Source organism: Mycolicibacter terrae (assembly GCF_010727125.1).
In the GTDB taxonomy this organism is placed as follows: Bacteria; Actinomycetota; Actinomycetes; order Mycobacteriales; family Mycobacteriaceae; genus Mycobacterium; species Mycobacterium terrae.
In genome coordinates this window covers 3,198,867-3,255,729 of the sequence record NZ_AP022564.1, presented here as the reverse complement: position 1 = coordinate 3,255,729, position 56,863 = coordinate 3,198,867, and the positions used below count along the sequence as shown (strand labels likewise).

General features: G+C 68.4%; 51 protein-coding genes, 1 tRNA gene and 2 pseudogenes (2 of these 54 only partly in view). 31 read left to right on the top strand and 23 right to left on the bottom strand.

The window, feature by feature from the left end; all coding sequences use genetic code 11:
• Positions 1-311 carry the 5' portion of a LysM peptidoglycan-binding domain-containing protein gene (locus G6N23_RS15390; RefSeq protein WP_157997512.1) on the bottom strand. Its footprint begins 196 nt before the window's first position, so only the first 311 of its 507 coding nucleotides appear in the window; its start codon is at positions 309-311; its stop codon lies off the left edge, out of view.
• Positions 312-554: 243 nt separating this feature from the next.
• Between G6N23_RS15390 and G6N23_RS15385 the strand changes: the two genes are divergently transcribed.
• The 5 genes from G6N23_RS15385 to G6N23_RS15365 all read left to right on the top strand — a co-directional run bounded on the left by G6N23_RS15385 (position 555) and on the right by G6N23_RS15365 (position 5,899).
• Complete coding sequence (locus tag G6N23_RS15385) at positions 555-1,868, top strand: phospholipase D-like domain-containing protein (protein ID WP_085262521.1); 1,314 nt, start codon at positions 555-557, stop codon at positions 1,866-1,868.
• Positions 1,869-1,991: 123 nt separating this feature from the next.
• Positions 1,992-3,038, top strand: a complete 1,047-nt coding sequence (locus tag G6N23_RS15380) for a M4 family metallopeptidase (protein WP_085262644.1) — start codon at positions 1,992-1,994, stop codon at positions 3,036-3,038.
• A 17-nt stretch (positions 3,039-3,055) separates the two neighbouring features.
• The gene (locus G6N23_RS15375) at positions 3,056-3,319 is read left to right on the top strand and encodes a protealysin inhibitor emfourin (protein ID WP_085262520.1); all 264 of its coding nucleotides are present in this window, start codon (positions 3,056-3,058) and stop codon (positions 3,317-3,319) included.
• Positions 3,320-3,337: 18 nt separating this feature from the next.
• Positions 3,338-4,684, top strand: a complete 1,347-nt coding sequence (locus tag G6N23_RS15370; protein ID WP_085262519.1) for a hypothetical protein — start codon at positions 3,338-3,340, stop codon at positions 4,682-4,684.
• A 150-nt stretch (positions 4,685-4,834) separates the two neighbouring features.
• The gene (locus G6N23_RS15365) at positions 4,835-5,899 is read left to right on the top strand and encodes a hypothetical protein (protein WP_085262518.1); all 1,065 of its coding nucleotides are present in this window, start codon (positions 4,835-4,837) and stop codon (positions 5,897-5,899) included.
• Positions 5,900-5,911: 12 nt separating this feature from the next.
• On the opposite strand, the gene G6N23_RS15360 is transcribed toward G6N23_RS15365, so the two are convergent.
• Positions 5,912-6,751, bottom strand: a complete 840-nt coding sequence (locus G6N23_RS15360; RefSeq protein ID WP_085262517.1) for a DUF5995 family protein — start codon at positions 6,749-6,751, stop codon at positions 5,912-5,914.
• A 162-nt stretch (positions 6,752-6,913) separates the two neighbouring features.
• On the opposite strand from G6N23_RS15360, the gene G6N23_RS15355 reads away from it, so the two are divergent.
• Entirely contained in the window at positions 6,914-7,480 is a 567-nt protein-coding gene (locus G6N23_RS15355) for a peptidoglycan recognition protein family protein (RefSeq protein ID WP_085262516.1), read from the top strand.
• An 83-nt stretch (positions 7,481-7,563) separates the two neighbouring features.
• Positions 7,564-9,312, top strand: coding sequence for a DUF6345 domain-containing protein (locus G6N23_RS15350; protein WP_085262515.1), 1,749 nt, complete (start codon positions 7,564-7,566; stop codon positions 9,310-9,312).
• A 65-nt stretch (positions 9,313-9,377) separates the two neighbouring features.
• Here G6N23_RS15350 and G6N23_RS15345 read toward each other — a convergent pair whose 3' ends face one another.
• The 5 genes from G6N23_RS15345 to G6N23_RS15325 all read right to left on the bottom strand — a co-directional run bounded on the left by G6N23_RS15345 (position 9,378) and on the right by G6N23_RS15325 (position 13,919).
• Positions 9,378-9,701, bottom strand: coding sequence for a protease inhibitor I42 family protein (locus tag G6N23_RS15345; RefSeq protein ID WP_085262514.1), 324 nt, complete (start codon positions 9,699-9,701; stop codon positions 9,378-9,380).
• A 19-nt stretch (positions 9,702-9,720) separates the two neighbouring features.
• Positions 9,721-10,464 carry a C1 family peptidase gene (locus tag G6N23_RS15340; protein WP_085262513.1) on the bottom strand — a complete coding sequence of 248 codons (744 nt, stop codon included), beginning with the start codon at positions 10,462-10,464 and terminating at the stop codon, positions 9,721-9,723.
• Positions 10,465-10,657: 193 nt separating this feature from the next.
• Positions 10,658-11,941 (bottom strand): serine/threonine protein kinase, encoded by a 1,284-nt coding sequence (locus G6N23_RS15335; protein WP_085262512.1) that lies wholly within the window; start codon positions 11,939-11,941, stop codon positions 10,658-10,660.
• Between the two features lie 17 nt (positions 11,942-11,958).
• On the bottom strand, positions 11,959-13,467 hold the full coding sequence (locus G6N23_RS15330) for a S8 family peptidase (RefSeq protein WP_085262511.1): 1,509 nt from the start codon (positions 13,465-13,467) through the stop codon (positions 11,959-11,961).
• Positions 13,468-13,766: 299 nt separating this feature from the next.
• Positions 13,767-13,919 carry a hypothetical protein gene (locus tag G6N23_RS15325; RefSeq protein ID WP_157997513.1) on the bottom strand — a complete coding sequence of 51 codons (153 nt, stop codon included), beginning with the start codon at positions 13,917-13,919 and terminating at the stop codon, positions 13,767-13,769.
• Between the two features lie 386 nt (positions 13,920-14,305).
• Here G6N23_RS15325 and G6N23_RS15320 point away from each other — a divergent pair.
• From G6N23_RS15320 to G6N23_RS15310, 3 genes and pseudogenes are all read left to right on the top strand, one after another.
• A pseudogene (locus G6N23_RS15320) lies at positions 14,306-16,084 on the top strand (peroxidase family protein); the annotation flags it as partial.
• Between the two features lie 9 nt (positions 16,085-16,093).
• On the top strand, positions 16,094-17,212 hold the full coding sequence (locus G6N23_RS15315) for a catalase family protein (RefSeq protein ID WP_085262643.1): 1,119 nt from the start codon (positions 16,094-16,096) through the stop codon (positions 17,210-17,212).
• 105 nt (positions 17,213-17,317) lie between these two features.
• Positions 17,318-19,918 carry a LuxR C-terminal-related transcriptional regulator gene (locus tag G6N23_RS15310; RefSeq protein WP_085262510.1) on the top strand — a complete coding sequence of 867 codons (2,601 nt, stop codon included), beginning with the start codon at positions 17,318-17,320 and terminating at the stop codon, positions 19,916-19,918.
• 9 nt (positions 19,919-19,927) lie between these two features.
• Here the strand turns inward: G6N23_RS15310 and G6N23_RS15305 are convergent, their stop codons facing one another.
• Positions 19,928-21,454: a PPE family protein gene (locus G6N23_RS15305; RefSeq protein WP_085262509.1), complete on the bottom strand. Its 1,527-nt coding sequence runs from the start codon at positions 21,452-21,454 to the stop codon at positions 19,928-19,930.
• Between the two features lie 122 nt (positions 21,455-21,576).
• On the opposite strand from G6N23_RS15305, the pseudogene G6N23_RS22090 reads away from it, so the two are divergent.
• The 7 genes and pseudogenes from G6N23_RS22090 to G6N23_RS15275 all read left to right on the top strand — a co-directional run.
• Positions 21,577-22,212, top strand: a pseudogene (locus G6N23_RS22090) (DUF2275 domain-containing protein); the annotation flags it as partial.
• A 177-nt stretch (positions 22,213-22,389) separates the two neighbouring features.
• Positions 22,390-22,959, top strand: coding sequence for an RNA polymerase sigma factor SigC (gene sigC, locus G6N23_RS22085; RefSeq protein WP_234808723.1), 570 nt, complete (start codon positions 22,390-22,392; stop codon positions 22,957-22,959).
• Positions 22,960-23,103: 144 nt separating this feature from the next.
• Entirely contained in the window at positions 23,104-23,838 is a 735-nt protein-coding gene (locus G6N23_RS15295) for a lytic transglycosylase domain-containing protein (RefSeq protein ID WP_085262507.1), read from the top strand.
• Between the two features lie 88 nt (positions 23,839-23,926).
• Positions 23,927-25,216, top strand: a complete 1,290-nt coding sequence (gene eno, locus G6N23_RS15290) for a phosphopyruvate hydratase (protein WP_085262506.1) — start codon at positions 23,927-23,929, stop codon at positions 25,214-25,216.
• An 18-nt stretch (positions 25,217-25,234) separates the two neighbouring features.
• A complete protein-coding gene (locus tag G6N23_RS15285; protein ID WP_085262505.1) occupies positions 25,235-25,894 on the top strand; it encodes an FtsB family cell division protein in 660 nt (219 codons plus the stop codon).
• Complete coding sequence (locus G6N23_RS15280) at positions 25,887-26,378, top strand: DUF501 domain-containing protein (protein WP_085262504.1); 492 nt, start codon at positions 25,887-25,889, stop codon at positions 26,376-26,378. The genes G6N23_RS15285 and G6N23_RS15280 overlap by 8 nt, the downstream gene beginning before the upstream one ends.
• Positions 26,375-27,328 carry a Ppx/GppA phosphatase family protein gene (locus tag G6N23_RS15275; RefSeq protein ID WP_085262642.1) on the top strand — a complete coding sequence of 318 codons (954 nt, stop codon included), beginning with the start codon at positions 26,375-26,377 and terminating at the stop codon, positions 27,326-27,328. Before G6N23_RS15280 ends, G6N23_RS15275 begins: the two co-directional genes overlap by 4 nt.
• 6 nt (positions 27,329-27,334) lie before the next feature.
• Here the strand turns inward: G6N23_RS15275 and G6N23_RS15270 are convergent, their stop codons facing one another.
• From G6N23_RS15270 to G6N23_RS15235, 8 genes are all read right to left on the bottom strand, one after another.
• Complete coding sequence (locus G6N23_RS15270) at positions 27,335-27,799, bottom strand: MPT63 family protein (RefSeq protein WP_085262503.1); 465 nt, start codon at positions 27,797-27,799, stop codon at positions 27,335-27,337.
• Between the two features lie 51 nt (positions 27,800-27,850).
• A complete protein-coding gene (locus G6N23_RS15265) occupies positions 27,851-28,534 on the bottom strand; it encodes a response regulator (RefSeq protein ID WP_085262502.1) in 684 nt (227 codons plus the stop codon).
• On the bottom strand, positions 28,534-31,047 hold the full coding sequence (locus tag G6N23_RS15260) for a sensor histidine kinase (protein WP_372508975.1): 2,514 nt from the start codon (positions 31,045-31,047) through the stop codon (positions 28,534-28,536). The genes G6N23_RS15265 and G6N23_RS15260 overlap by 1 nt, the downstream gene beginning before the upstream one ends.
• A 37-nt stretch (positions 31,048-31,084) precedes the next feature.
• Positions 31,085-32,269 carry a PPE family protein gene (locus tag G6N23_RS15255; protein WP_085262500.1) on the bottom strand — a complete coding sequence of 395 codons (1,185 nt, stop codon included), beginning with the start codon at positions 32,267-32,269 and terminating at the stop codon, positions 31,085-31,087.
• A gap of 39 nt (positions 32,270-32,308) precedes the next feature.
• A complete protein-coding gene (locus tag G6N23_RS22615) occupies positions 32,309-33,124 on the bottom strand; it encodes a PE family protein (RefSeq protein ID WP_085262499.1) in 816 nt (271 codons plus the stop codon).
• Positions 33,125-33,526: 402 nt separating this feature from the next.
• The gene (locus tag G6N23_RS15245; RefSeq protein ID WP_085262498.1) at positions 33,527-34,771 is read right to left on the bottom strand and encodes a PPE family protein; all 1,245 of its coding nucleotides are present in this window, start codon (positions 34,769-34,771) and stop codon (positions 33,527-33,529) included.
• Positions 34,772-34,779: 8 nt separating this feature from the next.
• Positions 34,780-36,018, bottom strand: coding sequence for a PPE family protein (locus tag G6N23_RS15240; RefSeq protein WP_085262497.1), 1,239 nt, complete (start codon positions 36,016-36,018; stop codon positions 34,780-34,782).
• A 9-nt stretch (positions 36,019-36,027) separates the two neighbouring features.
• A complete protein-coding gene (locus G6N23_RS15235; protein ID WP_085262496.1) occupies positions 36,028-36,327 on the bottom strand; it encodes a PE family protein in 300 nt (99 codons plus the stop codon).
• 506 nt (positions 36,328-36,833) lie between these two features.
• Here G6N23_RS15235 and G6N23_RS15230 point away from each other — a divergent pair.
• Positions 36,834-37,139, top strand: a complete 306-nt coding sequence (locus G6N23_RS15230; RefSeq protein WP_085262495.1) for a DUF732 domain-containing protein — start codon at positions 36,834-36,836, stop codon at positions 37,137-37,139.
• An 86-nt stretch (positions 37,140-37,225) separates the two neighbouring features.
• Positions 37,226-37,299: transfer RNA gene (locus G6N23_RS15225), tRNA-Leu, on the top strand.
• Between the two features lie 39 nt (positions 37,300-37,338).
• On the opposite strand, the gene G6N23_RS15220 is transcribed toward G6N23_RS15225, so the two are convergent.
• The gene (locus G6N23_RS15220; protein ID WP_085262494.1) at positions 37,339-38,055 is read right to left on the bottom strand and encodes a TetR/AcrR family transcriptional regulator; all 717 of its coding nucleotides are present in this window, start codon (positions 38,053-38,055) and stop codon (positions 37,339-37,341) included.
• A gap of 92 nt (positions 38,056-38,147) precedes the next feature.
• On the opposite strand from G6N23_RS15220, the gene G6N23_RS15215 reads away from it, so the two are divergent.
• The 7 genes from G6N23_RS15215 to G6N23_RS15185 all read left to right on the top strand — a co-directional run bounded on the left by G6N23_RS15215 (position 38,148) and on the right by G6N23_RS15185 (position 45,993).
• Positions 38,148-39,557, top strand: coding sequence for an NAD(P)/FAD-dependent oxidoreductase (locus tag G6N23_RS15215; RefSeq protein WP_095173753.1), 1,410 nt, complete (start codon positions 38,148-38,150; stop codon positions 39,555-39,557).
• Positions 39,558-39,982: 425 nt separating this feature from the next.
• Complete coding sequence (locus G6N23_RS15210) at positions 39,983-41,038, top strand: YncE family protein (protein WP_234808711.1); 1,056 nt, start codon at positions 39,983-39,985, stop codon at positions 41,036-41,038.
• A gap of 41 nt (positions 41,039-41,079) precedes the next feature.
• The gene (locus G6N23_RS15205) at positions 41,080-42,711 is read left to right on the top strand and encodes a long-chain fatty acid--CoA ligase (protein WP_085262492.1); all 1,632 of its coding nucleotides are present in this window, start codon (positions 41,080-41,082) and stop codon (positions 42,709-42,711) included.
• Positions 42,711-43,769: an NAD(P)H-dependent amine dehydrogenase family protein gene (locus G6N23_RS15200; protein ID WP_085262491.1), complete on the top strand. Its 1,059-nt coding sequence runs from the start codon at positions 42,711-42,713 to the stop codon at positions 43,767-43,769. The genes G6N23_RS15205 and G6N23_RS15200 overlap by 1 nt, the downstream gene beginning before the upstream one ends.
• A gap of 16 nt (positions 43,770-43,785) precedes the next feature.
• Positions 43,786-44,253: an SRPBCC family protein gene (locus G6N23_RS15195; protein ID WP_085262490.1), complete on the top strand. Its 468-nt coding sequence runs from the start codon at positions 43,786-43,788 to the stop codon at positions 44,251-44,253.
• Between the two features lie 7 nt (positions 44,254-44,260).
• On the top strand, positions 44,261-45,127 hold the full coding sequence (locus G6N23_RS15190) for a class II glutamine amidotransferase (RefSeq protein ID WP_085262489.1): 867 nt from the start codon (positions 44,261-44,263) through the stop codon (positions 45,125-45,127).
• 5 nt (positions 45,128-45,132) lie between these two features.
• Positions 45,133-45,993: a patatin-like phospholipase family protein gene (locus tag G6N23_RS15185; RefSeq protein ID WP_085262640.1), complete on the top strand. Its 861-nt coding sequence runs from the start codon at positions 45,133-45,135 to the stop codon at positions 45,991-45,993.
• Here the strand turns inward: G6N23_RS15185 and G6N23_RS15180 are convergent.
• The gene (locus G6N23_RS15180; protein WP_085262641.1) at positions 45,990-46,997 is read right to left on the bottom strand and encodes a patatin-like phospholipase family protein; all 1,008 of its coding nucleotides are present in this window, start codon (positions 46,995-46,997) and stop codon (positions 45,990-45,992) included. The genes G6N23_RS15185 and G6N23_RS15180 overlap by 4 nt on opposite strands.
• Positions 46,998-47,275: 278 nt before the next feature.
• Here G6N23_RS15180 and G6N23_RS15175 point away from each other — a divergent pair, with 278 nt between their 5' ends.
• On the top strand, positions 47,276-47,806 hold the full coding sequence (locus tag G6N23_RS15175) for a cysteine dioxygenase (RefSeq protein ID WP_085262488.1): 531 nt from the start codon (positions 47,276-47,278) through the stop codon (positions 47,804-47,806).
• 32 nt (positions 47,807-47,838) lie between these two features.
• On the top strand, positions 47,839-48,201 hold the full coding sequence (locus tag G6N23_RS15170; protein WP_085262639.1) for a rhodanese-like domain-containing protein: 363 nt from the start codon (positions 47,839-47,841) through the stop codon (positions 48,199-48,201).
• Here the strand turns inward: G6N23_RS15170 and G6N23_RS15165 are convergent, their stop codons facing one another.
• Genes G6N23_RS15165 through G6N23_RS15155 form a run of 3 tightly spaced genes read right to left on the bottom strand, consistent with a single transcriptional unit; the run spans position 48,202 to position 51,695 of the window.
• Positions 48,202-49,860, bottom strand: a complete 1,659-nt coding sequence (locus G6N23_RS15165; RefSeq protein WP_085262487.1) for an alpha/beta hydrolase — start codon at positions 49,858-49,860, stop codon at positions 48,202-48,204. It abuts the gene before it with no gap.
• A gap of 3 nt (positions 49,861-49,863) precedes the next feature.
• Positions 49,864-50,646 (bottom strand): enoyl-CoA hydratase, encoded by a 783-nt coding sequence (locus G6N23_RS15160; protein ID WP_085262486.1) that lies wholly within the window; start codon positions 50,644-50,646, stop codon positions 49,864-49,866.
• A gap of 11 nt (positions 50,647-50,657) precedes the next feature.
• Positions 50,658-51,695 carry an enoyl-CoA hydratase/isomerase family protein gene (locus G6N23_RS15155; protein WP_085262485.1) on the bottom strand — a complete coding sequence of 346 codons (1,038 nt, stop codon included), beginning with the start codon at positions 51,693-51,695 and terminating at the stop codon, positions 50,658-50,660.
• 167 nt (positions 51,696-51,862) lie between these two features.
• On the opposite strand from G6N23_RS15155, the gene G6N23_RS15150 reads away from it, so the two are divergent.
• Together G6N23_RS15150 and G6N23_RS15145 are read left to right on the top strand one after the other, a co-directional pair.
• Positions 51,863-52,726 (top strand): Bax inhibitor-1/YccA family protein, encoded by an 864-nt coding sequence (locus G6N23_RS15150; RefSeq protein ID WP_085262484.1) that lies wholly within the window; start codon positions 51,863-51,865, stop codon positions 52,724-52,726.
• Between the two features lie 110 nt (positions 52,727-52,836).
• On the top strand, positions 52,837-53,682 hold the full coding sequence (locus tag G6N23_RS15145) for a hypothetical protein (protein WP_085262483.1): 846 nt from the start codon (positions 52,837-52,839) through the stop codon (positions 53,680-53,682).
• 65 nt (positions 53,683-53,747) lie between these two features.
• On the opposite strand, the gene G6N23_RS15140 is transcribed toward G6N23_RS15145, so the two are convergent.
• Both G6N23_RS15140 and G6N23_RS15135 read right to left on the bottom strand, forming a co-directional pair.
• Positions 53,748-54,965 (bottom strand): acetyl-CoA C-acetyltransferase, encoded by a 1,218-nt coding sequence (locus G6N23_RS15140; RefSeq protein ID WP_085262482.1) that lies wholly within the window; start codon positions 54,963-54,965, stop codon positions 53,748-53,750.
• Between the two features lie 34 nt (positions 54,966-54,999).
• A complete protein-coding gene (locus tag G6N23_RS15135; protein WP_085262481.1) occupies positions 55,000-55,854 on the bottom strand; it encodes an SGNH/GDSL hydrolase family protein in 855 nt (284 codons plus the stop codon).
• 180 nt (positions 55,855-56,034) lie between these two features.
• Between G6N23_RS15135 and G6N23_RS15130 the strand changes: the two genes are divergently transcribed.
• On the top strand, positions 56,035-56,863 hold the 5' portion of the coding sequence (locus G6N23_RS15130; protein WP_085262480.1) for an alpha/beta hydrolase. 233 nt of this gene lie beyond the right edge of the window; 829 of the gene's 1,062 nt are visible here — the first part of the coding sequence; the start codon lies at positions 56,035-56,037; its stop codon lies off the right edge, out of view.

The window sequence follows — 56,863 nt, the reverse complement described above, 5'->3', positions numbered from 1 at the left end:
GTCAGTGGCACCGACACCGTGAAGTCGTTCTCGGGCAGCCCGCTGGGGTTGTCCGAGTGGACGATCAGCATCCCCTCCGCGGTCGCGGGCACGGGGTAGCTGACCGGGAAGTCGAACAGGGTGTAACCGAATCCGGTGTCCGGCACGAACATCGGCGCGACGGTGGCCAGTACGGTGCCGTTGCGGTCGGTCAAGCTCGCCGACCCGACGACGCCTTCGACCGCGCCCCCGAGCCCGCACAGGACGAAGCTGTCGCCGACGATGTCGAACGGTTGCGGACTGCGAACCGCCAGTCGCGGAATGTCGAGCATGGCAGGAATCCTTTCCGCCGGTAGGGACACTGCCATCCTGCAGCGGATCCCGCGGGTGCGCACGGGTAGTGGGCTACTCCATTCCCGCCCCGCGCCGGCCTTCATCGACCGGGACCGCGGGCGGTTTTCGGGTAGTCGGGTACTCGTGCCACGGCCCGCCGCCGGGGTGGAGCATCGGTTGCGACCGGAGATACCCGCCGACCGCTCGGTCCCGGGGCCGGGCGATCAGAGGGAGGCACGGCCATGCCGATGTGGATCGAAACAGCAGGCGCCGCGGCGCCTTTCCCGGTATCGCTGGCTGACCGCCGGTGCCACCTGGCGAACTACACCAAAGATTCCATCCCGTCGGTCAGCGTGCGCAGCGATGTCATCGCCTACGCGTCACCGGACTCCACGTACGCGGTGACCAAGAGACTCTTCGACGCCGCCACCCGGTCGATCCTGATCGGAATCTACGATTTCTCCGCCTCTCACATGAAGCAGCTGGTGCTCGACGCGCTGGCCCGCGGCGTCCGGGTGTCGCTCATGCTCGATATCGACAGTGCCGCCGAGAAAAGGCTTTTCGGCGAGCTCGTCGATATGGGCGTGGTGGGCGTATCCGCGCCGTCCTGCGCCAATCCCAGCGTCCACGTCTTCGCGTCCTCGCACGAGAAGGTCATCGTGATCGACGACGAATGGACGCTGGTGCAGAGCGGCAACTACAGCAGCAATTCCATTCCGCTCAACGAAACCGACGGCAGTGGTGGGGCCGCGTTCCGCACCGGCAATCGAGACGCGGGCCTGGCGATTCGCTCCCCGGAGCTGGCCGAGCTGTTCACCGGCATCCTGACCCGAGACATGGCCCGGGTGACCGCAGATGCCGGCCAGGCGCTCGGCGAGCCGCCGGACCAGCCGATGATCCTGGTGGAACGAGCACCGGCGCATCGCCCATCGAAACTGTTTCCCAGCCGCGTGTTCCAGCTCGACGCCCCGTTGACTATTCAGCCGGTGCTCAGCCCCGACAACTACCTCGACGTCGTACCCGCCCTGATCCGAACCGCAACGAGATCCATCGTCATCGAGCAGCAGTACATCAAGGCTGACCAGCCGAGTGTGCGCCTCCTCCTGGACGCCATCGCCGCTGCGCGTCGACAACATCCGACTTTGGATGTGCGGATCGTCCTCGGCAAGCTCTTCGACCGGGGCGATCTGCCGCGCGAGCACCAGAACCTCGATGTGCTCGCCGAGGACTACGACCTCAAGCTGGACGCCAATATCCGCTATATCAACACCGATCAGCTGGTGCACTGTCACAACAAGATGATCGTGATCGACGGCGCGGCGGCGTTGGTGTCCTCGCAGAACTGGTCCGATTCCGCGGTCACCAAGAACCGTGAGGCCGGGCTGTGGGTGCCGCACCCGGGCATCGCGCAATACTTCGAGGCGATCTTCGAGACCGACTGGGACAGTGCGTTCACCAGCCCCGAGCAGGGCCTCGGAGAGACGCCGGTGACGCGTGCCGCGCTCGGCGCCGGCGGGTTCATCCGCGTCGAACCCGCTGACTACCAAGAAGTGTGAGGCGGCAGCCCCGGTTTCGGGTAGCCGGCTACTCGTGACCCGAGTCGGCGACGGCGCCCAGCATGGGTGATGTCCACCAATGAACGCTCCACAGCGGGGCGCCTGAACACGAAGGAGGGTGTCATGCACGGATACTGCGGTTGTTTCATCGTTCCCAAGGATGTGCTGGAGGAACTCGCCGCCGACAAATCCCTGTCCGCCCGGTCCCGTCAAGCGTTACGGGACACCGGTGCACTCGAGCCGGTGTGGCGTCAACTCAGGACCGCGCAGATCCGCGCCGCCCAGGCCGGCATGCTGTCCACCGGTGGGGTGATCGCCAACAGGCTGGCGTCGCAACCGGAAGCGACGGTGTTCAACTGTAAGAACACCCGGTCGCTGCCCGGCGCCCCGGTTCTCAACCCGGACTCGTCGTCGGACGCGACCGCCGGCCGCGCCTACGAAGAGACGCTGGCGGTGGCCGACTTCTACGCCCAGTGCTTCGGACGCAACTCGGTCGACAACGCCGGCATGACCCTGGTGTCGTCGATCCACTACGACGTGCATTACTCGAACGCCTTCTGGAACGGCACCCAAATGACCTACGGCGACGGCGACGGCGAGGTGTTCGTCGATTTCACCGCGTCGACCGACGTGATCGGACACGAATTGACCCACGGCGTCACCCAGTTCACGGCGGGCCTGAACTACACCAACGAGGCAGGCGGCCTCAACGAGAGCGTTTCCGACGTGTTCGGCACCATGTTCCGGCAGTGGCGGAAGAACCAGACCGTTGACCAGGCCGACTGGCTCATCGGAGCCGACATCATCGGCCCGAAAGCCGCCGCGAAGGGTTACACCTGCCTTCGCGACATGGCCGATCCCGGCGCACAGCACTGTCTGTCCCGGCAGCCGGCGCACTACCGCGACTACGTGCCGGGCGGCGATCCGCACACCAACAGCGGCATACCCAATCGCGCGTTCTACCTCGCCGCAAAGGCCATCGGCGGACAGTCGTGGCAGAAGGCCGGCAAGGCGTGGTATGCGGCACTCACCAGTCCCAAAGCCACTCCCAACATGAAGATGAAGTCATTCGCCAACCTGACCCGGTCCGCGGCCAAATCCTTGTTTGCGGCGGATACCGCTGTATACAGTGCGATTGACGCCGCATGGGAGGCGGTCGGCATCGCGTAGCTGAAGCGAGGCAGGCGATGAATGAATACGTCATCGAACGGCGCGGCGGCCTGGCCGGTTTGCCGGCGTCCGGCCGGGTTCGGGCCGACGCGCTGAACCCCGACGCGCGGATCGAGCTGGACCGCCTCATCGACAGCACGGCGTCGTTGCCGAGGGATTCCGGCGCTGATCGCTACATCTATGTGGTGACGCGCCGGACGCCGGCGGGGGAGACCCGCCGGGAGATACCCGAAAGCCTGTTACCGCAGTCGGTGACAAGCCTGGTGCGAGAAACGATCTAGCGCGCCCGAGGAGCACCGATGATCACCCTTGAACGACCCGTCGGTGAAGCCGACGATCACGAGGCGCCCGCCGGAGATCACTCGGCCGATCTCGCCGGCGTGCCCAGATCGTTACGCGTCCTGTTGGCCGGGTGGGTCGGCGCCGATGCCGCACTCATCATCGGATTGGCGTTTTGGAATGCCACGCTGACCAGCACCGCGTGGGACCTGATCGGGACGGCGCTGTTGAGCGCAATCGGCATCACCTGCGCGCTGGCATTGGTTCAGATCGCCAAGGGATCCCGCGGTGCCGCGCTGACCGCGATGGTGAGCCAGGTCTTCGTCGCGGGCCTTGCTGTCTATGTATGGATGGTCGATCAGCGCAGCCCCCAGAGTCAGCTGATGGGCGTGACGGGCATCGCGTTGGCGATGGGCGGTATCGCTCTGCTGTGGGTGCTCTACCTGGGCCGATACGCACGCGGTGCGTTCAGTCGGGGCGCAGCTGTCGCTGTCGCGCTGTTCCCGTTGGTGGGTCTCGCCCAGTTCTGGATGCAGACCGAGTACCTGCCCGGCTCCGCCCGTCCGGTCCTCGACGTCAGCACTGAGCTGTCGCCGACGGGCTCGACCGGTCCGATCGTCCACCTGTTGGCGAGAGTGACCCTGCACAACCGTGGTTCGGTTCAGACGGAGATACATGCGGGATTGATACGAGTGATCGCCTACCCCGTCGGAACACCCGCAGAACCGGCCACCACCGAACACCTGCTCGCCGGGCTGTCTCCGCTGGGGCGCGCGCTGCGAGGGGAGTACCGTGAAACCCCCAATCTGCCCGCCGATGCTCAGCTGCTCTACGCCAATCTGTTCGCCGCCCCGTACGAGGGCGCTTTTCTCTCTCCCGGCGAGACGTCTGAGTACAAGCTGGTGATCGACATCGACTCGCGCAAGGTCCGGTTGGCACGCCTCTCGGTGAGCGGGGTTTTCGTCACCCACCGGGTGCTCAAGGACACCCGTACCTGTTACCCACCCCAGATCTCTTTCGCGCGCGACCCGATGGCGTTCTTCGATGAGGCGGGGAAGGTTCACGACTGGGGCGTTGTCAGAGCGGGCGTGCTGTGCATGGAGAGTCAATTCGCCTCGACAGGCGCAATTTCGGACCTGGTGTCGGACCATCCGATCTCGCGGGTGTTCGTCATGGTCGAACCCCCGTTCTCCGCAGCTGATACGCCGGTGCTGATGACGTTCTACGGCACCCGGGAAAGCCTCGAAGATCCGTTCCGGCACCTCGACACGATGACCCAGATCGACAAGGCCTATCCGACCGCCATCGCTAGCAGTTCGGCGGAGTATGTGCCGTCGGACGCCGACGTTCACCCGGGTGCGCGTTAGCGACGGAAGACGGGTAGGCCGCTACTCGTGCCGGCCGGCGGCAGCCAGGCAGATGCTGGACGTGGACGCCCACCGCCCGGAGGGATAAGCGCCATGACCCGATCACTTGGCACACGTGCGAATACGGACACCGACACAGTCGTCCGCTGGATGGACGCCGGTACGGCCCGAACCGATCCGGAGCCGACACGGCTGTCGGCCATTCAGCCGGCGAAACGACGGCTGCACGCCGCCTGGCGCGAAAACGCGCAGAGCCGGATCGTCGAGCTCGATGTCGAAGTCGACTGTCTGATCGATCAATTGGGAAGCGCGATGTCCGCCGCCCAACGACGCCGGCTGCTCGAGGCGAAGGGCAGGCTGCGCGCTGCTAACGCGATCGTCGAACGCCGCCCGGGACTGCGATACGCGTGGACGGGGGTCGATGTCGCGCGGGCGATGGCCCACATCAATGCGGTCGAAGTCACGCTCACCCGCCTGTCGCCGCCGAACACCGTCGCCGCGAAACTGCCCGATATCATCGCCCACGCAGCCCTGCTCCTCAAACCCCACGATGCCCGCCTGGACGACCTGCGGCACTACGCCGCGAAACCGGCCCTGACCGACGAGGACCGCGGCCCCATCGCGCATAACGTGCGGGCGATCTACGCGGCGTGCGCCGACGAACACGTCCGGACGCGCAGCTTTCGCAATCTCCTTTTCGGAGCCACCCTCGTGCTCACGCTGTTCGCTGTCGGGATCGGCCTACTCGGCTGGTGCGCACCGGGCTGGTTCATGCTGTGCGCTCCCGCCCATCCGACGGTGGCCACCTGTCCCACCGGCGGATCGGCACCGACCGGCGGCGACGTCTTCCTGGTGGAACTCATCGGGCTGTTCAGCGCCGGCCTGATGGGGTCGGTCGCGATTCGCCGAATGCGTGGCTCGTCAACGCCATACGCGGTTCCGATGGCCTCGCTGCTGGTGAAGTTGCCGAGCGGCGCGCTGACGGCGTTGGCCGGATTGCTGCTGGTGCGCGCCGGTGTCCTGGGCCCGGACGTCGCCGCCGCCGGTACAGCTCAGCTCGTCGCGTACGCGCTGATCTTCGGCGGCTCGCAGCAAGCCTTCACCAGGCTGATCGATATCCAAACCCAGAATGTGCTCGACAGCATTCCCACCCCGAACCGTGACGCGGCCAAACCCCGCAACGGCGCGTCCCGTCCCGATCAGGAGGGGCCGTGAGCCGCCGCGCCGTCAGAGCGTGGTCTGGATCGGCGATGCCGGGGTGGCCGCCATCGCGTCGAGTACCGCGATGTTCCGCGCGATATCGCGGCTTTCCCGATCGGCGATCTCGCGGACGAGTGCCTCGGACACGGCGGTCAGCGCGGGCGCGTCGAATACCGACACCACCTGCCCAGCGACCCAGCGATCGCGGACCCTGATCGTTGCGCCGCGCGCGAACACCGGTTCCAGCGCCAGCAACGAGGCGAAGCGCCACGCGCTGTCGCGCATCACCCGCACCGCCCCGTTGATCGCCAACAGCTCGCTGGATGCCAACATCGCATACAGATCGCCCAACGCCGGCGACAACTGATTCAGCCGGGCGACGACATCGTTGACCTGGCCGGCCAGCACAGCGTTGATGGTGTTGAAGTCGTTGCGCAGTTTCCAGACCTCGGGCCCGGGGGAAATCTGCGCCGCAGAGATGCCGAGATCAAAGGCGATATGTGCGGTGACCCCGGCGACCAGGTGCTGCAACAAGATCGGCTCTGCCATGGGCGCGGCCGCGAAAACCGCCCACCACGAGCGGGTCGGCCCCGGGAACCGCTGCGGATGGAAATACCCGTTGAGTGCGTCGAGATAACGGTTGGCGAAGGCGACGTCGAACCGCTCCATTCGGGGTCCGTCCTCGAACGCATCCTGGGCCACGGCCGTTCGCACCGCGATGGTGATCCGTTTGTACAGTGCCGCAAAGTACCCCAGGCGGTTCGACGCACCGATCGACCAGTCGACGACGGCATCGATGGCGTCGACCACCTCGTCGAGTGTGGTGGCGGCGGGCAACGGATCCGGGGGGGAGGGGATTGGGCTCATCGTCCGAGGATCCGCCGGCCGAGTCGGGGCGCCTAGCGTAGTCGACTACTTAAATTCCCGGCGCTCGCTCGGGGCGCCGCGAGGCGGGTACTGCACTACTCGCGTCACCGGATGCCGTGCGGACCTAGCGTCGTCGTCGAGCACGAAGAGGAAGGAGAGGCGATGTCTTCGAACAATCCGCTCTGGCTGCCCGACGTGCTACGCGCAGAAGGGCTCGACGTCGTCGAGTTCCCCCGATGGCGGTTCTGCGGCCACGGTGACTTCACCGACATCTGGGGAGTGATCTGCCACCACACCGGTGCCGACGAGGCTCCGCCGGAGCGCATCGCGGCCGGCACAGCCGCTCTGACCGGCCCGCTCGCGCAGCTCCACGTCGCTCAGAACGGCACCGTCACCGTCATCGCGGCCCGAATCGCACGGCACGCCGGGCCGGGGCGTTATCCCGGCCTGCCCACCGACGAGGCGGATCGGCACACGATCGGTATTCGGGCGGTGAACACCGGCACCGAAGGCTGGTCGCCGCCCCAGTACGACGCGCTGGTGCGGTGCTGTGCTGCCATCCTGCGCAAGCTGGGCCAGCCCAGCTCTCACGTGATCGGTCACCGGGAGTGGAACCCGCGCAAATGGGACCCGGGCGCACTCGATGTGGACCGCTTGCGTTCCGACGTCGGGGCCCGACTGCCGTCACGTCGACCCCGGCGCGAAAGTTCTGATGTCGCAGCCGAATAACTGAGGTAGCGCCGTACGCTATGCGCGGGATACCGGCCGTTTCATGATCGGGGCAGGAATACCACACCGAGATTGGAGTCGACATGCCCACGAAGAAAGCCGGATCGAAGACGCTGGCCACGACCGCAACGCGTCCCCACGTCAACCCGGCCGCGGCGCGACCAGCTGCGGCCAACGGAAATGGCACCGCCCGGATGGTCCTGGGTGCCTCGGTCGGTGACAACCCCCTCGGTCAGACGCCCCCCGCCATTGCCGAGAACGGCGGTGCCCGGGGTGGCGCAAATGCCTACGGCGCCTTCTCGATCGAAACCTTCGCCGACGCCGGTTCGCTGATGTACACCCACGAGGATGCCGCCGGCTTCCTCGGATACGTGGGTAAGTTCACCGCGCCGAACTTCTGGTACAAGGACGGCAATGTCCAAATCTGGTCTTACTACGAAGACTTGGACAATTGGCAGGACACCTACGGAATGGACGCGGTCAACGTCGCCTACCATTCCGGACACGGCGGCCGCCGCGCGGACGGAAGTGTGTGGTTCCCGCTGGGCGGCAACTGGAACAACCAAGGCACCAATGCGTGGGCCGGCAACATGCGTCTGGGCAATGAACGCGCCAACTACCTGTTCTGGTCCACCTGTTTCGCCTGCCCCGTGTATGCCCCACTGAACCCGATCATCACCTGGAACTCGGCGAATCTGGGCTTCCGCATGTTGTTCGGCTTCGAGACCACCAGCGTGGACAACGGCAACTACGGCAAGTACTTCTTCGAGGAGTGGAACAAGGGCAAGTCGTTCAGCACCGCCTGGATGGATGCCAGCTGGCGAATCTCGCACGGCCAGGTGCCGTCGGTCGTCGCCTGCGGCGCAACCCAGGCCGAAGCCGCCGACCGCCTCAACAATGAACGCATCTTCAACTTCGGCCACGTCAGCAAGAACTGGTGGCAGTGGCGCTGGTATTACGCGTCCAGCCTGGCGCCGGCGAATCTGAATACGCGCGAACGGCAACTCGCCGTCCCGGCCGACCTTCGCGGCGCGCGACTGCGGCCGATCGAGGTCAACGCGAAACTCCTTCGCTCGGCGGTTGATCGCTTCGGTTTGCGCGTCAGCGTCCCTCGCGAGGTGACGGTGTCCGCCACCGGCGCGCTGCGGATCGGCGATGGCGATTCGCGGCTGGCGTTCGGTGCCGACGGGTCCGTCGAAGCCCAACTCGACCACCACGACTACACCAACCGCAACCAGATTCCGATGAGCCAAGCCGCGGCGATCGCCGCCGAAGCTCTGGGTCTGTATGGGTTGACGCGCGATGCGGAGTTGGTCTTCGACAAGGTCCAATACGCCGCCGAGGCCGGCGGCAGCACCCAGGGCGACGGCGAGTTGCTGGACCCGGTGGTGACCGGCACGACCGTTCAGTTCAGACAGATCATCAACGGTCTGCCGGTGATTACTCCCGGTGCCGGCGAGGTCCGGGTGTCCGTCGACAACGACGGCAAGGTCACCCGGGTTGCCAGCTCGGTCCGCGCGGTGGACGGGCTCACCCGTGGCGTCGGCGGCGGCGGCCCGACGCCGACCCCGGACGGCGCCGAACAGCCCGCCGTGGTGGGGGCCGACCAGGATCCGGTGGAGCAACGCCTCGGGGCATCGTGGGCGCAGCATCTGGCCCGCTGGGCGTCCAAAGGCCAGATGCCGGTCGGCTACTCACTGGTGCCCGGCACCACCGAAGTCGGCTACGCGGTGCAGCTCGACCAGGCGGTCTTGGTGGCCACTCGCGAGATCGAGGTGGACTTCGGCAACGGCTTGCTGAAGCGCTACCGCGTTGAGGCGCCGCTGGGATAGCCTCTCGTCGCCCTCGACCGGACCCGGGTTCGCGCTAGGCGAACCCGGGTTCGTCGTCGGATCGCCTACTGCGCGACCGCCCGGACGTCGACGGTGAAATGTCTCAGCGCACCGGCGGTGCCCTCCCAACTCCTGTAGTACGTGAACCGCAGGGTGCCTTCCCCCGGTGCGAGCACGGTGAGGTGAAAGTACATTTCGCCTGCAGAACCCGTTGTCGCGGTGGGGTAGTCGCCGCGTGTGTCGGTGAGTTCGAACAGTCGTTCATCAAGACTGTCAACGCCCCAGCGGTAACCCGCTGGGGCGTTTTCAGGCAGTCGAATCTCGATCGTGTCGCCGACCCGCACCTGGATCCTGCGGCCGTCGTCGCGTTCGGTCAGGCTGATTGCCATATCGAATTATGCCTCGCGATCAGAGTGCCACTCCGTAGCTTTCGTTGTAGAAGGCGCCGTTGATGTACTCCGGGCTCGCGTAGCCGAAACCGTCGTCGCCCCACCCGGTGCCCCAACTGTTGCGGATGATGAAGCGCCCGTCGCCGGTGTAACCGACCACCGTGACGGCATGGCCGCCGCGGACCGTGGCGGGCTGGAATTCATCCAGCTTGCCGCCCGTCGTCGCTGCGTTGTCCCACGTCGCATCGACATTGAGACCCACCAGGATCGGCCCGTGCTGGCTCACCCAGGAGCGCCAGTTGTCGAGATTGCGCTGCAGGTTGAAGTACGACGCGATCTTGTGCGTCGCGGCCGTGGCGTAGAAGGTGTTCTCGTTACCGTCATACATCGCGGTGTTGATCTTGAAAGGCAGCATGGTCTCCGGTACCGCGCCGTAGTTGCGCAGCACGTCGACTGCCGCCTTCAGCGTGGTGCCGGCGCCTTCGATCATCGTCTCCGGCCGCGAGGTGAACTGATCCGTCTCCTTGGACGCCATCCAGGCGAAGCGCGGTGACAGCTTCGCCGTCTTCGCCAGCCTGCCGGCCGTCACGAACATGTAGCGCGCCACCCCGTCGGTCGACGCCCAGCCGACACAGGAACCGGTGTTGCCCTGATCGCCGATACCCCACCAGGAGTCGCGCAGATCGACGCTGGCCGGCAGTGCAGCCGGGGCGCCGAGGACCCCCGCGGCCAGCGCGTCGGTGAACTTCCAGTCGGTCCTCATGCTCTCTTCCGGCGTGGGAACCAGATTGCAGATCCGCTTGCGTTCCCCGCGCCGTGTTGAAACCTTTGCCATCTCACTGACCTCCGTCTGATTGGGTCGGGTGCAATACCCGCGTACGCTCCCAATCTTCGTGAGCGCTAAAGCGATACAGCACGAGTAGTGAACTACCCCATTTCGCGGGGGGAGAGACCGATCAAGAGGCGAGACCGGCGGCTGCGGTGATGGCCCAGGTGATCTCCGGGTGTCTGATGTCGCTGTGGGCTCCGCTGAAGGCCGATTGGTTGGCGGCGATGACGCCATTGGCATCCAATGCGTAGAACTTGTGGGAGGCAAAGTCATACGGGCTGTCGGGCTCGCCGAGCTGAACGGCCTTCGCAGCGGGATCGTTCTGGTATCCGTCATGCCCCATCGCGCCCCAGCGGTATACCAGGTCCTCGGCGGCCTGCGCGTCCTGGCGTGCCAGCATGCTGGCGGCGGGATACCACCAGCCGACCGCCCGGTCGGCCCGGCTGAACGTGGCCAGCAGGGGACCGTCGACGCGTGCCTCGCAACCGGCGAGCCCGCCGGGCCGGCGGCTGTCGAAGGGGAGCGAGGTGGCGAAGGTGAAGTGCGAGAACGCTCCTTGGACCAGGGTCAGGGATTTGACGGGGCTGGCTTCCTGCGTCGGGGGGTCGGGCAGGCCGGCGAGGGCGTAGGAGACCAGCCGGGCGCCGAAGCTGTGGCCGATCAGGTGGATGCGCGGGGACCCGGCGGGCCCGCCGAGGCGACCCAGCAGCGGACCCAGCCCGACTTGGCCGACCACCCCGGCGCGGTTCTTCATTTCGTAGTAGCTCAGCGTGCGTAACACCTCTCGCGCGCCCGACCACAGCCCGGCGAACGGATTGCCCAGCCCTTGCGCATTGCCGGTGCCGGCGGGTGCCATCGCGGCGGCGTGGCCCAGCACGGTGGCGGTATCGTTCGTCGGGTCGGTGCACAGTAGCGCCGCTTCACCGGTGTCCTCGCTGCCCTGCGGCTTGGTGGTGACGAGATCGCTGGCCAGGGCGTGGAATTCGATGAGTTTGTCGGGGTCCTGGGGTTGGTCGTCGAGCAACAGCCCCAACGTGTCGAGGTGACCCTGTTGGTCGGGGAAGGCCGGGGCGAGTGCGGCGGCCAGTTGTGCCCCCGTGGACGGCACCGGCGCCGCGGTGGCCGGGTCGTCTTCGGGAAACAGCAGTGACGGCCACATCACGCCGACGGCCGCACTGGTGGCGGTGTGAGCGCCGAGCTGATCCGCCAGCAGCGAGAACATCGCCTGATAGAGGTCACGCGCGGAGTCCACGCCGTTGTTCCAGCCGTGCGAGAAGACGAACAGGTCGGCGATGCCGCCGGCCGCGACCGCGGCGGGCAGGCCACCGTCACCGTGTCCGGTCTCCGTGTTCAGCGCGCCGTCAGCGTTGAAATCCACTTCGTAGTAAGGCAATCCATTTATGGTAGTCATCTCGTTCCTTCCCGATCCTAAGTGCTGGACAGGGCCCGGAGCAGGTTGATCAGGCCGGAGCCCTGAAAGAATTGGTGCCGGCCGAGGTCGGTCGCGGTGTCGATGAAGATCTGCTTGACGCGTTGCGGCTGGCCGATGAACTCGGTGCGCGCGGACAGGAAAGCGGCGATCGCACCGGACACATGGGCGGCCGCCATCGAGGTGCCGCTGTCTTCGATGTAGCGCGCCAGCTCGGACGGATCCGAGGCTGAGGCCTCCAGCGGCGGAACCCCGGCTGCCTGTTTCCCGGTCGCCGCGGAGGTGATCCGTTCGCCGGGCGCCACCAGTTCGGGTTTGAGCCGCCCGTCGAGTGTGGGGCCTTTCGACGAGTCGAAGGTCACCCCGAAGGTGTGGGGCCGATAGCGGTGTACCGAACCGACCGTGATGGCCGAGGCGGCGTTGCCGGGGTCGGTGATGGTCGACAGCTGCCCGTACACGTCGCCGCCGGCGGAGGCGGTCGCGGCGCCGACGCCGGCCCCGACAACCCCGGCGCCCAGGTTGCCGGCGCTGACGACGGCGACCACACCGGTTCCGACCAGGAGGTCCAGCTCCCGGCAGAGCGGGCTTTGCCCGGCGGCGTAATCCCTGATGAGCCAGCCGCAGCCGAGCGACAGGTTCACCCCGTGGATCACCAGATCGCGGCCGCCGGCGTTGACCGTGCGCACGTAGTCGAGCGCGTCGATCACCGCACTGGAGAGGGTCTGTCCGTCCTCATCGAGCACCCGCAGGCTGACCAGGTTCGCCCCGGGAGCGACGCCGGACAGGGCGGCACCGGGAGGTAGGTCTCGCTGAACCCAGCGCGGCAGCCCTTGGGCCGTCGGCTCATTGGCGGCGATGCGGAGCATGGCCTGATCCGCGGGGGCCTGGCCGGCGATGATGCCCGCGACATGGGTGCCGTGCCCGAACGGATCCGTCAGTGGGGACGATCCGGTGGAGGAACCGGCGGGGTCGGTGATGGTGAAATCGTGGTGCAGCGACGCCACCGAACTCGCCGACAGCGTGGCGGTGCCGGTGAAATGCGGGTGGCCCGCGTCGATTCCGGAATCGATCACCGCCCAGATCACACCGGTGCCGTCGCACCGGAACGTGCGTGAGGCGGCATCCGCCTGGATGGTCGTCACCGACCGGTCCAGATGAGCGTTGACCACGAAATCCGGCCAGACGTGGTAAATCAGATCCAGGGCGCGCTCGGTGGCGGCTTTGCTGGGCCGGGTCCCGCCCCGCACAAGTCGCTCCACCTCGGCGGGGGCCAACGTGCATCGCATGTAGTGCCGGCCCACGGGCACCGGCCGGGGCGGTCGATTGCGGGCCCGAAAGACGTGCGCGAACAGGTCGAGGAACTGGTCTCGGACCGTCTTGGGTTCCGCCCCCGGTCCCAACCGCAATTCGACGAGAACCACCCGGCGGCCCTGTTCGACGGAGCGCACCGCCCGATCCGCCTCCGGGGGCACCTCGTCCACCGGGGCGAGCAACAGCTGGCTGACCATCGGCCTGCGGCGGGGTCCCCGGGACTCTGAACCGGCGGTCATGGCCGGGGCCCCCGAGCCCGCCGCGACCCGCCCGCGGCGTGGCGGATCAGGACGCGCAGTCGTGGCGACATCCTGTGATTGTCACCCTGATCCTCGTGGTCCACAGCAGTATCCGCCTACTCAATTCGCGGTGATGACGGCCGGTCAGTCCTCGAAGTGGCGGTCGTAGTCCCAACGCTCGAGCCACAGCTGAAATTCGTGGGCGCCGCTCGAGGTGAGCACGATCAGCACGGCCACGCAGGTGGCGACGACGACGCTCATAGCCGGTCCATCTCGCGTGCCATGCGCGCGGGCTCCAGGTAGTCACGCACGCTCGGGTAATAGGGCGGCGGCGAAGGCAGGCTGGGCAGTGCCGCCAGCGTGCGGCGCACCGCGGCCACCAGCCGGTGGCTCACACCCTGGCGCGGCAAAGAAACCGCCGCGGCTGTCCCGAGCAGAACTTCCCCTTCGGTGATCAGGACGGGCGACGCCGGTGGTGCGGGATGGGGCGCTTGGACGGTTGTGGCGGCTGGCGCCTGTGGTAACACGGACATTTCGAATTCTCCTTGCATCGTGCGGTTGCTGATGCGAGAAAATTAGGGCTGCCCGACACCCGGCCGCACGAGTGGCGCACTACCTGTCTTATGCGGTGAGGTTCCCGCGAATCCACAGGTAAAGGCTGTACTGGCGGTCCGGAATCGCCGAAGATGGAGTATTCGAATACTCGTGTTCTTTCCGATGTGACGCTCGACGATCGATCAGGCCGGATATCGGCCTCGAAAGACCACAGAGAGGCGGGATCGAAGTGCGGGCAACAATGTCGCGATTCATGTCGAAGGTCGCCGAAAAGGCCGATCGCACGATCGGGTGGTCGCGGCTGCCCAAGCCGCTGGCGGTGGCGGTGTTGGTCGGGCTGCGCAGTCAGCTGCGGACATACAACCTTTATGACGTCGGCCGCGGCGCCGCCGACCAGCCGCCGGATGACGGACAAGCCTTCGCCAACCGCCTGGGCGCCCGCACGCTCAACGGCACCTACAACGATGTCGACGACCCGCTGATGGGTTCGCTGGGTAGCAGGTTCGGCCGCAATGTTCCGCCGTCGTACACCTACCCCGAGGATCCGGCCGGGCTGCTGGATCCCAATCCGCGCCTGGTCAGCCGGCAGCTGCTAGGTCGCGACCATTTTCAGCCGGCGACCACGCTCAACCTGCTGGCCGCCGCGTGGATCCAGTTCGAGGTGCACGACTGGTTCAGTCACGGCACCGTCGAGGAGCGGCCCTGGCAGATCCCACTGCACGACCACGACCCGTGGCCGCAGCGGCCCATGACGATCAAACGGGCCGCGCCCGATCCCAGCCCCGACTCCGACGGTCCGCCCACGTTCGTCACCGGTGACACCCACTGGTGGGACGCCTCGCAGGTGTACGGCTCTACGCGGGACTTCTGTGATGGACTGCGCACCGGCCATCGCGGTCAGCTCAAGCTCGACCAGGTGGGGTTGCCGCCGGCCGAGCTGGAGCGCTCCCTGGACCTGACCGGCGCCGCCGGGAACTTCTGGGTCGGCCTGGCCATCTTGCACTCGCTGTTCATGCGCGAGCACAACGCGATCTGCGAACGGCTGGCAGCCCGATACCCGCAACTGGGCGATCAGGAACTGTACGAGAAGGCCCGGCTGGTCAATGCGGCACTGATCGCCAAGATCCACACCATCGACTGGACACCGGCGATCATCGCCCACCCGACAACCGTGTTCGCGATGCGCGCGAACTGGTTCGGGATTCTGGGCGAGCGGTTCCGGCGTCGTTTCGGGCGCATCACCGACAGCGAGGTGTTGCAGGGCATACCCGGGTCGCCCACCAACCACCACGGCGTTCCCTACTCGCTCACCGAGGAGTTCGTCGCGGTCTACCGTATGCATCCGCTGATCCCCGACAGTTTCTTGTTCCGCTCGCTGGCCGATGACTGTGTCGTGGCCGAACACGAGTTTCCCGACCTGACCCTGCTGCACGTGCGCGAGCGGCTGGGCGAGATACCGATGGCCGACCTCCTCTACTCGTTTGGTCGGGCCCACCCCGGCGCCCTCACGCTGCACAACTTTCCGCGGCACCTGCAGCACTTCGAGCGCCCGGACGGGTCGCTGATCGACCTGGCCGCCACCGACATCCTGCGGGTGCGTGAACGGGGCGTGCCGCGCTACAACGAGTTCCGGCGTCTGCTGCGCCTCAAACCGGTGTCGTCGTTCGACGAGTTGACCGACAACCCGGTGTGGGCCGAGGAACTACGTCAGCTCTACGGCGACGTGGAGCGGGTCGACCTGATGGTCGGGATGTACGCCGAACCCAAGCCGAGGGGATTCGGCTTCAGTGACACCGCGTTTCGGATCTTCGTGTTGATGGCATCGCGGCGGCTCGCCAGTGACCGCTTCTTCACCCGCGACTTCCGTCCCGAGATCTACACCGAGGCGGGGATGGACTGGGTCGCCGACAACGACATGCGTAGCGTGCTGCTGCGGCATTTCCCGGCCCTCGCACCGGCCCTGGAAGGCGTCGCCAATCCGTTCGCCCCCTGGCGACCCGTCGACGCGACACCCCGCGCGCCGGCGGTGGTGGCTCCCGGCGGCGGCGCGGCGCCTAGCCACACCCAGCGCAGCTATGTGCGCTACCGCGAAGACCTGGAGCGGCCACGAGCCGACGAGAACGAGGTGATCGACCGGATCACCGCCGCGCTGCGGCACAACAACGAACGGGCCTACCGCAAGTTCAAGCACGGACTGCGCGACGCGCACGCCAAGAGTCACGCGATCCTGCGCGGCGAACTCACCGTCTACCCCGATCTCCCCGAGGAGCTGGCTCAGGGGCTGTTCGCCGCACCTGCGACCTACCCGGTGATCGCGCGGATCTCCACCACCTCGGGGGTGCTGCGCAGCGATCAGATCCGCGGGGTCCGCGGACTGGCGATCAAGGTCCTCGGCGTGCACGGACCGCGCGCCCTGGCCGATGACGATGCCACTACGCAGGATTTCATCATGGTGACCCACCGCGAGTTCTTGTTCGCCGACGCCCACTCCTACCTTGCGCAGGGAATGCCGACCGCCCGCGTGCTGGCGATGCTGCCGGATCGTGTGCTCTGGGCGGGCAGCGAGGTCCTGGCCGCGGCGACCAAGGTCGGCGTGCGGCTGCCCCCGAACCTCGCGGTCTTCATCGCGCCCAACACCCACATCCTGGGCGAAACGTTTTATACGTCGGCGCCGCTGCGCTACGGCGACTTCGTCGCGAAGATGCTCTACGCGCCGTTGTCGGACACGGTGAAAAACCTGGAGGGCCAGCGGGTGCCCCGCGAAGCCGGCCAGGAAGCCCATCGAGATCTGATGGTCGAGTTCTTCCGCGACAACAGCGCCGAATACGAACTGCGCGTGCAACTGTGCACCGACACGGTGACGATGCCGATCGAAGACGCCACGGTCGCTTGGCCAGAAAGCGCGTCGCCGCACCGACCGGTGGCCAAGATAACCTTTCCCAGCCAGAATCCGTACAGCCCGGAGCGACGCGCCTTCGGCGACGATGTGCTGTCGTTCAACTCCTGGCGCGCACTGGAAGTCCATCGGCCCCTCGGCTCCATCAACCGGCTCAAGCGGCAGGTGTATGAGGCGTCGAGTCAATTCCGCCACACCGTGAACGCCGCGCCGCGAATCGAACCGACCGATATCGCGCAGCTGCCGGATTGACGCGGTCGTCACGGCGGCCATGCCAGCGCCACGCCACAAGAATGCGGTGCGGCGAAATGGGTTATTGCTGGTGACGGGTGAAAAGCCGCCTTAGACTGTCAATTTATGGCAGGCGGCTGGCGGCTGCTCGATCGCCCCGTGGAATACGAGGCGATCCGCTCCTCGCTGAGCGATGACGACAGTCGCGGCGTGGTGCTGGTGGGCTCCGCCGGAGTCGGCAAGACAACCTTGGCCCGCGCCGTCACCGCATCGCTGCGTTCGCGGGTGCACTGGGCGGCGTGCACGGAGTCCTCCCGCAGTATCCCGCTGGGGGTGTTCGCGCAATGGGTGGAGGCGTCGGCATCGAGGGATCCGATTGCGCTGTTGATGTCGGCGCGCAAATCCCTTCTGGCCGACGGCGATACCGTCATCGGCATTGACGACGCACACCTGTTGGACCAACTGTCGGCCACCCTGCTGCACCAGATCGTGGTCGAGCGGGCGGCACGCGTGGTGTCCACCGTGCGCAGCGGCGAACCGGTTCTCGACGCCGTCACGGCGCTGTGGAAGGACGGGCATTTGCAGCGCCTCGAACTCGAGGTGTTCACCAAAGAACAATCAGTCGCGCTGGTCGAATCGGTCCTCGGCGGGACGCTCGAGGGACTCAGCGCCGACGTCATGTGGGAATCGAGTGGCGGCAATCCGCTGTTCTTGCGCCACCTGGTCGAGGGGGCCGTCGACGCGGGAACCCTGACCGAGGTCAACGGGGTGTGGCAGCTGCGTGGGCCGACGACGGTCCCGTCCGGTCTGGCGGCGCTGCTCGACGAGCGTCTCGACCGCGCCGGCGATGACGTCGTCGGCGCGTTGAAGCTGTTGGCGCTGTGCGAACCACTCGACATCGACGCGCTGTGCGAGCTGGCCGGCGAGGAGGCGGTGGACGCCGCAGAGGTGCAGGGCCTGATCCGCGTCGCCCAGGACGGTCGTCACCTCAGCGCACGGTTCAGCCACCCGGTATTCGGTGACGTCGTCCGCCGCCGGGTCGGCACCGCGTCGTCGCGCAGCCTGCGAGGTCGTATCGTGCAGGTTCTCCGAGACCGTGAGCTGGATTCGGCCGCTGACCGCATCCGGCTGGCGCACCTGTGCATCGACAGCGACCAGCTGGTCGACATGAACCTGCTCATCAGCGCGGCCAAGGACGCGATCTTCCTGTCGAACCTCCCGCTCGGGGAACGGTTGGCGCGCGCGGCATTTGAGCGGGGTGGCGGCTTGCGCGCCGCCGAACTCCTGTCGCGGGCGCTGTTGTGGCAGGGGCGTCCGGTAGAAGCCGACGAGATCCTCACCCGGTTCGATCCCTCCCACCTCGATGAGCTTCAGCTCGTGCAGTGGGGTATCCCTCGGCTGTCGATCCTGTTCTGGTCGATGGGTGATATCGCGCAGGCCACTGAGCTCTTGGAACTGTTACGCAGCCGCGTCGAGCACCCGGCCCTCACACTCATCGTGGACGCCACCGGCTCGGCGATGGCGATCCACCAGAACAAGATCGACGACGGATTGGCCGCCGCCGAACGGGTGTTGGCGGACCCGCACGCCCCCAAGCAAGCCGTCGATTTCGCCGCTTTCGGTGCGGGACTCGCGATGCCGCTCGCGGGCCGCGGGGGCGATTTCGAGCCGATCGCCGCCAGGTGTCGCGCCGAGCAGAAGGCCACCGACGGCATGCTTCGGGTGATGGTGCGCTACGGCGATGTGCTGGCACTGACCTACGTCGGGGAACTCGATTCAGCCGACCGGCGGGTAGCCGAATACACGCAGTTCTCCTCTGCCGGGCAGTTCGTCGGATGGGCTATCGCCAAGATCATGGCCGGCCTGGTCGCGACGTATCGCGGCAGATTCCGCGACGCGATCTCTTCGATGGAGCAGGCGATCGCGGCATTGAACGCCGAAGCCTCGCTGCCCTGGCAGCTGCCCGCACGGGTGCTGCTGGTGCGCGCGCACGCCGCGCTGACCAACATCGACGAGGCCGAGCGGGTGCTGGAGGACACCCAGGAGCACACCGGCCCGCACGAGGCGCTGTGGGAGCCACAGGTGATGATCGCCAAGGCGTGGCTCGCCGCCGCCAAGGGCGGCGAACGCTCGGCGGTCGACTTGGCCCGGGCCGCCGCGGATCTCGCCCATAAGTCGGGCCAGTACGCGGTGGAAGCCGAGGCATTGCACCATGCGGCCCGGTTCGGCGACCGCACCGTCGCGGGTCGATTGCGGACACTGGCGACACGCGTTGAGGGGCCGGTCGCGGCGATGTACGCCCGACACGCCGACGCCGTGGGCGCCTCAAACGCGTCTGCCCTGGACGCGGCCAGCGTCGAATTCGAAGGCGCGGGTTTGCTGTTGTCCGCCGCGGACGCCGCCGCGCAGGCGGTGCCGCTCTACGAGCGCGCCGGCCAGCGGCGCCACAGCGCCGAGTCGGCGGCGCGTGCGCTGTGGCTCGCCGCCCAGTGCGACGGGGCGATGACGCCGGCCATCAGAAGTGCGGCGCGTCCCCTGCCGGTCACCTCCCGCGAGCGTGAGATCGCGGCATTGATCGCCCGCGGTCTGTCGAATCGGGAGATCGCCGAGCGGCTGACGGTGTCGGTCCGCACGGTCGAAGGGCACATCTACCGCGCCTGCATCAAACTCGACATCGCCGATCGCGACGAACTCGCGAAGATCGTCTGGAACGGGCCCGCCACCTAGCCGACGCGTTCAGCCCTGGGAGTGGGGGGACTGGTTCCAGCCGTTGGGGATCATCGGCATCGGCGGTCCGCTGCCGAACCGGTCGTCGGCGAGGGCGGTCAGACCCGCCGCACGCCGCCCCGCATCGGCGACCGTGCCGGCGAAGCCCAGCGTGCCGGCACCGGAATCGGATGCGCTCGGTGGCTCGCCGAAATCCGGCGATACCGAGATGTTTGCGTCCATGTACTCGTCACCGAACCCGTGCTGCTGGGTGCGCTGCCGTCGGCGGCGTTTCTGGGCTTGCTGTTGCGCTGCCGCTTCACTCGGGGCGGCTTGACTTTCCGAGGCCTCTTCTTCCGCGCCGCGAGACCGTCGTGCCCCGCTGGACTGCCGGGCCGACGACGAGGCGCTGCTCACCAGATACAGACACGAGGTCGGCCCGAAACCGACGCCCGGGCCGCCGCCGGCCGCGCCGCCGGCGGCCGGTATCCCGCCGCCCACGGTGCCCGGAGCAGTAGGGCCGGCCGATGAGATCGGGTCCGCGCAGGCGCACACCTCCGCGCCGGCCGGTACCACGGTGCCGAGGACCGGGGTGCCGGCGACGCCGCCCGTCACCGGCAGCGCGGGGGTCGGCTCGACGGCCTGCTCCATGCCGCCCGCCGCGCCGATCGCGCCGAGCGCCCCGAGCCCGGCGGCGGCGGCGAAGGCGGGCGCCGCGGCCATCACGATCGGGATCGCCATCTGCACCGCGATCTGGCCCATCGGCCACAACAGCATCAGCGTGTGAAAGGTGAACCAGCCCAGGGCCCCGGCCAGAATCGGGGACATCCCCGGGATCTGCACCAGCATCTGGGTGACTGCGCTGGCAAACGGAAACGCCTCGATCGGATATCCGTCTACACCCAACTGCGCCCACAACCACTTGGCGATCGGGTCGGCAAAGCCCATGTTGAACTGCGTGATCAGGTCCTTGAGCTGCTGTTCCCAACTGGGGGCGGCAGCGGCCTCGGCAGCCCCGGGGGCCACGATCGGCGGTGCGGGCGTCGCTACCGGAACCGAGGCCAGCGCCGCTCCCGCGATGCCCTGGTAGACGGTCATCATCTCCGCGGCCTGGACCCACATCCGGGCGTAGTCGGCTTCGTTCAGCGCGATCGGGATGGTGTTGACGCCGAAGAAGTTCGTCGCCACCAGCGTGGCGTGAACGGCGTGGTTGGCAGCGAGTTCGGCCAGCGTGGGCATACCGGCCAGCGCGGTGGTGTAGGCCGCGGCCGCGGTCTGGTGCATGGTCGCCGCGACCGTGCTCTGGGCGGCGCTCTCGGTCAGCCAGCTCAGATAGGGAACGTGCGCGGCCGCGTACTGCTGGGCGCTCGGCCCCTGCCAGGCGGCGGCTTGCGCCCCGGCCAGCACGGCGTCGAGCTCGGCGGCGACCTCGGCGTACTCCGAGCTCATCGCCGAGTAGGCCGACGCCGCCTCCAGCAGCGGACCGGGTCCGGGCCCGGCGCTCAGCAGCGCCGAGTGCACCTCCGGCGGCGACGCCAGCCAGACCGGTGCGGTCATGGAACACCTCTCCCAACGATCGTGATTTCGTCTCCGACACCCAGTGGTCGCATCGGCGCCCGCTTTGGTTCCCGCGCCGGGTGACCTTTGTGAAAGGCCGCCGAATAGGCGACGATGGCGGCATGCGGTGCGAGGTGGTGCGCGAAACCCTGTCGGCGCTGCTCGACGGTGAGCAGCAACAGTTGCCCGCGCAGCAGGTCGACGCGCATCTGGCATCATGCCGCAGCTGCCGGCGCTGGCTGGTCGGCGCCGCTGCGCAGGCCCGTCGGCTGGCCGCGATCGACAGCGACGGCGACTCCGGCAACGTCCCTGACCTGGCCGCACAGATTCTGGCGGCCGCCGGGGTGACGTCGGTCACCGGCGGGATCACCTCCGGCCGTCGCTGGTCGGCCTGGGGTTACCGGCGACTGGCGCTGATCGCGGTCGGGGTGCTTCAGGTGGCCATGGCGCTGGCGCAGATCGTCGGGGTCGACTTCGGCATGGTGTCGGCGCACAGCCACGGAGCGGCGAGCGGGGCCCATTTGCTGCATGAGTCCACCGCATGGCTGTTGGCGCTGGGCGGGGCGATGATCGCGGCCGGCATCTGGCCCGGCGTGGCGGCGGGTGTCGCCGCGATTGCCGGGGTGTTCGCCCTGGCCCTCGCCGGATACGTAGCCATCGATGCCTACCACGGCCAAGTGACGGCCGCGCGGATCGCCAGTCATCTGCCGGTCCTGATCGGTTTGGTGTTCGCTTTGCTGGTCGCGCGTCAACGGGTCGGCGGCGGCGGCTCGCGTGAGGGCGCCCACGACGTCGACGACGCCGTGGCGCCGGCGGAGCCCGGCCGCCGCGGTTTCGGCAGGCGGGGCCGCCATCTGCGGTCGGTGAACCGTTCGGACACCCCTACGACCATGCGTCGTAGAGGCGTCGGAACGCCGGGTCTAAGGTGGGTGTTCATGGCGGGAGCTGACCGGGGTCACAGCGACGCTGACGACGTTGTCACCGCACTGGCCCTTGCCGCCGCCGACGGGGACGCCCGGGCTCTGGAGGCGTTCATCAAGGCCACCCAGCGCGATGTCTGGCGGTTCGTGGCGTATCTGTTCGACGGTGTCAGTGCCGACGACCTGACGCAGGAGACCTTCTTGCGGGCGATCGGTGCGATCCCGCGGTTCTCCGGACGGTCCAGCGCACGGACCTGGCTGTTGGCCATCGCCCGCCGGGTGGTCGCCGACCACATCCGCTACCTGCGGTCACGTCCGCGCACCGCCCCCGGCGCCGACCCCGAGCTGCTGCTCGGCCGCACCCGGCCCAGCCGTGGTTTCGAGGACGTCGTCGAAGTGACCACCCTGATCGCCGGCCTCTCCGCCGACCAGCGCGAGGCACTGCTGTTGACCCAGCTGTTCGGGCTGTCCTACCAGGACGCCGCCGCGGTGTGCGGCTGCCCGGTGGGCACCATCCGCTCCCGGGTCGCCCGCGCTCGCGACGCACTGCTGGCAGATCCGGATCGCGACGAGCTGACCGGTTAGCCGGCTCATAGACTCGGCAATTCGCGCTGGCAAGCCGGACTTTTTCGCGGCTGGGCCGGGTGACCCGGGCCGGTGAAGCCCGTCAGTGGCGCAGCCGTCATGGAACGATGGACACGAATCGGTGTTTCGAGGTTGGGGAGAGCGGTGTCGGCGCATCGTTGGCTGCGGACGACCGCCGTCGTGGCGGCGACGGCAGTGTTGCTGGCGTCCAGTTGCAGCGGCCAGCTCGGTAACCCGATCCCGCAGGGCGTGCCGCCGCCGCCCGGGGACCCGGTCCCGCCGGTGAACACCGAGCTGGTGGCGGGCCGTCCGGCCGACCAGCTCTACCACTGGGCCGCCGCGCGGGCCGCGATACTCGACATCCCGGTCACCGCGCTGGAGGCCTACGCCTACGCCGCCCGGGTCGCCGAGGTGGAGAACCCCAACTGCCACCTCGGCTGGACCACGCTGGCCGCTATCGGCCAGATCGAGAGTCACCACGGCCGCTACAACCACGCCACGGTGGCGCGCAACGGCGATGTGCGGCCCAAGATCCGGGGCGTGCGGCTCGACGGCTCCGGCGGCACGCTGCACATCGTCGAGAATCTGCAGCCGGATCTGGCCGACGAGGACGGGGTGGTCCGGGCGATGGGCCCGATGCAGTTCATCCCGGAGACCTGGCGCCTCTATGGCGTCGACGCCAACAACGACGGCATCGTCAGCCCGGACAACATCGACGACGCCGCGCTGTCGGCGGCCGGCTACCTGTGCTGGCGCGGAAAGGATCTCGCCACGGCCAAGGGCTGGATGACGGCACTGATGGCCTATAACGAATCGGAGATCTACGCCCGCGCGGTCCGGGACTGGGCCGCCGCGTATGCGGCCGGACGCCCCTTGTGAGGTGTGTCTGAGGTGGGTGGCCGAGACCACCGTTAGGCTCCCAATAGGCTAACAACCGCCAGTCCCCACCCAGCTCAAGGAGAAGTCAGTGCCCATCATCCAGCAGGTCGGCGCCCGCGAGATCCTCGATTCCCGCGGCAACCCCACGGTCGAGGTAGAGGTGGCGCTGGAGGACGGGACGTTCGCTCGAGCCGCGGTGCCTTCCGGGGCGTCCACCGGTGAGCACGAGGCCGTCGAGCTGCGAGACGGTGGCGCCCGGTACGGCGGTAAGGGTGTGCAGAAGGCGGTCACTGCGGTACTCGACCAGCTCGCGCCCGCGGTCATCGGGCTCAGCGCGGACGACCAGCGGCTGGTGGACCAGGCCCTGGTGGACCTCGACGGCACCCCGGACAAGTCCCGGCTGGGCGCCAACGCCATGCTCGGGGTGTCGCTGGCGGTGGCCAAGGCCGCCGCGGACTCCGCAGCGCTGCCGCTGTACCGCTACCTCGGCGGCCCCAACGCCCACATCCTGCCGGTGCCGATGATGAACATCCTCAACGGCGGCGCGCACGCCGACACCGGTGTCGACGTCCAGGAGTTCATGGTCGCGCCGATCGGCGCCCCCAGTTTCGCCGAGGCTCTGCGCTGGGGCACCGAGGTCTACCACGCCTTGAAGGCGGTGCTCAAGAAGCAGGGACTGTCGACCGGGTTGGGCGACGAGGGCGGTTTCGCCCCTGACGTCGCCGGGACCACTGCGGCACTGGATCTGATCAGCTCGGCGATCGAGTCGACCGGCCTGAAGCTGGGCACCGATGTGGCGCTGGCACTCGATGTCGCGGCCACCGAGTTCTACACCGACGGCAGCGGGTATGCCTTCGAGAAGCAGACCCGTACCGCCGCGCAGTTGAGCGAGTTCTACGCCAAGCTGCTCGACGCCTACCCGCTGGTCTCGATCGAAGACCCGCTGTCCGAAGACGATTGGGACGGTTGGGTGGCGCTGACCACCGAGATCGGGGACCGGGTGCAGCTCGTCGGCGACGATCTGTTCGTCACCAACCCCGAGCGTCTCGAGGAGGGCATCGAGCGGGGCGCGGCGAACGCGCTGCTGGTGAAGGTCAACCAGATCGGCACCCTGACCGAAACCCTGGATGCGGTGACACTGGCCCACCACAGCGGCTACCGCACCATGATGAGCCACCGCAGCGGCGAGACCGAGGACACCACCATCGCCGACCTCGCGGTGGCCGTCAGCAGCGGCCAGATCAAGACCGGTGCACCGGCCCGCAGTGAGCGGGTGGCGAAGTACAACCAGCTGCTGCGTATCGAGGAGGAGCTCGGCGACGCCGCCCGCTACGCCGGCGAGCTGGCCTTCCCGCGCTACGCGCCGGAGAGCAAATAGCCCGTCAGGGCCGCTGCCATGTCCGATCCGAAACGGCCCGAAAAACGGCGTGCTGCGACGTCGCGGCCGGGTCGGGCTGGTGAGACCGGACGCGCCCGCCCCCGCAGCTCACCGGTGGTTCGCCGCGCCCCTGGCACCTCGCGCAGCGCGCCGGAATCGCCGGCCCAGCCGGTCAAGCGGTCCGCCTCGGCGGCAGCGGAGCAGCGGGCGGAGCTGCGGGTCGGTTTCACCGCGCGGCGTGCGGTCATCCTGGCGGCGGTGATGTGCGTGCTGACCTTGACCCTCGCCGGGCCGGTCCGCACGTTCTTCGCCCAGCACGCGGAGATGAAGCAGCAGTCCCAGCTGGAGACCACGCTGCACCGCCAGATCGGCGACCTGCAGCAGCAGAAGGCGAACATGGACGATCCGGCGCATATCCGGGCGCAGGCGCGCGAGCGGCTCGGCTTCGTCATGCCCGGCGAGATTCCGTACCAGGTGCAGCTGCCCGCGATACCCGAGCAGCCTGGCGAACCGGGGGCCGAGCCGGGGGAGATCGGCCCCAGCGGTGACCCCTGGTACACCGCGCTGTGGCACACCATCGCCGACGCTCCGCATCCACCGCCCGCCCCGGCAGTGCCGCCGGGACTGCCTGCGCCGCCGCCTCCCGGCCCTGCCACCCCGGCTGTGCCCGGTGGTTGATCCTGCCGACCTGGACGTGGTGGGCCGGCAGCTGGGCCGAGAGCCCCGCGGCGTCCTGGAGATCTCCTACCGGTGCCCCAACGGTGAGCCCGCCGTGGTGAAGACGACGCCGAAACTGCCTGACGGAACACCGTTTCCGACGCTGTACTACCTGACCCACCCGGTGCTGACCGCCGCGGCCAGCCGGCTGGAGTCCTCGGGGCTGATGGCCGAGATGACCGACCGGTTGCAGCACGACCCCGAACTCGCCGCCCGCTACCGGGCCGCGCACGAGTCCTTTCTCGCCGAACGGGATGCGATCGAGCCGCTGGGCACCACGTTTTCCGGCGGCGGGATGCCCGACCGGGTGAAATGCCTGCATGTGCTGATCGCCCATGCACTGGCCAAGGGCCGCGGGGTCAACCCGTTCGGCGACGAGGCGTTGGCGATCCTGGCCGTCGAGCCGGCGATGGCCGGGATCCTGGTGCCGGAGGAGTGGTCATGACTCGTGTTGCCGGAATCGATTGCGGCACCAATTCGATTCGCCTGTTGATCGCTGAGCCGGCCGACGGCCGGTTGCGCGATATCCATCGGGAGATGCGCATCGTCCGGTTGGGCGAAGGCGTCGACGCGACCGGACGGTTCGCCCCCGAGGCGCTGGCGCGCACCCGAGCGGCGCTGGCCGACTACGCCGACTTGCTGGTGGCACAGGGTGTTTCCCGAGTGCGAATGGTGGCGACCTCGGCCACCCGCGATGCCGCCAACCGAGACGAGTTCTTCGCCATGACGGCGCAGGTGTTGGGTGCTGCCGTTCCCGGCGCGGTGGCCGAGGTGATCACCGGTCACCAGGAGGCGGAACTGTCTTTCCGTGGCGCAGTAGGCGAATTGGACAGCGCCGCGGGACCGTTCGTCGTCGTCGATCTCGGTGGCGGCTCGACCGAAGTGGTGTTGGGCGACCCGGTCGGTGGGGTGTCGGCGAGCTACTCGGCGGACATCGGCTGCGTCCGCCTGACCGAACGTTGCCTGCATTCCGACCCGCCGACCGTCGACGAGGTGGCCACGGCCCGCGGCGTCACCCGCGAACTGCTGGGGGAGGCGCTGCGGGCGGTGCCGGTGCGCCATGCCCGGACCTGGGTGGGTGTGGCGGGCACCATGACGACGCTCTCCGCGCTGGCCCACCACCTGATCGAGTACGACGCAGGGGTCATTCACCTGTCTCGGGTCGGCTTCAGCGACCTGAGGGCGGTCTGCGATCAGTTGATCGGCATGACCCGTGAGCAGCGCGCCGCGCTGGGACCCATGCACCCCGGGCGCGCCGACGTCATCGGCGGCGGGGCGATCGTGGTGCAGGAACTCGCGCAGTCCTTGGCCGAACACGCCGGCATCGACGAACTGGTGGTGAGCGAACACGACATCCTGGACGGAATCACGCTGTCGCTCACCGACTTCGACTAGCCGGGCTTAGCTCTGTCCCTGCTTCCAGACGACCTTGTCGTGGCCGCCGGCGTCCCGGTAGACGACGCTGTCCGGCGCGGTGCCGTTCTTGACGTCGAAGTAGACCCGCCCGCTGGTCTGGCTGCCCTGGGCGATCGGCCCGTTGGGCAGGCCGTCGACCTCGTTGCCCTTCATGACCGCGTATGTCGAACTGTTGACGGCACGGGCATTGAAATCGGCGATGTTCGGGATAGGGGAACCGTTTACCGCCTCGGCAGTCACGTCGGAGTACCAGATTCCGTCGTTGTGACCGCTGGGTTGCAGGTTCTTGACGGTGTAGTCGATGGCTCCGCCTTGACTTTGGATCTCCTGTGTTTCACCGAACCCGACCACTGTTGGGTCCGCAGAAGCCGGTGCAGCCGCCAGCATTCCTGCTGTCGCGAGGCCGACCGCTGTCACCGCCGTCTTCTTGGCGATCTGGGAGAACATCACGGTAAATCTCCTTCCGCTAGGTCTCCCAAGAAATATCCGCATGGGCGGTTTTCAAACCTCGAAGCGGTAACCCATGCCTGCTTCGGTCAGCAGATGCTTGGGATTCGAGGGATCATCTTCGAGTTTGCGGCGCAACTGCGCCAGGTAAACCCGCAGGTACTGGGTTTCCTTGGCGTAGGCCGGTCCCCACACCTGGGTGAGCAGTTCATCACGGCCGACCAGCTTGCCGCGGTTGCGCACCAGCATCTCCAACATGCCCCACTCGGTGGGGGTCAGGTGCACCTCGCAGGCGTTCTTGGTGACCTTCTTGGCGGAAAGATCGACGGTGAACGACGCGGTCTCGACTATCGGCTGGTCGATTTCGGCGGTCGCGGCGTTGCGGCGCGCGGCGGCCCGCAGCCGGGCCAGGAACTCGTCCATCCCGAACGGTTTGGTCACGTAGTCATCGGCCCCGGCGTCGAGGGCCTCGACCTTGTCGGCGGAGTCGGTGCGGGCAGACAGCACGATCACCGGCACCGTCAGCCAGCCGCGCAGCCCGGCCAGCACCTCGATGCCGGAGATGTCGGGAAGTCCCAGGTCGAGGATCACCACGTCGGGGCGCTGTTCGGCGGCGGCTCGCAGCGCGCCGGCGCCGGTCGCCGCGGTGACGACCTCGTAGCCGCGCACCGACAGGTTGATCTTCAGCGCCCGCAGGATCTGCGGCTCGTCGTCGACTACCAGGACGCGGGTGTTCATCAGCTTTCTCCTGCCGGTGCGGCCAGGTCCACCACCATGGTCAACCCGCCGCCCGGTGTCTCCGTCGCCGAGATGGTGCCGCCCATCGCCTCCACGAAACCCCGCGCCACCGACAGCCCAAGTCCCACACCGCTGGTGTTGTCGCGGTCGCCGAGTCGCTGGAACGGATCGAAGGCGTGCAGTTCGCCGCCGCGCGGCAGTCCGCGGCCCTCGTCGGCGACGTTGATCAGCACCCGGTCACCGACTCGGCCCGCCGTCACCCGCACCACGCTGTCCGAGGCGTAGCGCAGCGCGTTGTCGATCACGTTGGCCAGCACGCGTTCCAGCAGGCCGGCGTCGGCCATTGCCACCGTCGGACCCACCTCCACCTTCACCTGGTCCAGACTGCCGCGGCCGAAGACGTTGCGCTTGCCGATTCCGATCAGTGCGCGCTGCGCCACCTCTTCCAGATACACCTTGGTCAGCGCGGGCCGGATCACCCCGGCGGCCAGTCGTGAGGAATCGAGCAGGTTGCCCACCAGGTCGGTGAGCTGGTCGACTGACTCCTCGACGGTGGCCAGCAGTTCAGCGGTGTCGTCGGGTGAGAAGGCGACGTCGTCGGCGCGCAGGCTCGATACCGCCGCCTTGGCCGCCGCCAGCGGGGTGCGCAGGTCGTGGCTGACCGCCGACAGCAGCGAGCGGCGCAGTTCGTCGGTGCGCATCACCGCGTCGGCCCGGCTGGCCTCGGCCGCCAGTTCCTCCTGGCGGACCAGTCCGGCGGCTTGGCGGGCCACCACCGACAGCACCCGTCGATCCCGCGAGGCCAGTTGTCGGCCGACCATCAGCATCCAGAACTCATCGTCGCCGACATCGATCGCGGTGTCGGCGAGATCCACTGAGGTGCAAGGCTGCTCGCCCACCGAGGCCACGACACTGGGGGGCCGGGCGATGTCGGGTTTCGGCGTTCCGGCCGGGACACGGACCAGGCTCACGGCCCGCTGCGCGTAGGTCTCCCGAACCCGCTCGAGCAGGGTGTCCAGGTCCGCTCCGCGCAGCACCGATCCGGCGAACAGCGTCATCAGCTCCGCTTCGCGGGAGGCTCGGCCGGCTTCCCGGGCCCGTTTGGCGGCGCCGTCGACCAAGGCCGCCACCGCGACCGCCACCAGCAGCAGCACGACCTCGGTCACCGCGGCGTCGTGTTCGGCGATGGTGAAGTCGCGGCGCGGGGTGAGCAGGAAGTAGTTCATCAGGACCCCGGACAGCAGGGCCGAGAGCACCGCCGGGGCGATACCACCGAGCAGGGCCACCAGCAGCACCCCGACGACGAACAGCGCGCTCTGGCCGGTGTCGAGGTAGCGGTCCAGCCAGCCCACCACGATCGCGCACATCACACACGGGACGGCGACGGCGGCCAGCCAGGACACCGCCCGCCGTTCCCGCGGGGAGATCGATACGGCGCGGAGACTCCGCTTGGTGTCCTCGTCGGTGACGATGTGCACGTCGATGTCACCGGATTGCTGGACCACCGCCGCACCGACACCCTCGTCGAGGATGCGCGCCCAGCGGGACCGCCTCGAACTGCCGATCACCAGTTGGGTGGCGTTGACGTCGCGGGCGAATTCCAGCAGGGCGCCCGGCACGTCGTCGCCGATCACGGTGTGCAGGGATGCCCCCAGGCTGATCGCCAGCTGGCGGATCTTGCCCACCCGGGGGGCCGGTGCCCCGGAGATCCCGTCGCCCCCCAGCACATGCAGCACCAGCAGTTCGCCACCGGCCTTCGATGCGATCCGGGAGGCCCGGCGCACCAGCGTCTCGGACTCCGGGCCGCCGGTGACCGCGGCGACGATGCGTTCCCGCGCCTCCCAGGTCTGCGTGATCTTCTTGTCGGCACGGTATTTCGTCAGCGCCGCGTCGACCTGCCCGGCCAGCCACAGCAGTGCCAATTCGCGCAGGGCGGTGAGGGTCTCGCCGCGGAAATAGTTGGCCAGCGCGGCGTCGACCTTCTCCGGAGGATAAACGTTGCCATGGGAAAGCCTGCGGCGCAATGCCTCCGGGGCGACGTCGATGAGCTCGATCTGAGCCGCCTGGCGCACGACCGCGTCGGGCACGGTGTCGTGCTGGACGGTTCCGGTGATCTTGGTGACGACGTCGCTGAGGCTCTCCAGCTGCTGCACGTTGACGGTGGAGATCACCGTGATGCCGGCGTCGAGCAACTCCTCGACGTCCTGCCAGCGTTTGGGGTTACGGCTGCCCGCGGCGTTGGTGTGCGCGAGATCGTCGACCAGGACCACCGCGGGGCGCCGTGCCAGCACCGCGGCCACGTCGAGTTCGCCGCCGGCGGCGCCGACCGTCTCGATGCCCCGCAGCAGTTCCGCGGTCTTGCTGCGGCCGTGGGTCTCGACGGCGGCGGCGACGACGTCGGTGCCGCGCTCGGCGCGGCGGTGGGCTTCGCCGAGCATCGCGTAGGTCTTGCCCACCCCGGGCGAGGCGCCCAGGTAGATGCGCAGCTCTCCGCGCGGGGGGCGCTGTCTCACGACGCTCACCCGACCATCATCCCGGCAACCGCCGCTCTCAGCCAGCAGCGACCGGTCGCGCCATCACGGTGGGTTTGAATCCGTAGCGTGGATCGCTGAAACCGCGGCCGCCGCGCGCTGCGGCTGCCCCGGCGACACCCATCCCGGCCGGCACCGCCGACACCGATTGGCCCTCCTCGACGGCACCGGGAATCCACTCGGAGGTGATCAGCGGTGCCGAGCCGGCCGCGGCCGGCAACGCTCCCGGCCAGGTCGAGGGCACCGACAGCCCACCGACCGGGGCCGCTTGGGCCATGCTGGCCAGGACCGGCGCCCGGCCGGCCGCCGCCGGGCCGGCGGCGGGCGCGCCGCCCGGGGTGTCGACCGAATCCACCAGGATCGGGCTGCTGGCGGCGCCCACGCCGGGTGAGGCGATGGCGATGGCGCTGGCGATGCCGGCGAACAGATGCCACGACCCGGCGGTGACCCCGTAGGTGCTGTAGGTCTGAATCGCGTTCCAGATCCCGAGGTTCTGCGTGGAATTGATGAAATTCGACAGAAAATCCCCGGCCTGGGCCGGGCCGGCCGCTGCGCTCAACGGCGAGGAGAGCGTCTGCACGGCGTTGGGCAGGCCCGAAACCAGTTGAGACAACCCGCTCTGGGTGCTGCCGGCCGACGCCTGGGCGACCGCGGCCGCCTGGCCCGCGGTACCGAGCGGGTTGCTGATCGGGGTGGGTGTGGACAGTGGCTGCAGAGTTCCGGCGCTCGCCGAGGAGGCCGCGTAGCCGTACATGGCGATGGCGTCCTGCGCCCACATCTCGGCGTACTGGGCTTCGGTGGCGGCGATCGCCGGAGTGTTGATGCCTAGGAAGTTCGAGGCGACCAGCGCGACCAGCTGAGCCCGGTTGGCGGCGATGACCGGCGGCGGCACCATCATCGCGAACGCGGCTTCGAACGCGGCGGCGGACGCGGTGGCCTGGGCGGCTGCGTACTCGGCGGCGGCCGCGGTGGTGTTGAGCCAGTTGACATATGGCGTCACGGCCGCGGCCATCGACGCCGAGGCCGGCCCCTGCCATTCCTCGCCGGTCAGTGCCGCGATCGCCGACTGATAGGACGTCGCGGTCGTCGTGAGCTCCGCGCCGAGACTGTTCCACGCCGCGGCGGCGGCCATCATCGGTGCCGCGCCGGCGCCGGCGTACATGCGGCCGGAGTTGATCTCCGGGGGTAATGCGCCAAAGTCCATCTTTGTCAATTCCGATCGCTGGTAATCGATTGTCTGCCGTCAGCCCACCGGCGGGCGCGGCATCACCTTCGGCTTGATGCCGTAGCGCAACCGGCCGCGGCTGCTCTGGTCGCTCGAGGACGCCGGCAGTGCGGCGGGCACGGCCGCCGTGGAGGCGCGGGGTGCGGCGGCCGCGCTGCCCGGACCGGACAGCGCAGCCGGCGCCGTCTCCGCCGGGGCGGGCTGGCCGGCCCAGGACGGTGGCACCGGGGCACCGGTCCGCGCCGCGGCCTGACTCGCGGCCGCTGAAACCGGTGCTGCGCCGGCGGCCGGCGTGGTCTGGCCGGTGAGACCTGCCGAGGGCGTCAGGGATTCGGGTGCGACGTGATGAACCACCCCGGACGGGGCGGTGATGTAACCCTTGCCCATGCCGGTGAACTCCGAGGCCGCCGAGCCGATCGTGCCGGCCTGCATGGCGGCCAGGATGGCGCTGTTGCTGGCCACCCCGCCCAGCCCGTAGGTCGGGTCGGCGACCGACGGGCCGGTGAGTCCGGCCAGCAGCCCACCGGCCGCCGAGGAGTCGGCGGCCGCGGAGTTGGCGGTCTCGGTGCTGCCGTACGAGTCGGCACTGGTGCGCAGGGTGTTGACGAACATTTCCTGGATCACCGCGGCCTGGGCGCTGATCTGTTGGTACAGCTGCCCGTAGGCCGCGAACTGGGTCGCCTGCAGGACCGAGACCTCGTCGGCGCCCGCCGGGGCGATTCCGGTGGTGGGTGCCGCCGCCGCGGCGCTCTGCGCGGTCATCGCCGAGCCGATCGCCTGCAGGTTACTGGCGGTCGCCGCCATCGCCTCGGGATGGGTGGTCACGAAGGACATGACATCTCCTGGTGGAAAACGGGCGGCCTTCGGCCGAGTGCACGGTCCACTGTTTCCGGCGAAACGGTCGATAGCGAAAGCCGTTTACGGGTTCTTAACGCCCTTGCCAGGATTCTTGACGGTTTATTCGCACAGGGAACTCACAGCGCCACATGGCGCGATTCAGGTTCGGCCGGGTTCCGCCACGGCATCGGGGCCGGTCAGGTGGGGTGCCGCCGGCCTGCCCGTTCGGCCGTGGAGGCTGCCCTGCTGGTAGCCGACCTGGAAGTTCCGTCCGAGCTGGGTGATGAATACCTGGCAGACGATCGGAACACACGGCGAACCGGCGCAGCCCCCTCTGCTGCGCCGGTGTGCATTTGCGGGCTGGTCTGGCCCAGCTCGAGCCGATGGACGAGGCGGGTGTTATCCGGCAACGACCGGTCGGGCCATCACGGTCGGCTTGAAGCCGTAGCGCGGGGTGCCCAGTCCGAAGCCGCCGCCCCGCTCTGCACCCATCGGCATTCCGCCGGGCATGGCAGCCATCGATTCGACATCTTCAGGTGCGGCCGACCAGCTGCTGGCCTGCAAGGCGTCGGCCGCCGAGGCGGCGCTCTCCGGGGCGGCCGCGGCCCACGCAGCCGGCGCGGACAGTTCCCCGACCAGGGTGGCCTGGCCCACACCGGCCGACACCGGCGCGCTTGCCGTGAAGGCGGACGCGGCGCCGCCACCCAGGGCCCCGAGGCTGCTCAACGGACCGCCGGGGGCCAGCAGGGCACCGATGCCGGCACCTGCCGCACCACCGCCGAGGGCGTTGAAACCCCCACCGGAGAAGAAGGTGGTCATGGTCGGGATCAAACTTGCCGGGGTGAACGCCGCGGATGTCCCGACGAAGCTCATCCCGCCGTTGAGCGGGTAGGTGAACAACGAGACGGCGCCATTGATCGACGCGTTCCGGCCGATGGCTTCGAGGAGTCCGGCGAGCGTGGGCGGGGGCAGGCCGGCGTCGGCGGGGCCCGGCGAGGTCAGGGTCTGCAGCGTGTTCGGCAGCGACGAGATCGCCTGCGCCGTCTGGGCGGTATTGCCGGCCGCCGTGCCGTTGGCCTGACTGACCGCGGCCGCCTGGTTGGCCGTTCCGTCCGGATTCGTGGTCTGGTTGGGCTCGTTGAACGGTGTCACCTTGGTCGCCGCCGCCGAGGATGCCGCGTAGCTGTACATGACATCGGTGGCCTGGGCCCACATCTGGAAATACTGTGCGTCGCTGGCCATGATCGCCGCGGAGTTCTGCCCGACGACATTGGTCGCCACCAATTGCTTCTGCTGGGCGCGATTGGCGGCGATCACTGCCGGGGGAGGGGTGGCCGCGTGGGCCGCCTCGAACGCGGCGGCCGCGGCCGTGGCCTGGGTGGCCGCCTCCTCGGCCTTCGCCGCGGTGTCGGCCATCCACGCCAGGTAGGGCTTGGTGGCGGCGGTCATCGATGCCGATGCCGGGCCCAGCCACTCTTCGTCGACGAGCTGGGAGAACGTCGTCTCGTAGGACGTCAGCGCCGAGCTGATCTCCGCGGCCAGTCCGCGCCAGGCGGAGGCGACCGCCATCATCGGCGAGGAGCCGGGACCGGCGTACAGACGCCCGGAGTTGACCTCCGGCGACAGCATTGCGTAATCGATCATCGTTGCTCCTAGACCACCATCGGCTTCGGCATGAACTTGGGCCGGAACCCGTAACGCGGTGTGCCGTAGTTCATCCCGGCCCGCCCGACGCCGGTCGGCACCGGAGGGGGCATGGAGGCCATGTTGTTGTGGGTCTCCGAGGGAACCGCCCAACCGCCCGGTCCCCCGGTGAGGGCCGCGGCGCCGGGGGTGGCCGCCGACCAGCTGGCCGGCGCCGAGAACGACGTCCCGACCAGCGAGGCCTGACCCATCCCGGCGGTGACCGCCGGGGTGACCGCGCTTACCCCGAATGCGCTGCTGACCCCGCTGGCCATGCCTCCGCCGAGCGCGCCCAGGGCGCCGAGTGCACCACCGGGGCTCAACGCAGCGCCCAGACCGCTTCCGAGCGCGCTGCCGGTGGCGCCGGTGAAGCCCCCGCCGGTCATGAAACCGATGAGGCTTGGCAGCAGCGCAGACGGGATGAAGGCCGCGCCGGTGCCCGCGGTGTTGAACAAGTTGTACAGCGGGGTGCCGAACATGTACGCGTAGCCGTTGATCGGGTCGTTGTACAGGAATTCGATGATCTGCTCGATCCAGTCCGTCGACGCTGCCGGCGTGGCCATGCTCTGCAGGGCGTTCGGCAGCGTCGAGATCATCTGCGCCGCCTGTGCTGTGCTGTTGGCAGTGCTGGTGCCTGTGGCCTGAGTGACTGCGGCGCCCTGTCCGGCCAGCCCTGCCGGGTTGGTGGTTTGGGCGGGCTCGCTGAACGGTGTCACCTGGGACGCGGCGGCCGATCCGCTGGCGTAGCCGTACATCGCGGCGGCGTCCTGGGCCCACATCTCGGCGTAGTGGGCGTCGAGGGCTGCGATGGCCGGGGTGTTGATACCCAGGATGTTCGTCGCGACCAGCGCGGCCTGCTGCACCCGGTTGGTCGAGACCACCGCCGGGGGCACCGTGGCCGCCCGGGCGGTCTCGAAGGCGGTTGCGGCCGCGGTGGCCTGGGTCGCGGCCTGCTCGGCCTGCGCGGCGGTGGTGTTCATCCAGGCGATGTAGGGCGCTGCCGCGGCGGACATCGACGCCGAGCCCGGCCCGAGCCATTCCTCATTGGACAGTTCTGAGACCACTGTTTCGTAACCGTGTGCGGCAGAAGCCAGTTCGGCGGCCATCGCGCGCCAGGCCGAGGCGGCCGACATCATCGGTGCTGACCCCGGACCGGTGTACATGCGCCCGGAGTTGACCTCGGGGGGCAGGGCTCCATAATCCAGCATGAAGATCGCCTAACCCGCCGCGACCGCGTTGGCGGCTTCGGTGGCCGCGTAGGACTCGGCACTGCCGTTCAAGGTGGCCACGAACATCTCGTGAATGGCCGCGGCCTGCGCGGCAACCGACTGGTACAGGCCGGCGTGCGCGGCGAACTGCGCGGCGGTCAGCGCCGAGACCTCATCGGCGGCGGCGGGGACGACACCGGTGGTCGGAGCTGACGCGGCAGCGCTCTGGGCGTTGAGCGCCGAACCGATCGCCTGCAGGTTGCCGGCGGCTGCGGCCAGCGCCTCCGGCTGGGTAGTCACGAATGACATTTGGGTTTCTCCTCACGGAACGGATGGTTATCGGCTCCGGCGACTACGGTCCCGTATCACTGGGCGATTGTGAAAGCTGGTTAACCGCTTCTTAACCGTTGTGTCAGAACTTTTTACGAGGCGCCGGTGAGACCGCGGGCCGGCGCGTGGTGGGGGTCACACCGGCCGGTCCGCGGCGCCGCTGCGACGCGCCGGGAAGAAAGCAGTGCAAGACCGGTGTGCGCCGATCACGACGGGCCCTTCGTGCCCACCGGGCCCACCCGGGGAGTGACCCAGCTCACCACCGGGCGTCGGTGCCCGCCGAGGCCACTTCGGACGGGTGGGATAGATGGCCGGATGCGTTGGCGTACAACGCATCCGGGGAAGGCATGCCCTGGTCATCGGCGCGTCCGCACCGGGTCTCGTCGTCAGCGTGAGCGCTTGGTAACACGGATTTAACAAGCCGGTCCAGGGGAGTAAACGGTCTGTAACACGCTATTAACGAACGCTCAGGACAATTACTGGCTATGAAACGGTTTCTGCTGCTGACGGGTCTGACCGCCATGGTCGGCCTGGCGGCGCCCGTGCACGCCGACCCCGTCGGCAGCGATGCTGCCTTCCTGACCCAGCTGACCGGAGCCGGTCTCAGCCACAAGGGGTCGGACCAGGTGGCGATCTCCGCCGGCCACTCGGTGTGCCAGCTGATGGATGGCGGCCTGTCCCCGATGGACACCGTGGTCGCGGTGCAGACCACCAACCCGGGTTTCACACTGCAGCGCGCTGCGGAGTTCGCGCGGATCGCCGCGCAGAACTACTGCCCCGAGCACGCCTGAGTCTCCTCCGCTACCGCTGTCCTGTTCGCCCCGCTCCGGAGTGCCGGTGGGGTGCCGTCGGCCTTGTCGCGTTAGATTCGCCGCGAGCCCCCATAGCCCAATTGGCAGAGGCAGCGGACTTAAAATCCGCACAGTGTCGGTTCGAGTCCGACTGGGGGCACGGGATCGGTCGCCCGCGCGGCGGCCTACACCTTGCCGGCTAGCTGATCGAAGGCAGCGGCACCCGATCGCCCACTTCGCCGTTGGCATCCCGGAGCGCCGGGGTGGCCAATCCCTCGCGCAGCAGCCAGCGCGCCAGCTCGAGCGTCTCGGCGATCTCGTCATCGGTGATGCGCAAGCCGTCGGGCTGCTGCCGCAGCGCGATCACACCGTTCCAGGCGCCCCAGAGGTAGTGCGTGAGCCGCAGCGAGTCGACCGGTCGGGCCTCGCCGGCGGCGATGGCGTTGTCGATCTGCCCGGCAAATCGGCGAAGTAGGTGTCCGACTCGGTCGCGGATGCGTGCCTCGGTCTCGTTGTCTCCCGAGAGCGGTTCGGCGCCCGGACTGCGGTAGGCCAGGAAGTGGAAGGCGCCGGGATGGTCGAGGTGAAAGCGTAGGTAGGCGTCCCCGCCGGCAAGCACCCGCTGCAGCGGGCTCAGCGACGGGTCATCGCTGCGCGTCATGTATTCGGTGAACAGCTCAAGCGCGCGGTCCACCAGCTGCAGGTACAGCCCGCGTTTGCCGTCGAAGTGGCCGTAGATGGAACCGACCGAGACGTCGGCCAGCTCCGCGATCTCCTCGATCCGGGCGCCGCCGTATCCGGCCCGGCCGAACACCGCCTCTGCGGCGTCGAGGATCGCGCTCCGGGTGCGGGCCCGGCGCCGTCCGGCACGGGCCGCAGCCGGCCGGGGCGCGGTCGGAAGCGGTTCGGCGGACATCGGCCAAGGATAGGCCACAGCTCCAATTTATAACGAAGTTCATAAAATGAAAAGACTTACAAATATGGAGATGAGCTGGCATTCTCCTTCCCATGACTGAGCACACAGACGTGGTTGTCGTCGGAAGTCGCTGCGCCGGTTCGGCCGCCGCCATCGCACTGGCCCGCAGGGGCCGCTCCGTCGTTGCACTCGACAGCGCCAGCTTCCCCTCCGACACCTTGTCGACGCACCTGTTCTTCACCCATCACTGGGCGGAGTTGGAGCGGATCGGCGCCACCTCCCGCGTGCTCGAACTCGGCGCTCCGCTGCACACCAGCGCCGGCCTGGGTGCGCCCGGCATCGAGTCCGTCGGTCCGTCGAGCACCTATGAGGGCTTCGCCGCCGGGGCGTGCATCCGGCGTCCGGGATTGGATCTCGCCTTGGTCGAGACCGCCCGCGCCGCCGGTGCCGAGGTGCGAGAACACGTCCGGGTGACCGATCTGGTGCGCGATCAGGCCGGGCGCGTCTGCGGGGTGCGGTACCGGCAGCGCAACGGCACGACGGGCGTGATCAACGCGAAGCTGGTCATCGGCGCCGACGGCCGACGGTCGACGGTCGCGCGGCTGGTCGGCACCCGCGCGCACCACAGCTGGGACAACCAGCGCATGATGGCCTACGCCTACTACGAGGACGCTCACCCGCAGAGCCGGCACGTGGCCATGCAGTGGCGCTACGGCGACGATCTCGTGACGGTATTCCCTTGCGACGGCGGCCAATTGGTGGCTCTGCAGATGCCTCCGGTGCGGCGCGCAGACGAGTACCGTGCTGACCGGTCGGCTGCCTTCGCGGCCACCATCGACCGCATTCCCCCGTATGCCGAGCGGCTTCGCGGCTGTACCCGGGTCAGCAACATCTTGGTCTCCTACCACCATCCGTCGTACTTCCGGCACTCCCACGGGCCGGGGTGGGCGCTGGCCGGCGACGCCGGGCATTTCAAGGACCCGGTCACCGCGCAAGGCATTCGCGACGCGCTGCGCTTCGGTCGGTTGCTCGGCGAGGCCGCCGCCCCCCGGCTGGACGAGCCCGACGAGCTCGACCGGACGCTGGCGCGGTGGGAGTTCGACCGCGACGTGCAGTGCCTGGCGATGTACCAATGGGCGAATTCGCTCGGCCGCGACGACAGCGTCTCGCCGATCGAGTCCGCCGCCTACCGATGGTTCGCGGCTCGAGCCGGCGGGTTCACCCAGATCGCCGATGTCTTCAATCGGATCGTCCCGCCGCAGAAGGTGTTCTCGGCCGCCAACGTGGTGCGCTGGACCGCCGCGGCGGCCCGAGACCCCGGCGTCGACAACCACGAACTGTGGCGGACACTGCGCCGTGACCTGCGCCGCGAAGTCGAGCGCATGGTCGAGCAACGAATGTTCGCCCGCCGGCGAGAGGCGTCCGCACGACTGGCGTTGACGCCCGTGTCGTCCAGCGATCGAACGGCGGTGGACGCCGAGTCGGTGCCGCATCCCCAATAGCGTCGCTACCGTCGGGTTCGCGCCCGACCGGGGTGTCACCAGGGGGCCGGCCCAGGTCCATACCCGCCTGCCGCGCGTTTGGCAAGCGCCTGTGACCAGAAACGCCGAATTCGTGCGCCGAATTTTCTTACTGTTTTATTCAATTCAAATTGCGATACAGATCACAAGTTAGCCCAGCAATGGAAAATACCTGCGTAACCTATGTAAACGTACTTGCCCAAGGCGCCCCGGCCAGCGGTTTCGGCTACCGCTACCCGAGGCTCGCGGGATTTAATCTGCGACGTCTATCACAATAATTACGACATTTTCCATCCACCTCGAATTCACCGCTAGGATCGACCGAGCACCCCGTCCTGGCACCCCGGTCGTACTGACCGCGCCGCTGCGGCAGCTACGCGGGTGTGTGCGCAATGACGATACGAAGTGTGATCGATGGGAGCGATGTGGACGACGTGTTGGCTTACGGATCGACCAGCCAAAGAACTCGCATCGTCGACACCGTAAGGGTGGATCGCGGCCCGATCGGCGGCCTGGCGGTCACCGCGGACGGCAGCCGGCTGCTGGCCACCAACTACGGCGACGACACCGTCTCGGTCATCGACGCCGCCAGCTGCACCGTCGTGGCCACCGTGTTCCATGCCGACGAGCCGTTCTCGGTCGCCGTCGGTCCCGCCGGTACCGCTCGGGCGTACGTCACCGCCGGCTCGATGGCGCTGGACGCCGTACTGGCGATCGACGTCGACTCCGCCGAGGTCACCGGCTGCTATCCGGTGGCCATGGGGATCGGTGAGGTGGTCGCCGACCCGATGGGCAGCCGCGTCTACCTCACCCGCACCGGTTCCGCCGGTGTCGAGGTGCTCGCGCTCGATGCGACCATGCGCCCCGCCGGCGTCGTCGCGGTGTCCGACAGTCCCGCAGCCACGGCGACGTGTCTGCGGATCAGCCCGGACGGCCGGCGACTGTACGTGGCGGTCCGGCAACTCGCCGGCGACACCGTCACAGTGCTGGACCGCGAACTGAACGTCGTCGAAACCATCAAGGTCGGATCGACGATCGTCGACGTCGCCGTCAGCCCGGACGGCGCGCGACTGTTGGTCGCGACCTGCGGTTCTGATGGCCGCGGTGCGGTCCACGCCGTCGATGCCCGCACCCACGCCGTCGGTGCCGGCTTCATCGTCGACACCCAGCTGATCCAGCTGGCCCTGAGCCGCGACGGCGACCGCGCCTACCTGGTCACCGCGGCAGGTGTCCTGGTGATGTGCGCCCGCACCAACGAAATCCTCGGCACGCTGGCCGCGACCACGGCGCCGTCCTGCGCGGTGGAGAGCCCGGACGGCAGCCGCCTCTACATCGCCGGCTTCGACGGCGCGGTGACCGTCGCCTCGCTGGCCGACCTGCCGACGCCCTCGGCGTCGCTGCATGAGCAGCTTGCGCTCGACGATGCCGTCAGCCGGATGCTCCAACTCCAACCCGCTCTGTAGCCACCGCCACACTGCCCGCGTCGGCATGGTCGAATAGGTCGATGCGCAGCACCATGCAGAACTGGCCGCTGACGGTCGGTGCCATCCTGAACCACGCCACCGGCGTTCACGGCGCCCGCACCGTGACGACCATGACCGACGGCGGTTTTCGCACCACCACCTACCGTGAGTTGGGCGGGCAGGCTGCACGGCTGGCCAATGCCCTGCGCCGGCTCGGTATCACCGGCGACGAGCGGGTTGCCACCTTCATGTGGAACAACACCGAGCACCTGGCCGCCTACCTGGCGGTGCCGTCGATGGGCGCGGTGCTGCACACGCTCAACATCCGGCTGTTCGCCGACCAGATCGTCTTCGTCGCCAACGAGGCCGAGGACCGGGTGATCCTGGTCGACGTGTCACTGGCCGGGCTGCTGGCGCCGGTGCTGGCCCAACTCGACACCGTGCACACCGTGATCGCGGTCGGTGAGGGCGACGTCGCGGCGCTGGAGGCCTCCGGCAAGACCGTGCTGCGCTACGCCGATGTGCTGGCGGCCGAGGCGTGCGAGTTCGACTGGCCGGTCGTCGACGAGAACTCGGCCGCCGCCATGTGCTACACCAGCGGCACCACCGGCAACCCCAAGGGCGTGGTGTACAGCCACCGCTCCAGCTACCTGCACGCCATGGCGGGATGCACGACCAACGGCATCGGGGTCGGCTCGGGCGACTGTGTGCTGCCGGTCGTGCCGATGTTTCACGCCAACGCCTGGGGGCTGCCCTATTCGGCGCTGATGGCCGGTGCGGATCTGGCGATGCCCGACCGGCACCTGGATGCCGCGTCACTGGTCGCCCTCATCGAGGCGCAACGGCCCACCCTGGCCGGCGCGGTGCCGACGATCTGGAACGACGTCATGCATTACCTGGATCGTGAACCCGGCCATGACATCTCGTCGCTTCGGCTGGTGGCGTGCGGCGGTTCGGCGGTCCCGGTGTCGCTGATGCGCGCGTTCGAAGAGCGCTACGGCGTGCAGGTCCGGCAACTGTGGGGCATGACCGAGACCTCGCCACTGGCGACCATGGCCTGGCCGCCGCCCGGTACTCCGCCCGAGGAGTACTGGACGCTGCGCGGCACCCAGGGGCAGCCGGTGTGCGGCGTGCAGGCACGCATCGTCGACGACGACGGCGCGGTGCTGGCCAACGACGGTGAAGCGGTCGGCGAGCTGGAGGTGCGCGGCCCGTGGATCACCGGCGCCTACTACCGCGGCCAGGACGAGTCCAAGTTCTCCTCCGGCTGGCTGCGCACCGGTGACGTGGGCCGGATCGACGCACAGGGCTTCATCACGCTGACCGACCGGGCCAAGGACGTGATCAAGTCCGGTGGGGAGTGGATCTCCTCGGTGGAGCTGGAGAACGAATTGATCGGCCATCCGGATGTGGTCGAAGCCGCCGTCGTCGGGGTGCCCGACGAACGTTGGCAGGAACGACCGCTGGCCGTCGTCGTTGCGCGGGAGGGCGCCTCGGTGAGCGCTGCCGATCTGCGAAAATTCCTGTCGGACAAGGTCGCCCGCTGGTGGCTGCCGGAGCGCTGGGCGTTCGTGGACACGATTCCCCGCACCAGTGTCGGCAAGTACGACAAGAAGACCATCCGGGCCCGGTACTCCGACGATCAATACCAGGTGAGCGAGGTGCGTGACTGATGAGTCTGCGCGTTATCCAGTGGGCGACCGGCTCGGTCGGCGTGGCCGCGATCAAGGGTGTGCTCGAGCATCCCGACCTCGAGCTGGTCGGCTGCTGGGTGCACTCGAAAGCCAAGAGCGGCAAGGACGTCGGCGAGATAATCGGGACCGAACCGCTGGGTGTGACGGCCACCGACAGCATCGAGGAGATCTTGGCGTTGGATGCTGATGCGGTGATCTACGCGCCGCTGATGGGCAACGCGGACGAAGTCGCTGCGCTGCTGCGTTCCGGCAAGAACGTCGTCACCCCGGTCGGCTGGGTTTATCCCAGCGAACGGGCGGCCGCCCCGCTGGAAGCGGCCGCACAGGCCGGCAACGCATCGCTGCACGGTGCCGGAATCGCGCCCGGCGCCGCCAGCGAGCTATTCCCGCTGTTGTTGTCGGTGATGTCCACCGGGGTGACTTTCGTTCGCTGCGAAGAGTTTTCCGATCTGCGGACCTATGGTGCGCCGGATGTGCTGCGTCATGTGATGGGCTTCGGGGGCGCACCCGACAGCGCGTTGACGGGTCCGATGCAGAAGATTCTCGACAGTGGCTTCGTCCAGTCGGCGAGGTTGTGTGTGGACCGGCTGGGCTTCGCCGCCGACGAGCAGATCCGGTCATCGCAGGAGGTGGCGGTGGCGACCGCGCCGATCGACTCACCGATCGGGGTGATCGAGCCGGGGCAGGTCGCGGCGCGTCGTTTTCACTGGGAGGCGATGGTCGGCGACACCGTGGTGGTGCGGATCACCGTGAACTGGCTGATGGGAGAGGAGAACCTCGACCCGCCATGGTCTTTCGGCCCGGCGAAAGAACGCTATGAGATGGAGGTGCGGGGAAATCCGAACACCTTCGTCACGGTCAAAGGTTGGCAGCCGGAGAGCGTCGAAGAGGGTCTGAGGAGCAATCCCGGTGTGGTGGCGACCGCGGCGCACTGTGTCAACGCCATCCCGGCGACCTGTGCGGCCCCGGCCGGCATCGCCGGGTTCTTCGATCTGCCGCTCATCACCGGCCGGGCCGCCCCGCACCTGGCGCGCTGAACGCTAACCTCGAACAGTGGCCTACGCAGTCGAGCAATCCCGCGCAATAGCGGTGGACGTCCAGGACGCCTTCGACGGGACACTGCCGCTGCCCCTGCCGCAACTGTTCCGGCATTGGTACGGGCCGATCCCGCCGATCAAGGAGGTCCGGGACCAGAACGGCGAGTGGGCGAGCGCCGGCCAGACCCGAACCGTGCGGCTGACCGGTGGCGGCAGCATGCGAGAAGAGCTGACCAGCGTCGACGCGCCGCGGTCGTTCGACTACCGGCTCACCGAGATCAAAGGCCCGTTGGCACCGCTGGTTCGGTTCGTCGAGGGCCGGTGGGAATTCACCCCGACCGCAGCGGGCACGACCGTCACCTGGCGGTGGGTCATCCACCCCAGATCCGCGCTTACCGCGGCCGCGATGCCGGTGTTCGGCAGGCTGTGGAAGGGCTACGCCCGGCGGGCCCTGACCCAGCTGGCCGCCCTGCTGGAGGCCTGAGGCGACGATGTGCCGACTGTTCGCCCTGCATGCCGGGACCAAGGTCGTGACCGCAACGTTCTGGCTGCTCGACGCCCCGGACAATCTGGCCGCGCAGAGCCGGCGCAACCCCGACGGCACCGGGCTGGGGACATTCGACGGCTACGGGCAACCGCGGGTACGTAAGCAGCCGATCGCGGCGTGGCGCGACGTCGACTTCGCCACCGAAGCGCACAACATGACCGGCACCACTTTCGTCGCCCACGTCCGGTATGCCACCACGGGCCGGTGCAACGTCGCCAACACCCACCCGTTCCTGCAGGACGGCCGCATCTTCGCCCATAACGGCGTGGTCGAGGACCTTGCCGCCGTTGACCAGCGGTTGCGCGAAGTCGACGGCTACGGCCTGGTACTGGGCGAGACCGACTCCGAACGCGTCTTCGCCCTCATCACCGCCGCGATCCGGGCTCGGCGCAGCGACGTGGCGGCCGGCCTGGTTGACGCCGTGAAGTGGCTCGCCGCCAACGTGCCGATCTTCTCACTCAATCTGGTGCTGAGCACCGCCAACGACATTTGGGCGCTGCGGTACCCCGAGGCCAACCAGCTCTACATCCTGGACCGGCGAGACGGCGTAGCTCCCGCAGGTCTGGCAATGCGCACCAAACGGATTCGAGCCGATGCCAAGCAGTTGCGCGGCCGGCCCGCGGTGGTGTTCGCCAGCGAACCGATGGACGACGACACCCGCTGGGAACCGATCGAGCCGGGCCAGCTGGTACACGTCGACGCGGGCCTGCGGATCACCCGTAGCTTGGTGCTGCCCGATCCGCCCGCGCGGCAACTGCGGCGTGAAGACCTGAACCCGGTGGCCGCAGCGGCTCAACACCCGGCGATGTGAGCGCGATGACGAAGCGTGCCCTGGTACTGGGCGGCGGGGGAGTGGCGGGCATCGCCTGGGAGACCGGCGTGCTGTGCGGCATCGCCGACGAGTCGCCGGCCGCCGCGGCGGCGCTGCTGGAATCCGATGTGCTGGTCGGGACCTCGGCCGGTTCGGCGGTGAGCGGACAGATCGGCAGCGGCACGAGCCTCGATGAGCTGTTCGCCCGTCAGGTGGCCGAGTCCTCGCCCGAACTCGACCCCGGAGTCGGTGTCGAGGGGATCGCCGAGCTGTTCTTGGCGGCGATGACCGAACCGAATACCTCTGCCGCGCAGAAGATGCAGCGAATCGGCGCGGTGGCCCTGGCCACCCGGACCGTTCCGGCCCCGGTGCGCCGGCAGGTCATCGCGCACCGGCTGCCCTCGCATCGCTGGCCGGACCGTTACCTGCGGATCACCGCGATCGACATCGACACCGGCGAGCTGGTGGTGTTCGACCGGGACTCGGGGGTCGAGCTCGTCGACGCTGTGGCGGCCAGTTGCGCGGTGCCCGGGGTCTGGCCGCCAGTGGTGATCGGCGGGCGGCGCTACATGGACGGCGGGATGCGCAGCCCGATCAACCTCGATGTCGCCGACGATTGCGACGTGGCCGTCGTGCTGGTGCCGTCCGGACAATCGGCGCCGTCGCCGTTCAGCGCCGGTGCGGCCGCGGAGATCGCGGGCTTCGGCGGGCGCGTCTACGCGGTGTTCGCCGACGGTGCGGCGTTGCGCGCCTTCGGCAGCAACCCGCTGGATCCGGCCTGCCGGGTGCCGTCGGCACGGGCCGGACGCGAACAGGGCCGCCGGCACGCCGCTGCGGTCGCCGAATTCTTGTCCGCCATGGGCTAAGACGGTTTCACGGTGTCCAGGGCGCGTCCGGTGAGCTCGCGGCCCACCTCGATCAGCTCTGCGGCGCGGTGGAAGTCCAGGCTGCGGCAGGCGGTGCGAGGCACTTCGATGAGCAGATCCGGCGGGTTGGACGCCAGCTGATGGCGGGTCAGCGCCGCCTGGGCGATGTCGATGGTGCGGTTCATCACCTCGAAGCTGCCGAGTTTGGGCACTCCGGGGCCGCCGGCGGGGCCGTCGGCGATCTCCTCGAGGTCATGGTCGGTTTCGTGCTCGGATTCGCCGCTGCTGAACCGGTCCAGGATCGCCCGGGCCGTGGGCCGGTCCAGCAGCGAACGCGCCCCGCTGGTGTCCAGCAGCGCCGACGTGCTGCGCAACATCCGGTTCAGGCGCCCGGCCGGTGCACCGCGCTCCGAATCGTCGGCGGCGGGCCCGGCGGCGGTCGGATCGCCGCCGTTGAGGCTCACCGCCAGGGTCAGGTCGGCGTTGACGGCGCACAGCGGCGCCATCGGCAGCGGGTCGAGGATGCCTCCGTCGGCAAGCAGCCGCCCGTCGACCTCGTGCGGTGCGATCACCCCCGGGATGGCGATTGAGGCGCGGATCGCCGTGTCGACCGGACCGCGCTGCAGCCACACCGATCGGCCCGCGATCAGGTCGGTGGCGACGGCGGTGTAGGGGATCGGTAGCTGCTCGATGTTGATGTCGCCCAGAATGTCCCGGACGACATCGAGAATCTTTCCGGCCCTCAGCACACCGGCCGCGGTGAACGACGGGTCCAGCAGCCGCAACACCGCCCCCTGCGTCAGCGACTCGGCCCACTCGGCGAAATCGTCGAGTCGCCCGGCCGCCTGCAGGCCGCCGACCAGCGCGCCCATCGACGAGCCGGAGATTCCGACGATGTCGTAACCGCGTTCGAGCAGTTCGTAGATCACCCCGATGTGGGCATAGCCGCGTGCGCTGCCACTGCCCAGGACCACCGACACCCGCGGTGCAGTTGTAGAGGCCATGCCCACCATTCTGCGGGCCGCGGCGGCCCGACCCTTTCCGTCACCGTGATTGCAAACACATTTCCGGGCTAAACCACCAGTTCACGACGGGTAACCCGGTGGCGCGCAGACCGCAATGCGCGCGGTGTGCGCTGCGCGCGGATGCGCCCGGTACCGCCCACCGCCTAGCATGGCGGTCGTGATGGAGCACGTGGGATTTCAGGGCTGTTGTTGCCGCAGCTGAGTGCTGCGCCGACCCCTGTCTCGAATCCACCCCATCCGTTCTGGAGTTTTCCCCCATGGTTATCGCTGATCCCGTCGCGTTGCGGCCTTCGGCCTCCCGGTCCCGCTCGTTGCGCCTGCCCGACCTGTTGCAGACCACCGACCTGGCCGCCGACGCGGTCCTGAACGGCCGCTACGAGCATCTGCTGCCCGTGTCCGGCCTGCCCGCCGACAGTCGCTGGTTCACCCGGATCCACGGTGACGACCGGCTCGACATCTGGCTGATCAGCTGGGTGCCCGGTCACGCCACCGAACTGCACGACCACGGCGACTCGCTCGGAGCGCTGACCGTGCTGACCGGCTCGCTGGATGAATTCCATTGGGACGGCACTAAGTTGGCGCAGCGGAGGCTCGAGGCCGGCGACCAGGCCGCGTTTTCGCGAGGCTGGGTGCATGACGTCGTCTGGGCACCCTCACGTCCCGGCCCGACGCTGAGCGTGCACGCCTACTCGCCGCCCCTGGTCGAGATGTCCTACTACGACGTGGGTGCCGACAACACGTTGCGCCGGCAACGTACCGAACTCACCGAACACCCGGAGGCATCGTGACCACGGCGCAGGTGAGCAGTCGCATCGACGCGATGCTCGCCGCGGCGCGCGCACGGCTGCACCGGCTGACCGCTGACGAGCTGCCCGCGGCGCTGCGTGACGGGGCGATCTTGGTCGACATCCGGCCGGCAGCCCAGCGCGCGCAGGAGGGCCAGGTGCCCACCGCCCTGGTGATCGAGCGCAATGTGCTGGAGTGGCGCTGCGACCCCACCAGCGACGCCCGACTGCCGCAGGCGCTCGACGACGACGTGCAGTGGGTGATCCTGTGCTCGGAGGGCTACACCTCGAGCCTGGCGGCGGCCGCGCTGGTGGATCTGGGTCTGCACCGCGCCACCGACGTCATCGGCGGTTTTCACGCCATGGCCGCGGCCGGGGTGCTGGCGCAGCCGAACTGATCAGGTGTCGGTGTGCAGCAACGGGCGCAGCCGCTCGGTTTTCTCCGCGGTCCACGCCGCTGGATGTAATACCGCCGCCCACGCATCGGCGATGTCGGCGACATAGCGATGGCCGTGGCCGTCGGGTACGTCGACCGCCACCGCCATGTCCGCTGAGACCTGCAGGAACGTCACGATCGGTTTCCACTGCACCTGCGGCAGAACGTCGTAGCCTCGCGCCTCGGCCAGCCAGTCCGGTTTCTTGAACAGCAAGTCGGGATTCCACCGGGCGATCGGGTCGGAGGCGTGCTGCAGGTACACCACCCGCGGGGACTCCGGTGCGCCCCAGGGCGCGTGCGGCCGGTCCAGGTCGCCGGGGCGGGCGATGAAGCGCACGTTGTGGCCGTCGTCGTAAATCGGAAGCCATTGCGGGGAGCCGGGATCGCGGTTGACGGTCAGGTCTTTCCAGATGGTGTTTTGAAACGTCGGCCCGGAGAACAGTGCTCCGTCGGTGCGCGCCAGCACGTTGTTGAGGTTCATGAATGGCGCCTCACCGCCGAACGACCCGAGGCTCTCCCCGAACACCACCAGTTTGGGGCGTCGGGATTCCGGCATGGCCCGTACCCGTTTGTCGACCGCCTCGAACAATGCCTGTCCCGCCTGGCGGGCGTTCTCCTTGTCGACCAGGAAGGACAACCAGCTGGGCAGGAATGAATACTGCATGCCCACGATCGCGGTATCGCCGTTGAACATGTACTCCAGGGCGGAGGCCTCCGCCTCGTTGATCCAGCCGGTGCCGGTCGTGGTCGCCACGGCCACCACGGTGCGGTTCAGCCCACCGGTTCGCGCCAGTTCCGCCGCGGCCAGTTCGGCGGTCGCCATGATCCCGTCAGCCGAATTGAGTCCGGCATAGGCACGGATCGGTTCGGCAGCCGGCGTGCCGTTGAACGCGGTGAGCTGTGCGAGGGTCGGTCCGCCGGCCACGAAGATACGGCCCTGATGGCCCAGCGACTCCCAGGAGGCCAGCGACTGCGGGCCGCCGGAACGTAGCGGGGTCGGCGGCGCGGCCTGGTCGGGGTCCATCTCGGCGTTGACGCCGGCGAACGTTTTGTTCAGCGTGCGCATACTGAACTTGACCACCACGCCGTTGAGCAACGCGATGGTCAGCCCCAGCAGCAGGGCCACCGTCACCACCAGCGAAACACGCCGCGGCGCAACGCGGTTGAGCTGACGTGCCAGTGCGCGGCCCACCATACGGACCACCTGCCCGATCTCCACCAGCACGAACAGCGTCAGCACCGCCAGCCCGCCTGCCATCGGGAAGCAGTACCAGGCCAGCTGCGGCACATCCATCAGCGAGCGCAGCTGCCGCTGCCAGTGGTAGACGCGGACGATCATCACCAGGTGGATGACCACGGCGGTCGGGATCAGCACCGCCCAGGCCCAGCCCGGCGCCGGCGGGCTGCTGTCCGCCGAACGCATGTAGCGCACCAGCCACACGATGAGCACCCCGAGGCCGTAACCGGCGGCGCCGGACGCGCCGCTGACCAGGCCTTGGAACAGCGGCCCGCGCGGCAGCAGCGACGGGGTCATCGACAACCAGATGAACACCAAGCCCATCGCGGTGCCGGTGTAGGTGTAATGCCGAATCCACCAAGGCCTTTCGGCCGGTCGGGCCATGGGCTAGCGGTGGGTGAAGTTCGGTGCGCGCTTTTCGGTGAAGGCCGCCATGCCCTCGGTCTGGTCGTCGGTGGCGAACGCCGAGTGGAACAGTCGGCGTTCGTAGAGCAGTCCCTCGGCCAGGGTGGATTCGAATGCCCGGTTGACGGCCTCCTTGGCCATTCGGGCCGCAGACAGGCTCATGCCCGCGATGGTGGCAGCGACCTTGTTGGCTTCGGCCAACAGGTCCTCGGCCGGCACCACGCGCGAGACCAGTCCGCTGCGTTCGGCCTCGGCGGCATCGATGGTGCGGCCGGTCAGGATCAGATCCATCGCCTTGGCCTTGCCGATGGCCCGGGTCAGTCGCTGGGAGCCGCCCATGCCGGGCAGCACACCGAGTTTGATCTCGGGCTGGCCGAATTTGGCGGTGTCGGCGGCGATCAGCACGTCGCACATCATCGCCAGTTCGCAACCGCCACCCAGGGCGTGTCCGGCCACTGCGGCGATGGTCGGGGTGCGCACCGCGGCCAGCTTGGACCAGGCGGCGAAGAAGTCGGCGGCGAACACGTCGGCGAAACTCTTCTCCGCCATCTCCTTGATATCCGCACCCGCGGCGAACGCCTTGGCGCTGCCGGTGATGATGATCGCGCCGATTCCCGGATCGGAATCGAATTCGGCAGCGGCGGTGGTGACTTCGTTCATCACCTGGCTGTTGAGCGCATTGAGCGCCTGCGGCCGGTTCAAGGTGATGGTGCCGACGCGCCCGTCGCGGTCGACGAGAATCGTTTCGTAGGTGTTCTGGGCCATGGGAAGACTCCTTAAAGAACTAGATCGGGTTCGGCGGGGGCGAAATAGGTCTCGATGTCGGCGGCGCTCACCTCGGCCAGACTCGCCGGTGACCACTGCGGGTTGCGGTCCTTGTCGACCAACTGGGCGCGGATGCCCTCCACCAGGTCATGCGAGCGCAGCGAGGCGGTCGACACCCGGAACTCCTGGACCAGAACATCGTGCAAGGTGGCCAGTCTGCCCGCCCGGCGCACCGATTCCAGCGTCACCGCACAGGCGATCGGTGAGCGGGTGCCGATCAGTTCGGCGGCGGCGCCGGCGCCGGCGCTGCCATGGCCGGCCAGCGCCGCCACGATCTCGGCGACCGTGTCATGGGCGTAGCACTCATCGATCCAGTCGCGTTGTGCGGCAAGCGGGCTCGGAGGCGGCTCGACCGCGTGACGCTGCAGTGCCTCGGCGACCCCGTCGGCGAGGATCGTCGCGGTGAAGTCACCCACTGCGTCGTGCGGCACGAAGTGGTCGGCGAAACCCAGCGCGATGGCATCGGCCCCGGAAAACGGTGCACCGGTCAGCGCCGCGTGCAGACCCAGGTGCCCCGGTGCGCGCGACAGCAGATAGGTGCCTCCGACATCGGGAATGAAGCCGATACCCACCTCGGGCATCGCCATCTTCGTGGTATCGGTGACCACGCGGGTGTTGGCGTGCGCGCCGACCCCCACCCCGCCGCCCATCACGATGCCGTCCATCAGGGACACGTACGGCTTGGCGAACGCGCCGATCTGCGCGTTGAGGAGGTACTCGTCGTGCCAGAAACGCCGCGCGTCCGCACCGTCGGCCTTGGCGCTGTGATAGATCGCGACCACATCCCCACCGGCGCACAACCCGCGCTCGCCGGCCCCCGACAGCACCACCGCGGTGACGGCCGGATCATCAGCCCAGGCCGTCAGCGCCGCGGTCATCGCGGCCACCATCGGCAGGTTCAGGGAGTTGATCGCCTGCGGACGGTTCAGGGTCAGCAGCCCGACCCCGTTCTCGACGCGGGCCAGTACCTCGTCAGATTCACCTGTCACGCCTTCGCAATGTAGATCCCTACCCCCGGTCGCCCATCCGCGGGTAAGGTTTGGCGGAAGAACGGCCCGCAGTCTGTTGGGAACCCCGGCGGGTCGCGGAACGTTGATCAAGTTGTTCGCACATCTCCGTGTCAGAGCACAAGACAGCATCAGAGAGGATCGGGAAGGTGCGGGAAACCAGCAACCCGGTATTTCGTTCATTGCCCAAACAGGGCGGTTACGCGCAGTTCGGAACCGGCTTGGGTCAAGCCTCCGCCGGCGCAGCCCAGCAGATGAGCCAGGGTTACCCCGGGCTACAGAGCCCGCAGACTGACTACCGGCGGGAGGTCAGTCGTCCGCTCACCATCGATGACGTCGTCACCAAGACCGGCATGACGCTGGGGGTGCTCAGCGTCGCCGCGATCGTGTCCTTCTTCCTGGTCTCGGCCAATCAGGCGCTGGCCGGTCCGCTGACCTTCATCGGCGCGTTCGGCGGGCTGGCGCTGGTCATGGTGGCCATGTTCGCCCGCAAGCAGGACAGCAAGGCCCTGGTGCTCAGCTACGCGGTGCTGGAGGGCCTGTTCCTGGGGGCCATCTCCTTCGTGCTGACCGCGGTCACGGTGGGGGCCAGTAACGCCGGCTCGATGATCGGCCAGGCCGTGATGGGCACCCTGGGGGTGTTCGGCGGCATGCTTGTCGTCTACAAGACCGGCGCAATCCGCGTCACCCCGAAGTTCACCCGGATGCTTGTCGGCGCGTTGTTCGGTGTGCTGGCCCTGATGATCGGCAACCTGGTGTTGTCGCTGTTCGGCGTCGGCGGTGGTGAGGGTCTGGGTCTGCGCAGCGGCGGGACCCTGTCGATCATCTTCTCGCTGGTGTGCATCGGCATTGCCGCGTTCAGCTTCCTGATCGACTTCGACGCGGCGGATCAGCTGATTCGCGCCGGGGCGCCGGAGAAGGCGGCCTGGGGTATCGCACTCGGCCTGACGGTAACGCTGGTCTGGCTGTACCTGGAGATCCTGCGCCTGCTCAGCTACTTCCAGAGCGAGTAGCGACTTAGCTTTCCCCGTTGACTCTGCGCTGAGGGCGCGAAAGTGCGAGTAGCACCCGCCCTCAGCGCAGAGTCATTTTTTGTGTCGGTGGCCCCGGGCAGCATGCCGACATGGGACAACCATTCATCGGTAGTGAGGCGTTAGCCGCTGGAACTTTAAGCCGCCATGAGCTGCGCCGGTTCCACACCGCAGTCCTGCCGAACGTCTACCAGGAAAAGCGCGCCGAACCCACGCTCCTGCACCGGACGCAGGCCGCCTGGCTGTGGTCGCAGCGCCAGGCGGTCGTTTCCGGCTTAGCGGCGTCCGCCCTGCACGGGGCGAACTGGATCGCCGACGACGCGACCGTCGAACTGATCTGGCGTAACGCGCGAGCCCCGCACGGCGTCAAGACCCGTGCCGACCTCATCTTGGACGGCGAATCCCAGCACCTCGCCGGCGTCGTCGCCACCACTCCCGAGCGCACCGCCTTCGACCTGGGCCGACGCGGCCCGTTGCGTCAGGCAGTCGCCAGACTCGACGCACTGGCCAACGCCACGCATTTCAAGATCGACGATGTGGCTCAACTGGCGTCGCGGCATCGTCACACCCGAGGGCTGCGCCAGCTGGAAGCCGCCCTGTACCTCGTCGACGCCGGCGCGCAGTCACCGAAAGAGACCTGGCTGCGGCTGCTGCTCAGCGACGCCGGGTTTCCCAGGCCGACGACCCAGATCCCTGTGCTCGGTCCCGACGGTTATCCGAAGTACTTCCTCGACATGGGTTGGCAGGACATCATGCTCGCGGTCGAGTACGACGGCGACCAACATCGGACCGATCGGTCGCAGTTTGTGAAGGACGTCGAGCGTCTGGAGTACATCCGGCAGGCGGGCTGGACGCACGTCACGGTTCTCGCCGAACACCGCGGCTATGACGTGGTCCGCCGTGTCCGAAGCGCGTGGGACCTCCTGAGGCGAAAATGACTCTGCGCCCAGGGCGGGGGTTACTCGAACTTTCCCGCCCTGAGCGCAGAGTCAACGAAATGGAACTAGGACAGCCGCTCGACGACCATCGCCATGCCCTGGCCACCGCCCACGCACATGGTCTCCACGCCGAACTGTTTGTCGTGGGTGGCCAGGTTGTTCAGCAGGGTGGCGGTGATGCGGGCGCCGGTCATACCGAACGGGTGGCCCAGCGCGATCGCCCCACCGGACACGTTGAGCTTGTCCTCGTCGATACCGAGCTCGCGGGCTGAGCCCAGCACCTGCACGGCGAAGGCCTCGTTGATCTCGAACAGGTCGATGTCGGAGACCGACATCTTCGCGTTCGTCAGCGCCTTCTTGACCGCCTCGATCGGGCCGAGGCCCATGATCTCCGGCGACAGGCCGGAAACCCCGGTGGCCACGATCCTGGCCAACGGCTTGAGGCCGAGCTGCTTGGCCTTGGTGTCGCTGGTGATGATCACCGCGGCCGCGCCGTCATTGAGCGGGCAGGCGTTACCGGCGGTGATCGTGCCGTTGGGACGGAACACCGGCTTGAGCTGGCTGATCTTCTCGTAGGTGGTGCCGGCGCGCGGACCGTCGTCGGTGCTCACCACGGTGCCGTCCGGCAAGGTGACCGGGGAGATCTCCCGGGCGAAGAAGCCGCTGTTGATGGCCTCCTCGGCGCGGTTCTGGCTGCGCACACCCCAGTGGTCCTGGTCTTCGCGGCTGATCCCGGTGTGCAGCACGACGTTCTCGGCGGTCTGGCCCATCGCGATGTAGACGTCGGGCAGGTTGCCGTCGGCCCGCGGGTCGTGCCATTCCTCGGCGCCCGCGGCGGCCGCCTCGGAGCGGGCCATGGCGTCGTTGAACAGCGAGTTCTTGCTGTTCGGGGCACCGTCAGCGGCGCCGATGCCGAACTGCGACACGGTCTCCACCCCGGCGGAGATGAACGCGTCGCCCTCGCCGGCCTTGATCGCGTGGAACGCCATCCGGGTGGTCTGCAGCGACGACGAGCAGTACCGGTTCACCGTGGTGCCCGGCAGGAAGTCGTAGCCGAGCAGCACCGAGACGACGCGGCCGATGTTGTAGCCGGACGCGCCGCCCGGCTGTCCGCAGCCCATCATCAGGTCGTCGATCTGGTGCGGGTTCAGCTCGGGCACCTTGTCCAGCGCGGCGCGCACCATCTGGGCGGCCAGGTCGTCGGGCCGGATGGTGACCAGCGATCCCTTACCGGCCCGGCCGATCGGTGAACGAGCAGTTGAGACGATGACAGCTTCGGGCACTTCGGACTCCTTGAGATCGGGTATTCAGCCGAATCTAGTCCGACGGAGCCACCGCGAGTGAATCGGCCTCGTCCAGCGCGGCGCACAGCGCCGGGATCACCTGACTCGCCGCCAGCGCATACCCCGCCGCCGACGGGTGGTACTGGTCCTGGGCGAACAGCAGCCCGGGGCAGTCCCGAAACGCCGGCACGCGGAGATCGGCGAACGGGACGGCGATACCACCGGCGGCCACGACCGCCTGGGCCTGGGCGCGGGCCAGCTGCCGCCCCCGGGCGTGCGCGACCCAGCGCAGCGGTTGCGGGATCGCGCTGACCGCCTTGAAATCGGGGCAGGTGCCGACGACCACCACCGCACCGCTGGCATGCAACCGTTTCACCGCCGCGTGCAGTCGCTGTGCCGAACCGGCGATGCCGTTGAGCGCGGTGACGTCGTTCGCGCCGATCATGATCACCGCGGCGTCCGGTGGGGGCCCGGCGACGAACATCGCGTCGACCTGCCCGGCGAGTCCCTTGGAGGTGGCGCCCACGATCGCCTTGGTGCTCAGGCGAATCCGCTTACCGGTCCGCTCCGCCAGTGCCCTGGCGATCAGCGCGCCGGGGACCTCCTCGGCTGAACAGCAGCCGTAGCCGGTCCCGGTCGAGTCACCGAAGATCATCAGGTGCACATCGACGCTCACGCCGCGCTGAAAACGCTGAACCGTTGCCTCGCCGGCAACGTATATCCCATCGGCGCGCGGCGGGATCTCGCACGCCCTGGGGATGGTTTGGCGGGCCATGTCGGCCTGGCCGGCCAACAGATTGCGTAGACCCAGGTAGAGGGTGCCGCCGGAAGCGAGCGCGCCCGCGGTGGCCAGCGTGATCGCCGACCGCCGCGCCACCCGGATCCCCATGCGGAAAGTCTAAGGAACAAGACGCCCGGATACCCGCGCACAGCAAACAAAACAGATCACGATGAGGACCCGATGCCGTATCGGAACGAATCCTAAGATTTCTTCACAGACTTCTTCGTGTGACGATACGTGTACCGCGTTGGCTGTGCCGGCCGGGGCCGGCTGGAGGGAGTGTTCACTATGACCGCACCCAGCAAGATTCCCAGCTCGTCGCATGCAATCAGTGGTCTGCGCCCGGCGCCGCGAACCCGCCGCATCGCCCGTAACGACGGGCTGCCGGTCGAGGTCGTCGAGGATGCGCCCAGCGTCGAAGGACGGCTGACGTGGCTGGCGACCCGGCTCACCGTCCGGCCGGCGCTCTCGGTAGGCAGCTACCTCCCGCGCATGCCCTGGCCGTTCGGTCTGGTCGACTTCGCCGCCAAAGCGGTGCTGCCGGCGCCGGGCACCGTGCGCGCCACCATCCGGTTGCCGCGCTGCACGGCGCAGATGGTGCGTGCGGCCGGCGTCCTGCCCGCCGACGGCACCCGTCGGGTCGTGCTCTACATGCACGGCGGCGCCTTTCTGACCTGCGGGGCCAACACCCACGGCCGGCTCGTCACCAAGCTGTCGAAGTACGCCGACAGTCCGGTGCTGGTGGTGGAGTACCGGATGGTGCCCAAGCACTCCATCGACGACGCCATCGACGACTGCTACGACGCCTACCGCTGGCTGCGCCGCCAGGGCTACGAACCCGACCAGATCGTGCTGGCCGGCGACTCCGCCGGCGGCTACCTCTCACTGGCGCTGGCCGAGCGATTGCTGGACGAAGGCGGGGAAGACGACGTGCCGGCGGCGATCGTCGCGATGTCGCCGTTGTTGGAGATCGCCAAGGAAGCCAAGAAGGCGCACCCGAACATCCACACCGGTGCGATGTTCCCGCCCAAGGCGTTCGACGCGTTCGTCGAACTGGTCGAAGCGGCGGCCCGGCGCGACCGCGACCACGGCCGGCGCGGCGAGGTCCTCGAGCCGC

Bases quoted from the DNA above. Each gene is read 5' to 3' on its own strand.
- G6N23_RS15385 (WP_085262521.1), top strand. From the start codon at position 555: ATGCCGATGTGGATCGAAACAGCAGGCGCCGCGGCGCCTTTCCCGGTA.
- G6N23_RS15380 (WP_085262644.1), top strand. From the start codon at position 1,992: ATGCACGGATACTGCGGTTGTTTCATCGTTCCCAAGGATGTGCTGGAG.
- G6N23_RS15375 (WP_085262520.1), top strand. From the start codon at position 3,056: ATGAATGAATACGTCATCGAACGGCGCGGCGGCCTGGCCGGTTTGCCG.
- G6N23_RS15370 (WP_085262519.1), top strand. From the start codon at position 3,338: ATGATCACCCTTGAACGACCCGTCGGTGAAGCCGACGATCACGAGGCG.
- G6N23_RS15365 (WP_085262518.1), top strand. From the start codon at position 4,835: ATGGACGCCGGTACGGCCCGAACCGATCCGGAGCCGACACGGCTGTCG.
- G6N23_RS15360 (WP_085262517.1), bottom strand. From the start codon at position 6,751: ATGAGCCCAATCCCCTCCCCCCCGGATCCGTTGCCCGCCGCCACCACA.
- G6N23_RS15355 (WP_085262516.1), top strand. From the start codon at position 6,914: ATGTCTTCGAACAATCCGCTCTGGCTGCCCGACGTGCTACGCGCAGAA.
- G6N23_RS15350 (WP_085262515.1), top strand. From the start codon at position 7,564: ATGCCCACGAAGAAAGCCGGATCGAAGACGCTGGCCACGACCGCAACG.
- G6N23_RS15345 (WP_085262514.1), bottom strand. From the start codon at position 9,701: ATGGCAATCAGCCTGACCGAACGCGACGACGGCCGCAGGATCCAGGTG.
- G6N23_RS15340 (WP_085262513.1), bottom strand. From the start codon at position 10,464: ATGAGGACCGACTGGAAGTTCACCGACGCGCTGGCCGCGGGGGTCCTC.
- G6N23_RS15335 (WP_085262512.1), bottom strand. From the start codon at position 11,941: ATGACTACCATAAATGGATTGCCTTACTACGAAGTGGATTTCAACGCT.
- G6N23_RS15330 (WP_085262511.1), bottom strand. From the start codon at position 13,467: ATGGTCAGCCAGCTGTTGCTCGCCCCGGTGGACGAGGTGCCCCCGGAG.
- G6N23_RS15310 (WP_085262510.1), top strand. From the start codon at position 17,318: ATGGCAGGCGGCTGGCGGCTGCTCGATCGCCCCGTGGAATACGAGGCG.
- G6N23_RS15305 (WP_085262509.1), bottom strand. From the start codon at position 21,454: ATGACCGCACCGGTCTGGCTGGCGTCGCCGCCGGAGGTGCACTCGGCG.
- sigC (WP_234808723.1), top strand. From the start codon at position 22,390: ATGGCGGGAGCTGACCGGGGTCACAGCGACGCTGACGACGTTGTCACC.
- G6N23_RS15285 (WP_085262505.1), top strand. From the start codon at position 25,235: ATGTCCGATCCGAAACGGCCCGAAAAACGGCGTGCTGCGACGTCGCGG.
- G6N23_RS15275 (WP_085262642.1), top strand. From the start codon at position 26,375: ATGACTCGTGTTGCCGGAATCGATTGCGGCACCAATTCGATTCGCCTG.
- G6N23_RS15265 (WP_085262502.1), bottom strand. From the start codon at position 28,534: ATGAACACCCGCGTCCTGGTAGTCGACGACGAGCCGCAGATCCTGCGG.
- G6N23_RS15255 (WP_085262500.1), bottom strand. From the start codon at position 32,269: ATGGACTTTGGCGCATTACCCCCGGAGATCAACTCCGGCCGCATGTAC.
- G6N23_RS22615 (WP_085262499.1), bottom strand. From the start codon at position 33,124: ATGTCCTTCGTGACCACCCATCCCGAGGCGATGGCGGCGACCGCCAGT.
- G6N23_RS15245 (WP_085262498.1), bottom strand. From the start codon at position 34,771: ATGATCGATTACGCAATGCTGTCGCCGGAGGTCAACTCCGGGCGTCTG.
- G6N23_RS15240 (WP_085262497.1), bottom strand. From the start codon at position 36,018: ATGCTGGATTATGGAGCCCTGCCCCCCGAGGTCAACTCCGGGCGCATG.
- G6N23_RS15235 (WP_085262496.1), bottom strand. From the start codon at position 36,327: ATGTCATTCGTGACTACCCAGCCGGAGGCGCTGGCCGCAGCCGCCGGC.
- G6N23_RS15230 (WP_085262495.1), top strand. From the start codon at position 36,834: ATGAAACGGTTTCTGCTGCTGACGGGTCTGACCGCCATGGTCGGCCTG.
- G6N23_RS15220 (WP_085262494.1), bottom strand. From the start codon at position 38,055: ATGTCCGCCGAACCGCTTCCGACCGCGCCCCGGCCGGCTGCGGCCCGT.
- G6N23_RS15215 (WP_095173753.1), top strand. From the start codon at position 38,148: ATGACTGAGCACACAGACGTGGTTGTCGTCGGAAGTCGCTGCGCCGGT.
- G6N23_RS15205 (WP_085262492.1), top strand. From the start codon at position 41,080: ATGCGCAGCACCATGCAGAACTGGCCGCTGACGGTCGGTGCCATCCTG.
- G6N23_RS15200 (WP_085262491.1), top strand. From the start codon at position 42,711: ATGAGTCTGCGCGTTATCCAGTGGGCGACCGGCTCGGTCGGCGTGGCC.
- G6N23_RS15190 (WP_085262489.1), top strand. From the start codon at position 44,261: ATGTGCCGACTGTTCGCCCTGCATGCCGGGACCAAGGTCGTGACCGCA.
- G6N23_RS15185 (WP_085262640.1), top strand. From the start codon at position 45,133: ATGACGAAGCGTGCCCTGGTACTGGGCGGCGGGGGAGTGGCGGGCATC.
- G6N23_RS15180 (WP_085262641.1), bottom strand. From the start codon at position 46,997: ATGGCCTCTACAACTGCACCGCGGGTGTCGGTGGTCCTGGGCAGTGGC.
- G6N23_RS15175 (WP_085262488.1), top strand. From the start codon at position 47,276: ATGGTTATCGCTGATCCCGTCGCGTTGCGGCCTTCGGCCTCCCGGTCC.
- G6N23_RS15170 (WP_085262639.1), top strand. From the start codon at position 47,839: ATGCTCGCCGCGGCGCGCGCACGGCTGCACCGGCTGACCGCTGACGAG.
- G6N23_RS15165 (WP_085262487.1), bottom strand. From the start codon at position 49,860: ATGGCCCGACCGGCCGAAAGGCCTTGGTGGATTCGGCATTACACCTAC.
- G6N23_RS15160 (WP_085262486.1), bottom strand. From the start codon at position 50,646: ATGGCCCAGAACACCTACGAAACGATTCTCGTCGACCGCGACGGGCGC.
- G6N23_RS15145 (WP_085262483.1), top strand. From the start codon at position 52,837: ATGGGACAACCATTCATCGGTAGTGAGGCGTTAGCCGCTGGAACTTTA.
- G6N23_RS15135 (WP_085262481.1), bottom strand. From the start codon at position 55,854: ATGGGGATCCGGGTGGCGCGGCGGTCGGCGATCACGCTGGCCACCGCG.